This window comes from Candidatus Methylomirabilis limnetica, assembly GCF_003044035.1.
GTDB classification, from domain to species: Bacteria; Methylomirabilota; Methylomirabilia; order Methylomirabilales; family Methylomirabilaceae; genus Methylomirabilis; species Methylomirabilis limnetica.
Genome location: NZ_NVQC01000016.1, coordinates 112,223 through 160,132, shown reverse-complemented (window position 1 = coordinate 160,132; position 47,910 = coordinate 112,223). Strand labels below are relative to the sequence as shown.

Annotated in this window: 47 protein-coding genes; 4 read left to right on the top strand and 43 right to left on the bottom strand. The window is 59.6% G+C overall.

Going from position 1 to position 47,910, the window contains the following annotated elements:
- The coding region (locus CLG94_RS05300; RefSeq protein WP_107561812.1) for an IS4 family transposase at positions 1-781 on the top strand (781 nt) is incomplete at its 5' end.
- Positions 782-1,333: 552 nt separating this feature from the next.
- Positions 1,334-1,654, top strand: a complete 321-nt coding sequence (locus tag CLG94_RS05295) for a hypothetical protein (RefSeq protein WP_239993131.1) — start codon at positions 1,334-1,336, stop codon at positions 1,652-1,654.
- 193 nt (positions 1,655-1,847) lie between these two features.
- Here CLG94_RS05295 and CLG94_RS05290 read toward each other — a convergent pair whose 3' ends face one another.
- From CLG94_RS05290 to CLG94_RS05090, 41 genes are all read right to left on the bottom strand, one after another.
- A complete protein-coding gene (locus CLG94_RS05290) occupies positions 1,848-2,822 on the bottom strand; it encodes a peptidase U32 family protein (protein WP_107561810.1) in 975 nt (324 codons plus the stop codon).
- Positions 2,819-3,778, bottom strand: a complete 960-nt coding sequence (locus CLG94_RS05285; protein WP_161954036.1) for a peptidase U32 family protein — start codon at positions 3,776-3,778, stop codon at positions 2,819-2,821. Before CLG94_RS05285 ends, CLG94_RS05290 begins: the two co-directional genes overlap by 4 nt.
- A gap of 21 nt (positions 3,779-3,799) precedes the next feature.
- Complete coding sequence (locus CLG94_RS05280; protein ID WP_107561808.1) at positions 3,800-4,774, bottom strand: peptidase U32 family protein; 975 nt, start codon at positions 4,772-4,774, stop codon at positions 3,800-3,802.
- 50 nt (positions 4,775-4,824) lie between these two features.
- Positions 4,825-5,646: a formate/nitrite transporter family protein gene (locus tag CLG94_RS05275; RefSeq protein WP_107561807.1), complete on the bottom strand. Its 822-nt coding sequence runs from the start codon at positions 5,644-5,646 to the stop codon at positions 4,825-4,827.
- 75 nt (positions 5,647-5,721) lie between these two features.
- Entirely contained in the window at positions 5,722-6,099 is a 378-nt protein-coding gene (locus CLG94_RS05270) for a type II toxin-antitoxin system VapC family toxin (protein ID WP_107561806.1), read from the bottom strand.
- Positions 6,096-6,302: an AbrB/MazE/SpoVT family DNA-binding domain-containing protein gene (locus CLG94_RS05265; protein WP_107561805.1), complete on the bottom strand. Its 207-nt coding sequence runs from the start codon at positions 6,300-6,302 to the stop codon at positions 6,096-6,098. Before CLG94_RS05265 ends, CLG94_RS05270 begins: the two co-directional genes overlap by 4 nt.
- Before the next feature lie 209 nt (positions 6,303-6,511).
- Positions 6,512-6,964: a PDDEXK-like family protein gene (locus CLG94_RS05260; protein ID WP_107561804.1), complete on the bottom strand. Its 453-nt coding sequence runs from the start codon at positions 6,962-6,964 to the stop codon at positions 6,512-6,514.
- A gap of 172 nt (positions 6,965-7,136) precedes the next feature.
- Positions 7,137-8,807 (bottom strand): acetate--CoA ligase, encoded by a 1,671-nt coding sequence (locus CLG94_RS05255; RefSeq protein ID WP_107561803.1) that lies wholly within the window; start codon positions 8,805-8,807, stop codon positions 7,137-7,139.
- 97 nt (positions 8,808-8,904) lie between these two features.
- Entirely contained in the window at positions 8,905-9,603 is a 699-nt protein-coding gene (locus CLG94_RS05250; protein ID WP_107561802.1) for a YggS family pyridoxal phosphate-dependent enzyme, read from the bottom strand.
- Positions 9,604-9,876: 273 nt separating this feature from the next.
- Entirely contained in the window at positions 9,877-11,052 is a 1,176-nt protein-coding gene (ftsZ, locus tag CLG94_RS05245) for a cell division protein FtsZ (protein ID WP_107561801.1), read from the bottom strand.
- Between the two features lie 39 nt (positions 11,053-11,091).
- Positions 11,092-12,327: a cell division protein FtsA gene (gene ftsA / locus CLG94_RS05240; protein ID WP_107561800.1), complete on the bottom strand. Its 1,236-nt coding sequence runs from the start codon at positions 12,325-12,327 to the stop codon at positions 11,092-11,094.
- Complete coding sequence (locus CLG94_RS05235; RefSeq protein WP_107561799.1) at positions 12,324-13,106, bottom strand: cell division protein FtsQ/DivIB; 783 nt, start codon at positions 13,104-13,106, stop codon at positions 12,324-12,326. Before CLG94_RS05235 ends, ftsA begins: the two co-directional genes overlap by 4 nt.
- A gap of 76 nt (positions 13,107-13,182) precedes the next feature.
- Positions 13,183-14,106, bottom strand: a complete 924-nt coding sequence (gene murB, locus CLG94_RS05230; protein ID WP_107561798.1) for a UDP-N-acetylmuramate dehydrogenase — start codon at positions 14,104-14,106, stop codon at positions 13,183-13,185.
- 98 nt (positions 14,107-14,204) lie between these two features.
- Complete coding sequence (murC, locus tag CLG94_RS05225; RefSeq protein WP_107561797.1) at positions 14,205-15,584, bottom strand: UDP-N-acetylmuramate--L-alanine ligase; 1,380 nt, start codon at positions 15,582-15,584, stop codon at positions 14,205-14,207.
- Positions 15,577-16,788, bottom strand: coding sequence for an undecaprenyldiphospho-muramoylpentapeptide beta-N-acetylglucosaminyltransferase (gene murG, locus CLG94_RS05220; RefSeq protein ID WP_161954035.1), 1,212 nt, complete (start codon positions 16,786-16,788; stop codon positions 15,577-15,579). The genes murC and murG overlap by 8 nt, the downstream gene beginning before the upstream one ends.
- Entirely contained in the window at positions 16,785-17,900 is a 1,116-nt protein-coding gene (ftsW, locus tag CLG94_RS05215; RefSeq protein ID WP_107561795.1) for a putative lipid II flippase FtsW, read from the bottom strand. The genes murG and ftsW overlap by 4 nt, the downstream gene beginning before the upstream one ends.
- Entirely contained in the window at positions 17,897-19,291 is a 1,395-nt protein-coding gene (gene murD / locus CLG94_RS05210) for a UDP-N-acetylmuramoyl-L-alanine--D-glutamate ligase (protein WP_161954034.1), read from the bottom strand. Before murD ends, ftsW begins: the two co-directional genes overlap by 4 nt.
- 112 nt (positions 19,292-19,403) lie before the next feature.
- Positions 19,404-20,486, bottom strand: a complete 1,083-nt coding sequence (gene mraY, locus CLG94_RS05205; RefSeq protein ID WP_107561793.1) for a phospho-N-acetylmuramoyl-pentapeptide-transferase — start codon at positions 20,484-20,486, stop codon at positions 19,404-19,406.
- A 79-nt stretch (positions 20,487-20,565) separates the two neighbouring features.
- On the bottom strand, positions 20,566-21,876 hold the full coding sequence (locus CLG94_RS05200; protein WP_107561792.1) for a D-alanine--D-alanine ligase family protein: 1,311 nt from the start codon (positions 21,874-21,876) through the stop codon (positions 20,566-20,568).
- On the bottom strand, positions 21,873-23,495 hold the full coding sequence (locus CLG94_RS05195; protein ID WP_161954033.1) for a Mur ligase family protein: 1,623 nt from the start codon (positions 23,493-23,495) through the stop codon (positions 21,873-21,875). Before CLG94_RS05195 ends, CLG94_RS05200 begins: the two co-directional genes overlap by 4 nt.
- An 80-nt stretch (positions 23,496-23,575) precedes the next feature.
- Positions 23,576-24,343 carry an alpha/beta fold hydrolase gene (locus CLG94_RS05190; protein WP_107561790.1) on the bottom strand — a complete coding sequence of 256 codons (768 nt, stop codon included), beginning with the start codon at positions 24,341-24,343 and terminating at the stop codon, positions 23,576-23,578.
- 23 nt (positions 24,344-24,366) lie between these two features.
- Positions 24,367-25,881, bottom strand: coding sequence for a UDP-N-acetylmuramoyl-L-alanyl-D-glutamate--2,6-diaminopimelate ligase (locus tag CLG94_RS05185; RefSeq protein ID WP_161954032.1), 1,515 nt, complete (start codon positions 25,879-25,881; stop codon positions 24,367-24,369).
- Positions 25,859-27,646, bottom strand: a complete 1,788-nt coding sequence (locus CLG94_RS05180) for a peptidoglycan D,D-transpeptidase FtsI family protein (RefSeq protein WP_161954031.1) — start codon at positions 27,644-27,646, stop codon at positions 25,859-25,861. The genes CLG94_RS05185 and CLG94_RS05180 overlap by 23 nt, the downstream gene beginning before the upstream one ends.
- Before the next feature lie 23 nt (positions 27,647-27,669).
- A complete protein-coding gene (locus CLG94_RS05175; RefSeq protein ID WP_161954030.1) occupies positions 27,670-28,020 on the bottom strand; it encodes an FtsB/FtsL family cell division protein in 351 nt (116 codons plus the stop codon).
- 13 nt (positions 28,021-28,033) lie between these two features.
- On the bottom strand, positions 28,034-28,951 hold the full coding sequence (gene rsmH, locus CLG94_RS05170) for a 16S rRNA (cytosine(1402)-N(4))-methyltransferase RsmH (RefSeq protein ID WP_107561787.1): 918 nt from the start codon (positions 28,949-28,951) through the stop codon (positions 28,034-28,036).
- Positions 28,952-29,005: 54 nt separating this feature from the next.
- Entirely contained in the window at positions 29,006-29,455 is a 450-nt protein-coding gene (gene mraZ / locus CLG94_RS05165) for a division/cell wall cluster transcriptional repressor MraZ (protein WP_107561786.1), read from the bottom strand.
- Positions 29,456-29,738: 283 nt separating this feature from the next.
- Entirely contained in the window at positions 29,739-30,587 is an 849-nt protein-coding gene (gene panC, locus CLG94_RS05160; RefSeq protein WP_107561785.1) for a pantoate--beta-alanine ligase, read from the bottom strand.
- A 109-nt stretch (positions 30,588-30,696) separates the two neighbouring features.
- A complete protein-coding gene (panB, locus tag CLG94_RS05155; protein WP_107561784.1) occupies positions 30,697-31,539 on the bottom strand; it encodes a 3-methyl-2-oxobutanoate hydroxymethyltransferase in 843 nt (280 codons plus the stop codon).
- Positions 31,540-31,719: 180 nt separating this feature from the next.
- A complete protein-coding gene (locus CLG94_RS05150; RefSeq protein ID WP_107561783.1) occupies positions 31,720-32,376 on the bottom strand; it encodes a deoxynucleoside kinase in 657 nt (218 codons plus the stop codon).
- Entirely contained in the window at positions 32,377-32,907 is a 531-nt protein-coding gene (gene folK / locus CLG94_RS05145; RefSeq protein ID WP_107561782.1) for a 2-amino-4-hydroxy-6-hydroxymethyldihydropteridine diphosphokinase, read from the bottom strand.
- Between the two features lie 14 nt (positions 32,908-32,921).
- A complete protein-coding gene (locus CLG94_RS05140) occupies positions 32,922-34,103 on the bottom strand; it encodes an LL-diaminopimelate aminotransferase (RefSeq protein WP_107561781.1) in 1,182 nt (393 codons plus the stop codon).
- A 43-nt stretch (positions 34,104-34,146) separates the two neighbouring features.
- On the bottom strand, positions 34,147-34,908 hold the full coding sequence (locus CLG94_RS05135) for a fumarylacetoacetate hydrolase family protein (protein WP_107561780.1): 762 nt from the start codon (positions 34,906-34,908) through the stop codon (positions 34,147-34,149).
- 84 nt (positions 34,909-34,992) lie between these two features.
- Positions 34,993-35,805: a 4-hydroxy-tetrahydrodipicolinate reductase gene (dapB, locus tag CLG94_RS05130; RefSeq protein WP_107561779.1), complete on the bottom strand. Its 813-nt coding sequence runs from the start codon at positions 35,803-35,805 to the stop codon at positions 34,993-34,995.
- Positions 35,806-35,857: 52 nt separating this feature from the next.
- Complete coding sequence (dapA, locus tag CLG94_RS05125) at positions 35,858-36,733, bottom strand: 4-hydroxy-tetrahydrodipicolinate synthase (protein WP_161954037.1); 876 nt, start codon at positions 36,731-36,733, stop codon at positions 35,858-35,860.
- Positions 36,734-36,826: 93 nt separating this feature from the next.
- The gene (dapF, locus tag CLG94_RS05120; protein WP_107561777.1) at positions 36,827-37,651 is read right to left on the bottom strand and encodes a diaminopimelate epimerase; all 825 of its coding nucleotides are present in this window, start codon (positions 37,649-37,651) and stop codon (positions 36,827-36,829) included.
- A gap of 211 nt (positions 37,652-37,862) precedes the next feature.
- Positions 37,863-39,119, bottom strand: coding sequence for a diaminopimelate decarboxylase (lysA, locus tag CLG94_RS05115; protein WP_107561776.1), 1,257 nt, complete (start codon positions 39,117-39,119; stop codon positions 37,863-37,865).
- 320 nt (positions 39,120-39,439) lie between these two features.
- On the bottom strand, positions 39,440-39,643 hold the full coding sequence (locus tag CLG94_RS05110; RefSeq protein WP_107561775.1) for a cold-shock protein: 204 nt from the start codon (positions 39,641-39,643) through the stop codon (positions 39,440-39,442).
- A 249-nt stretch (positions 39,644-39,892) separates the two neighbouring features.
- Positions 39,893-41,893, bottom strand: a complete 2,001-nt coding sequence (uvrB, locus tag CLG94_RS05105) for an excinuclease ABC subunit UvrB (protein ID WP_107561774.1) — start codon at positions 41,891-41,893, stop codon at positions 39,893-39,895.
- An 11-nt stretch (positions 41,894-41,904) separates the two neighbouring features.
- The gene (locus tag CLG94_RS05100) at positions 41,905-42,450 is read right to left on the bottom strand and encodes an HNH endonuclease (RefSeq protein WP_107561773.1); all 546 of its coding nucleotides are present in this window, start codon (positions 42,448-42,450) and stop codon (positions 41,905-41,907) included.
- Positions 42,451-42,571: 121 nt separating this feature from the next.
- Complete coding sequence (locus tag CLG94_RS05095; protein WP_161954029.1) at positions 42,572-43,516, bottom strand: Ppx/GppA phosphatase family protein; 945 nt, start codon at positions 43,514-43,516, stop codon at positions 42,572-42,574.
- Positions 43,517-43,684: 168 nt separating this feature from the next.
- Entirely contained in the window at positions 43,685-45,484 is a 1,800-nt protein-coding gene (locus tag CLG94_RS05090) for an Rqc2 family fibronectin-binding protein (protein ID WP_107561771.1), read from the bottom strand.
- A 526-nt stretch (positions 45,485-46,010) separates the two neighbouring features.
- On the opposite strand from CLG94_RS05090, the gene CLG94_RS05085 reads away from it, so the two are divergent.
- Both CLG94_RS05085 and CLG94_RS05080 read left to right on the top strand, forming a co-directional pair.
- Positions 46,011-46,289: a type II toxin-antitoxin system RelE/ParE family toxin gene (locus CLG94_RS05085; protein WP_107561770.1), complete on the top strand. Its 279-nt coding sequence runs from the start codon at positions 46,011-46,013 to the stop codon at positions 46,287-46,289.
- A 12-nt stretch (positions 46,290-46,301) separates the two neighbouring features.
- On the top strand, positions 46,302-46,586 hold the full coding sequence (locus CLG94_RS05080) for a HigA family addiction module antitoxin (protein WP_107561769.1): 285 nt from the start codon (positions 46,302-46,304) through the stop codon (positions 46,584-46,586).
- A gap of 127 nt (positions 46,587-46,713) precedes the next feature.
- Here the strand turns inward: CLG94_RS05080 and CLG94_RS05075 are convergent, their stop codons facing one another.
- On the bottom strand, positions 46,714-47,313 hold the full coding sequence (locus CLG94_RS05075) for a YecA family protein (protein ID WP_239993130.1): 600 nt from the start codon (positions 47,311-47,313) through the stop codon (positions 46,714-46,716).
- Positions 47,314-47,368: 55 nt separating this feature from the next.
- On the bottom strand, positions 47,369-47,881 hold the full coding sequence (locus tag CLG94_RS05070) for an archaeosortase/exosortase family protein (RefSeq protein ID WP_107561768.1): 513 nt from the start codon (positions 47,879-47,881) through the stop codon (positions 47,369-47,371).
- Between the last annotated feature and the right edge of the window lie 29 nt (positions 47,882-47,910).

The window sequence follows — 47,910 nt, the reverse complement described above, 5'->3', positions numbered from 1 at the left end:
CAACCTGTGGCAAGATGAAGAACACCGGGCAGCCAAACTCCACCTGGAGTTGGACATCCGCAAACAGGTCCCGACAAGGGCCGCCATCACCCACGGCAACGGCAATGAAAAGAAGGTCCTTAAAACGTTCCTCGCTCCCGATACGGTCTATCTGCTCGATTGTGGCTACGCGGAATACAAACTCCTAGATGACATCATCAATGCCCGAAGCGCCTTCGTCATTCGTTTACGAGATAATGCCGCCTACTCTATCCTCGAAGAAAAACCCCTCACGGAAAATGACAGATTAGCGGGGGTCCAAAAAGACCTCCTCGTTACCTTAGGCTGTGACAGCAAAAAAGATGACTGCCCGCATCCCCTCAGGATCATCCAGGTGTTCCATGAAGGGGATGAGAACGTTCGCCGTCCCTCACGGGTCTCCAGCAAAAAAACCTGCCGCACCAGGGATGTCGATTATACCTTCCTGCTGGCAACGAACCTCCTGGACGTGCCCGCAGAAACCATCGCGCTGCTCTTCAGGCGCAGATGGCAGGTCGAGCTCTTCTTCCGGTGGTTCAAATGTGTCTTGGGCTGTAATCACCTTGTCGCCCTATCCGAAAACGGGTTAACCATCCAAATCTACTGTGCACTGATCGCCGGCATGCTCATCACCCTTTGGACAGGACGAAAACCCACCAGAAGAACCTTTGAAATGATTACGCTGCACTTCATGGGCTGGGCCAGTGATGAGGAATTAGAGCGACATATCGAACAACTCAAATCAAACGAAGAAAGATCATAAGGCGTTTCTTACTCTTGTGATCCGAAAGGGATTCCTGCGCCCATCATCCCTTTCGCCATCTATACTCCTGACGAAACCCCTCCGCAATCCTTCGTAACCGGTAAATCCTGTTGCTGTTGCTTTTTCCCCACCTTCAGATATGATCCTTAATCAAACCGGGCAAATTATGTGCCGGACGGTATTGTGTCTGTCCCTATTTTCCTTTTTATTTTCCTATTTTCTCCTATTTTTCACTTCACGGCGGAGGGGAGCCGTCGAAGTGGCCGAATAGTAATAACGCCCGTAAAGCAGTGTCAAGGGGAAAAGCGAAAACGTGCGTTGACTCGCACTTGCACCTTTTGGTAGTCTTTGGATGGCAATGTCTTCTCAAATGAACTACCCCGCAGCAAGCCGCGGGGTATCGTCTTCTGTTCTGGCCAGTCATTCCGTGCTTGACACGGAATCCAGTCTGGCCCGCTGGATACCGGCTTCCGCCGGTATGACGAACTCGCGGCAAGCCGCGGGGTTTCGACCCTCAACGAAAATGAAACGCCAAGGAGGATGATGACAGCGATGACGCGATACTTTCAGTTGCTAGGAGAGATGAGTCACTACCGATTGCCCCAGGCCAAGCTGGCGCTGCAGGAGTTGGCAGCAGACGACGAGCTGGTGATTGTCGTGCCAGAGCAATCGCTGGTAGGGGAGATACAGCAGTGGGCAACCAGCCAGGGCTATACCGTCGCCACCCCGAAGAAGATTCTAGGCGGGTTGATCCGGTGGCAACTGTCGGTCACAAAGCCGACACCGGTACCTGTGGAAGAAAAGCCGGCTGCCGCAGCGCTGGCGGCCGCCGCAGCGCCGGCCCCTACCGCAGCGCCAGCCCCCGCTGGCTAAGCATAACCAAGCATGACATCGGGTAGAAAGTCCCCCGTGTCATTGCCCAGCAAGTCCCCCAGCCGTCATTGCGAGGGAGCATAGCGACCGAAGCAATCTCGCAGTGAAAGTACGGTGAGATTGCCGCGCTCCTGTTGGTCGCTCGCAATGACAGAACCCGAGGGAGTTTCGTGCCCAGGGAAGAGCCGGCGGCTCATGCGGGTTGAGCAGTGACAGGAAGCTTGGCCTCGGCCAGTAAGGCCAGGGTCCCTGCGTGCCGCTGTCTATCCCGCTCGGCCTCGATCACGGCCGAGCGCGCCTTCCAGGAGTTCAGATCGAACGGCTCACCCGGCGTGTTGGCGACATAGGCATCAAGCAGCTCGCGATAGAACCTGACGATGTTCCCCACAAGCGCCGTGGTGTACTCGCGGCCCTGGATCTTCAGACAGCGGACGCCCAGATCGATCAAGTGCGGAATATCCTCTAGCAGGAAGAACGCCTCGTTCCTGAGCGCCACGCGGTCCTCCCGCTTGATGTCGCCGCTGTAAAGCTGCCAGGCCTCAAGACAGACGCGGTAGTCAAGCCCGCCCCGGTTCGGACTCCCCTTGAAGAGGTCCTTACCCGCCTCGTCGATCGTTCGTTCAAGCCGATAGTAGGGCGACATCCAGCACTTGCCAAGATAGGTATAGCAGGCATTCGCATGGATCAAGATCTCGATCCCGACGTCGAGTTGCGCCTTTCTGGAGGTGAGCTCCCGCAACGTCAGCTTGGTGTCGGCCACAACCTGGCAGACGCCGATCTCCCGGTAGAAGGCCACGTCAGCGTCGTTCAGGATATTAGCCCCGATGCTAGCATGGAGGGGCAGCTCTGGAAAACGCCGATGCACTGCCGCGATCGCACCGATATCGGCCATGATGGCGCCATCAACACCGTCCATGACGAAGCGCTCCATTCGACTGAGCAGCGCCGGAATCTCTTTGGATTGCATGTGAGTATTGCATGCCACTCGGAGCTTGGCTCCGCCATCATGGGCGACCCGAATCGCCTCACGGACGGCGCCATCTTCCATCTCAAAGGTGTCACGGCGTCGGCTCCAGCCTCGCGGTCCCACATAGATGGCGTTGGCCCCAGCCCGCGTCACCTCCGCCGCCATCTCCAGATTACCTGCGGGAGCGAGCAGCTCAATCATTGCCCTACACCGCTCCGTTGATCCTCCGTAGTGTCCGCGCCCGGGTGCTGCACGCCATGGTAGGCCATTCCAGAGGTGCCAAAGTAAAAACCGTTGCACAGGCCAATTCGCGCATGGCGTCTGATCGTGTCCCACCACCGCTCTTCCTCGCCGTCCCTGCCTGCAAGGGCAGCCTCCAACGCCTCGCGGTAGACCCGGCCAATCTCCAGTCGGTAGGCAGGACTCTCTGAAGCCGCTTCGATCCGGAAACAGGAATGCCCCTCGGTCATCAGTTGCCTCAAGTGTTCCAGCAGGCAGACATCCTTCCCGCTCATGACCCCTTTCCCGATTGACTTCATCGCCCAATCGCCCTGCTTCAGGAACAGCTCTTGCTGGCAGAGCGTCGGACACGTCACCCCCCAGGCCTGCTCATACTCCAGCAGAAAGCAGTCGTCTGACATGCCGAGCGGCATCTTGCCATGAACCAGTAGTTCCATCGGCAGCCCAACCTGGCGATGGATCTCGCCGATCTCCTCCAGGCTCAGCTCGTAGTTGGGCGTGATGCGAACTGCCCCGTATCGCTTCAGGACGGCAGCGCCACCGTCGGTATAGACATTCGCGAAGCCGCCGATATGGACAGCAAGATCGGGGTACTCCTCGTGAACGATCCTCAAGACCCCGAGGTTATGGACCTCAACGGCATCTGCCCCGGTCTCCACGGCTACCGCCACAACCTTTCGGAGTTGCGGCAGGTTGTCGTTGCGCGGCGCGGCATAGGTGGTGACGTACGCCTTCTGCCCTCGGCCCTTCACGATCGCTATCGCCTCCCGCAGGTCATCGAGACGCTCCAGCAGGTTCGCCTCGTACAGCCGACAGGTGATGTTGCCAAGGTAAATGGCATCGTATGGACTCAGATCCGATTCGGTGAGGTCCCGCAGATTCGAGATGGTCGTGTTCAACTCAAAGACCTGCACCACTATTCCTCCTTCATCCTGACCTCACCGGCGCATCACCGTCCAGGAAGGTTCCAGGCAAGGCTCTGCAAAGGCCGGCAAGGGCTCTCCTGCCATCCAGGAATCGATTGCCAGACGATAGCGCTGCACGAGCGGGGCGAGCAGGTCGGCTGCGAGACCTCTGCCCTGGAGCTTGACAACATCGACACCGGCATTGAGGATATCGGCCAGGTAATTGATCGCGCTGATCTGACGGCTTGGCAGAAGCCGTGTGGCCACGCATCGCTCTCCCCGGTAAAGCTCCCAGGGCTGCTCGCAGATCTTGAAGCACACCCCGGCGCCTCCCCGCTTCACGCTCCCCATCAGGCGACTGACGCCCTCACACTGGGATGCCATAGGACTCGAATTCAGCCGGTAATAGCTCGGCATCCAGCATCTGCCCAATAGAATGAACTCTTGCACCATATGGCTCATCACTTCGATCAATACATCGGGAACCTGCGCGAAGGCAGCGATCTCATCAGGCGTCAGGGTACCGGGAAGTACGACCGCGTCGGCCCCCAGGTCGCGATAGAAGGCGACATCGGCCTCGTTCATGATGGCGCAGCCGATGCTGGCGGTGATACTAAGTTTGGGGTACCGACTACGGAGTTCAGCCAGAAGACCCGCGTCGTTCACGATGACCCCATCGATCCCCCACCCGAGCAGCTCCCCGACCTTTTCCACGAGGTCTCGCCGTTCGGCTTGGCTAGGGATGATATTGAGGGCAACCTGCACGTGGCGGCCCTGCGCATGGGCCGCCACCAGCACGTCCTGAAGCGCCAGGGAGGTCAGTTCGCTCCTGGGTCCGCCGCGGCTAAAGCCTTTGAGGCCAACGTAGATGGCGTCGGCACCGGCCTCTAGCGCCACCTGCGCAGCCGCGAGGCTGCCCGCCGGCGCCAGGAGGACGGGCTTGGTGGCCCGATAGGCGGTCGACTGTAGCGAGGGGTTGGACCGCCCATGTTTAAGCGCGTCTAACATGATTTGTAGGGGGCACCCCGCGGGCGACAGGGTCGCACTCCAGTCGGGATTTAGGAGGGCCCATCGTTTGGCCGACGCTCACCTCGTAAGTAGGCCACCCAGTACACGCCGGCGACCAGCAGGGTCCCACCGACCACGTTGCCGGCGGTCACGGCGACGATATTTCTCGTTGCTCCGATGACCGACACCGTACCTTCCCCATCCAGCGCGAGCCCGAGGGGCAGGAAGAACCAGTTTGCGATCGAGTGCTCGAAGCCCATGGCCACGAATGCGGTAATGGGAAAGAGAATTGCCAGAATCTTGTCGGTCACGCTACGCCCGCCCATAGCAAGCCACACCGCCAGACACACCAGCGCGTTGCACAAAACGCCGCGCGTGAAGGCCTCGATAACCGAAAGATCGGCCTTCGCGCGAGCGATATTGAGGGCCGTCTCACCGACAGCACCCCCGCCCAGATCGGCAACGTTGGCCCACACGACGAGCATTACCGTAGCCAGGCAGCCGCCCACATTACCCAGGTAAGCCAGGAACCAGTTGCGCATGACCGCTCGGGTACCGATCAGTCTACTCGCCCAGGCCATGGCGATGAGGTTATTCCCGGTGAACAGCTCGGCGCCCGCGACAACGACGAGGATCAGTCCGAGGCAGAAGCTCAGGCCGCCGACCAACCGCGTCATGCCGAAGCCAAGGGTGGATTTGGTCACCACGACGATAAAGAAGAGAGCCCCTAGCGAAATGAAGGCGCCGGCCAGCACGGCCAGGACGAGCAGCGTGAGTGCATCGGTGCGCGCCTTCGCCACACCGAGGCCCTCGACTTTCCGCGCAATCTCGCGCGGCGGATACGCATCACCGAAGTGTAGATCGTTGTCCATCCGCTTAGCCCCCGCTAACGGAGCAACGCCACATTCCGGCGTCAGTCCCCATTGCTCTATTAGCCCGCCCACCCTTCAAGGCGTGTGCCTCCGAAACTGGACGCCGGGCAGGTCCTTGAAATCCGCGTCCTGTGTCCACACCGTTGCCCCGTAGACTCGGGCTGTGGCGAGAAAAACGCTATCAGCCATCGGCAGCTTACGTTCCAGGCTGATGCGAGCGGCCAGGAGCGCTAGCCGGGCGTCGAGATCAACCACGGTACCCTGCTGCATCACAGCCACCGCCTGGAGCGCGTGGCCCTCATCTCGTTGCTGGAGGACCCTCTTGAACACCTCGTAGACCACCAGGGATGGAACTAGCAACTTCTCCGTCCGTTCGATCGCCCGAGCGAGGAACGAGGCATTCGAGTCGTTCGCGAAATACTCCAGCCACGCACTCGAGTCGACAACATTCATCGGCGATCCGCCTCACGCTCGACCGTCGTGGCGATGCCCTGTAGGAACCCTCGCATACCCTTGATCGACCGTACGGGGATGAGCTCGATTCGATCCCCGTACAGAATCGCCTGTGCCTTCTGACCGGGCGACAGACCCAGCTTTTCCCGAATCCGCTTCGGAATGACGACCTGGAACTTGGGCGATACCGCCACCGTCTCCATACGACCTCCATCGATACGAATAGTGTTGCACAATCACTCTATCGATGGCGGAGCCGAGCGTCAAGATCGATGACGCTCGGGCGCGCGTCTGACCGGAAGGTGCGCCCCCGCGGTTGCGACATGCTCGCTGTGTTGTTGGGCTACGAATGAGCCGCGCACATCAGCGATATGATTGCACGAGACAACAGGCGTGCCGGCTCCATTGTTTGTTAGCCGGACGCGCGCCGGGATCTGTCCGTCGCTCGGACGATGGCGGGCGCCAGAGCCGCCTCGATCTTGTCCCAGCGTCCAAGGAACTGTTCGTTGCGAAGGGTAGTGAGGTCAATGATGCCTCGGGTTGAGTACTGCTTGACCTTCAACCTCGCTTCCTCGGCGGTGGCGATGAAGTACGTCGGAGCATCAGGCGGTTCGTTCAAGCACACGAACACGTACATCACTCCCGGTACTACCCTGTCCTGCATGATGGGCCAGCCGACGTTCTTCCGGCGCGCGATTGCCTTGACTTGCACATTCACTGTGCGGCCATCGTGCTCAGCGAACAGGTCGATGGCCTTCGCATTACCCAAGGTCATCGCAACTGAGTATCCGCGCCGATAGAGCTCCGCAGCTACGAAGTACTCACCTGCAAGGTGGGATGAGTTTCGGTCGGGTGTAATGGCCATTCTCGTAGTTCCGGCTAACTATGCGTATACTGACCAGTCTATTACGGTCACGGAATTTCTGAAGACAGAGCGGGTTCTCTTTGCTTGCCCGCTACTTGTCAAACAGTTTTCGAACACTTCCCAGTCGACAAATACTGGTCAGCCTTGATGTGCGAATACCTGACTCGGGACACTACTCTGCCTTCGGTTTGTCCTGCTCTCGCTGACGGAGGAGCCGCCGGAGCAACTTGCCGGTGCCAGGGCCGCCGGGGCCGGTGGCACGCGGCATCCGATCCAGGAACTCTACCTCACGCGGCAGCTTGTACACGGCAAGCTTCCCCGTGCAGAACTCGATCAACTCCGCCTTGAGCCCTTCGGAAGGCTGCTGACCGGCTTTGAGCGCAACAAACGCCTTCGTTCGCTGCCCCATGACCGGGTCAGGCAGACCGACCACGCCTACGTCAGCCACGGCCGCGTGGGTCAGCAGGACATCCTCGATCTCTTCAGGGCCGATCCGGTACCCGGAACTCTTGATCAGGTCATCCTCGCGGGTGAGGAACGAGATATAGCCATCTTCGTCCACGGTCACCATATCCCCGGCGCGGCACCAACCTTCCGTCACGGCGCGCCGTTGCGCTTCTGGATCGCGCCAGTAGACGGTCCCCGTTGGACCTCTGGCCAGCAACTCGCCGGGTTCGCCAGGCCGGCAGTCCCTCCCCTCTTCGTTGACCACCCTGAGTTCGTAGCCCGGAACGGCGGGGCCGATCGATCCCGGCTTGACCTTTCTCGGCCCAGCCGAGCTGACGAATACGAACATCATCTCGGTGGTGCCGAGTCCCTCGAAGATCTCGATGCCGAACTTCGCCTTCCAGTCAAAGTAGGTCTGAGCGGTCAAGGACTCGCCGCCGCCCGTGCACAACTTGAGCGAACTGAGGTTGTAGCGCGTCCGGGCATCCGGCACCTGAAGCATCTTGCGATAGGCGGTTGGGAGGGCCGAGAGGATGGTGACCTTGTGGTTCTGGATCGTCTCGAACGCCGCCTCCGGCGTAAAGCGCGGTAACAAGGAGAGGGCTGCCACGAATCGATACGGGATGGCAGTCGCGACGGAGTAACCGGCCGCCATTGCCAGTGGAGCCGGACTGAGGAGCACGTCCTCTTCAGTTACGCGCCAGCAGTATTTGCCGAAGCTGTCAGGGACGATCAGCGCCTCTTCCATGAAGTGGACCGTCCCCTTCGGCGGCCCCGTCGTTCCGGAGGTGAAGAGGATGACCGAAACATCCAACCGATCACGCCGCACCGGATCGCACGTCGGATCGCCCCCATCAAGCAGTGCCTGATATGCCAGATAGCCCTTCCGCTCGATCTCCTCCTGCGCTCCACCGACGACAATGACATGCCTGACAGTGTGAAGCAGGGGCCGCGCCTGCTCGAACTCCTCCAGCAGTGTGGCGGCAACGATGATCGCCTTGGCCTGCGTGCTGTTGCAGATGTGCGCGATTTCGGCCCTGGAAAAGAGGACGGAGGTCGGGACGATCACCGCACCGATCTTCAGGACCGCAAAGTTTGCCACGATTGCCGGTGGGATGTTCGGCAGGCGCAATACCACCCGGTCCGTCTCCTCGATCCCCAGCCGCCTGAGCGCACTCCCTAGCCTATTGACCTGATCCAGCAGCGCCTTGTACGGGATCTGCTTGTCCTCGAAGTAGAGGGCCACTCGGTCGCCGTTCCCTGCGACAACTGTCTTATCCAGCAACTCCTCGGTGCTATTGAACCGCTGAGGGAGGTGTACGAATTCCGGGAGCGCGTAGATGCGCTGCGGCCAGAGATCTATCGGAGGCAGGTATTCGGCAGGAATCTGACCCATCTCTCCTCCTAATATGTCCTAGGGCGCCTGCTATGTCCTCTCGCAGAGCGAAGCAGGCGGATGAGACATGCTCATGGTCAACGACAATTTACGAGCCTTAAATTACGGGCCTTTCCTCAAAGATCGCCGTACCGACTCGTACCAGCGTTGCTCCCTCTTCGATGGCGATCTCGTAATCGTGGCTCATCCCCATTGAGAGGTGGCGGAGAGGATAGTCGGGGCAGGCCTTAGCCGCCTGATCTCGTAACCACCGGAGCTTCCGAAAGAAAGGACGGACTTCCTGAGGATTCCTGCGGAATGGTGGGATCGCCATCAGGCCTTCGACAGCCAGATGCGTAAACTGCCGGCAGGCTTGGAGCAAAGGCAAGAGGTCAGTTTCAATGATGCCGGACTTACTGGGCTCTCCCTCCAGGTTTACCTCTACGAGAACCCGTACCTGCTTCCGTAAAGATGCCCCCTGCCGGTCCAGAGCGGCAGCAAGCCTCAAAGAGTCGAGCGAATGGATCAGATCAAACATCTCGGCAGCAGAGCGACTCTTATTCGTCTGTAAATGACCGATCAGATGCCATGTGACCGGGAGCGAGCTCAGGAGGGCAATCTTCTCCGAAGCCTCTTGAACCCTATTCTCGCCCAGCAGTATCGCACCAGCATCAACCGCCTCTCGGATAAGGGGAACCGACACGGTCTTGGTGACGGCAACCAGCTCCACCTCATCAGGGTCCCGACCGGCGCGGCGGGCCGCCTCGGCCATCCGACGCCTTACCTGCTCAACCCGATCTCTCACCCGTTCCGCCAAGCTTACCCTTCTTCACCCCCGCCCCTACGCGCACCGCCGTAAGGCGTGATCCGGATGGCTATTCGCCCGGAGCTCCGCAATCCCCTCAAACCGTAACAGCCGACGACAGTTCGGACAGACATTCTCCGATCCGCCGATCGGCAACAAGCAGTGTGGACAGGTCACCGTCAAACTGCCTGAACATAGAAGTAGCCTGAACAGTATGCTAAGTCGCCTCATTGACGCATCCTCCCTTCCATGGCTCGCATCGAGGAAGAGCTTTTCCGGGAATGGTTAATCGGCTTGGCGCCGCAAAAAGGTCGGGATGTCCAGCTCGTCCTCATTAAGGTCCTGGGGTCTGAGCTCCAGATCGCGGAGATTAAATTGATCATCGGAGGTCTCATGCCCAACCGCCCCGCGCTTCCTAAGGAAACCTCCACGCTCCGCTGCTCTGGATGCGTACATCTTCATTTCGACCATATTTGAGGACCCATCCTCTCTCACCGCGGTAGTGGCCTCGAACCCGGTGGCAATCACCGTCACACAGACTTCATCGTTGAGCGATTCGTCGATCACCGCTCCGAAAATGATGTTAGCATCTTGATGGGCCGCCATAGAGATCGTAGAGCTGGCCTCGTTCACCTCGTACAATGAGAGCGTCGGACCGCCGGTGATGTTAATGAGGACGCCCCTGGCGCCATCGATTGAAATATTTTCCAGGAGCGGGCTGTTAATAGCTCTTGCGGCAGCTTCGGAGGCTGCGCTCTCCCCTGACGCAACTCCGATGCCCATCATCGCAATCCCACGCTGCGCCATAATGGTCTTGACATCGGCAAAGTCCAGGTTGATCAGACCCGGCACCACAATGAGGTCTGCAATCCCTTGCACCGCCTGGCGCAATACATCGTCGGCAATCTTAAAAGCATCGGTCAGCGAGGTCTGTCGCTCCACCACCTGTAGCAGCCGCTGGTTCGGGATAGTGATCAAGGCATCGACGCTCTCGCACAGCGCAGCAAGTCCCCGGGCTGCTTGAACCTCTCTGGTCTTGCCCTCGAAGCCGAATGGCTTGGTCACTACCCCAACTGTCAGGATGCCCAACTCTTTGGCGAGATTCGCGATGATAGGCGCGGCGCCGGTTCCTGTCCCGCCACCCATACCAGCGGTGATAAACACCATGTCAGCGCCTTCCAAGAGGGCTCGGATCTTGTCGGTATCCTCAAGCGCCGCTTGTCGCCCGATCTCCGGATTCGCCCCTGCTCCACGACCCCCAGTGACGTTGGCGCCGATCTGAAGCTTGGCGCCCACGGAAGACATCCTGAGCGCTTGCGTGTCAGTGTTGACTATAAAGAAATCAACCCCGGTAAAATTCGATGTCGACATCCGATTTACCGCATTGGATCCCCCGCCCCCAACTCCGATCACCTTGATCTTGGCCGCGTGCTCGGCATCGATCTCCAGCGCAAATGGCATTTCCACCTCCCCCCGAAAGCGGTTATTGGATGTTGGAACTTACAGAAAATCGCTAAACCACTGCCTCATCCGCTTGATGATCTTGTCCACCAGGCTTTGTTCTGATGGCCTGCTAAACCGATGCTGGTTAAGATGCGCCGCGCCGTACAGCACCAGGCCCACGCCGGTTGCATGCATCGGTGAGCTTACCACTTCCTTCAAGCCGCCAACGCCAGACGGTATCCCCAGCCGCACCGGCAGGTCGAAGATCTGTTCGGCTAGCTCCGGCACACCCGTCATCGCCGAGGATCCACCAGTGACCACAACCCCGGCGGCTATCTGTTGCATCAGCCCGGCTCGTTTCACTTCCTGACTTGCATATGTGAGGATCTCCACCATTCTTGGCTGAACGATCTCGCACAACATCTGCCGCGAGAGCAGACGAGGCTTACGGCCGCCAACGCTCGGGACCTCCACCGCATCCTCACCCACCACGAGAGAGGCCAGGGCGCAACCGTACTGGCGCTTGATCTGCTCGGCACACTGGGGAGGGGTCCTGAGTCCAATGGCAATGTCATGGGTCAGATGGTCGCCGCCCAGCGGCAGCACCGCAGTGTGGCGGATGCTCCCATCCACGAAGACAGCGATATCAGTGGTCCCGCCGCCGATATCTATCAGGATCACTCCCAACTCTTTTTCATCTGCGGTCAGCGTCGCTTCACTGGAGGCCAGCGGCTGCAACACGATATCCCGCACCTCCAGCCCAGCCCTGGTCGCGCACTTGATGATATTTTCTGCCGAGGCGACGGCTCCCGTCACGATATGGATCTCGGCCTCGAGCCGAGATCCGCTCATTCCAACCGGTTCCTTCACCCCCCCCTGATCGTCGATAATGAACTCTTGCGGGATGACGTGGATCACTCGGCGATCGGCAGGCAGCGTGATGGCCTTGGCCGCCTCAATGACCCGATCCACATCGCTCTGAGTGATCTCCTGGTTCTTACCGGAGATAGCGATGACCCCCCGGCTATTAATCCCCTTGATGTGGCCTCCGGCGATCCCCACAAATGCGGAATCCAGGGCGACTCCTGCCATCGCCTCCGCTGCCTCGACTGCTTGCTTGATCGACTCAACGGTCACATCGATGTTGACGACGATGCCCTTCTTCAGGCCCCGCGATGGACTGATCCCGCATCCGACGATTTCGACCCCGTTCTCCGTCACTTCAGCGACGATGACGCAGATCTTGGTCGTGCCGATGTCGAGCCCTATCACGAGCTCGCCCCTTCGGGTCATGCGCCCTCCTTCGGAAGCGGCTTCACGATGACCTTATCGGAGAATCTGAGATCGACATATTCCAACTCGCGCAGGGTGGTCCCGCGCATCTCAAGCGCCCGCGCCAACCGATCCAACTGCTGCTGCAAGCCATCCTTCTCTCCGAAACGCAGGTATGGCAACCCGTGGTCCAGTAAAACGGTGTAGCTCCCATCGCCCTCCAATTGAATCTCTCTCACCTGCACATCCGGTCCTAAGGCGCCCTGATGAAACCGCTGCCATAGATAAATCCCCTGTTCGATGCGAGCGGGATCGATCCGCCCCCCCGTCTCGAGTGGGTGATCGGCGTGGAGCTTCAACATCGGGAGGTCGGACATCTCCGCGGGTGAAGCCTCCTGCAGGATGAGCCCATCCTCACTGACGAGGTAGGGACGATCTACCGCCACAACTGCGGATGGCGCGCGCTCCGACACGTGAACCAGTAGGGTTGCTGGAAGACGTCTGCTCACCCTGGCCGTTTTGATCCAGGGATTGCGTAGAATGGCCGCCGCCACCTCCTTCAAATCGACCTGGAGGATGCCAGCATGGGCGGGCAGGGCCAAGCTATCGATAATCGCCGCTGTAGGCACTTGTCTGTTTCCTTCAACGATGAGATCGCTAATCAGAAAATAGCGCATGGGCGTAGTGCGTGGAACCTGCTGCCAAACCAGCCATCCAAGCACGACCAGCAGCACAGAGAGGATGGTTGCGTTCGCACCCCACCTGAGGCGCGAATCAATCCTTCGGCCCTTGCGAGTCACGTCCTTCCGCCACCATCCTGATCTCGCCGGTACCAATCTCAGGAAGCGCCGATTTGGGCGAAATCCAACACCCTCATCAACTCGCGGTGGGCGATCCGACGACCTGGATCTCCAGTTCAAGCTCCACTCCTGTCTTGACCATCACTAGGGCTCTGGCTCGCTCGATTAGCCATAACACATCTGCCGCCGTAGCCCCGCCGAGATTCACGATAAAGTTACCGTGTTTCTCAGAGATCTGGGCTCCTCCTCGCCGCAGTCCCTTTAGCCCCGCCTGCTCTACCAGACGCCCCGCGAAGTCCCCCGGAGGGTTCTTGAAGAAACAACCGGCGGACCTGACCTCCACAGGTTGCGTCAGATTCCTCCTCGCCAGCAACGTCGAGATCGTCCCCCTGATCTCTGCCGCCCTTCCCCTCCGAAGCGTGAAACAGGCCTCAACGATCGCTGAACCTGCCGGAATGGTACAGTGTCTGTAAACCGGGCCGAGCTCCTCCCGCGTAAGATGTTGCTCCTCGCCTAAGCCGTCCACAAGGCGAATCCAGTCAAGATGATCGACGATGGCGCCTAATGGCGTCCCGGCATTCCCCTTGATCGCCCCTCCGACGGTTCCCGGCACACCTGACAGCCCTTCGAGACCGGTCAAGCTGCTCATTGCAGAGAAGGCCAGCAGACGGCTTGTCCGCACACTGGCCCCACACCTGATCTGTTCGCCGGAGACCTCAAGCTCCAGGAAGGTTCGTGAGAGGTTGATGACCAGACCCCTGACCCCTCCATCTAACACCAGCACGTTACTTCCACCACCGAGGATCAGGAGAGGAATCGCCTCGTCCCGCGCCACCTTGAGTAAGGCTTTCAGATCTTCAAGGCCAGCAGGGTAGACCATCGCCTCGGCTGGGCCGCCGATCCGGAAGTAGGTGTGCAGGGAGAGCGGCTCTTCAGTGAGGATCGTTCCCTTGATCACGCCTCGAAGCCGTTCCGACAACTTGAGCTGCCCCGCCGCCATCTCCTGTACCCTCATAGTTAGGGTATAGGGTTTAGGGTGTAGGGTATAAACCTCAGCATCAGTGCTTTTCCTAAACCCTATACCCTCCACCCTCTACCCTATACCCTTTCTTGCAGTCGGCCGACAATCTGCTCGCTGGCCTTCCAGATGTCTCCCGCGCCCATAGTGATGACCAGGTCGCCAGGACGGGCCAGATCAACGACCCGATCCGGGATCTCCTCCTTGCGTTCCACGTACAGGACCTTTGGCCCTCTCCGGCTGGCAATCACGTCCGCAAGCTGTCTGCCGGAGACGCCGACAATCGGCGCCTCTCCCGCCGGGTAGATCTCGGTGATGATCACCTGATCGGCCAGATCGAAAGCGGAAGCAAACTCGGGGAGGAGCCTGAAGGTCCTGGTATAACGATGCGGCTGGAAGACGGCGATCAGTCGCCGCTCAAATCCAGCCCTGGCCGCCTGTAGCGTGGCCTGGATCTCTGCCGGGTGATGGGCGTAGTCGTCCACCACCATGATGTCCTGAGGACTCCCCCTCACCTGGAAGCGCCGAGCGACACCGGAGAACTCCCCGAGCGCCGTCCGGATCTCGGCAAATTCGATCTCCAGCTCGAGGCCTACTGCTATCGCTGCCAACGCATTCGACACATTGTGCAACCCGGGAACCCTGAGTTGCACCTCCCCCAGAGGCTCTCCCCTGAACCTCACCTTGAAGATGGAGCTGAGTCCGGTGAGCGAGACCCCCTCTGCCGTCAAATCAGCCCGCGCGTTACAGGCATACGAGACAATGCGTTTCTGCACCCTGGGCAACAGGTCTCGGATCTCTTCTTGATCGAGACACAGAATAGCGGAGCCGTAGAAGGGGACTTTATTGATGAATTCGAGGAACGTCTCCTTGATCTGTTGCAGGTCGCGGTAGTAATCGAGGTGCTCGGCGTCGATGGTGGTCACCACAGCGATGGTGGGAGCCAGCTTGAGAAAAGAGCCGTCGCTCTCATCGGCCTCCGCGACCATGAACTCGCCCTGCCCGAGCTTCGCATTGCTGCCAAGCGCATCCAGCTTGCCCCCGATGACCACGGTAGGGTCAAGGCCAGCCTTGGCCAGGACCGTGGCCACCATGGAGGTTGTCGTGGTCTTCCCATGGGTGCCGGCAACGGCCACGCCATACTTCTTCATCCGCATCAGCTCGGCCAGCATCTCAGCCCGCTGAATGACCGGGATAGCATGGACCTTCGCCGCGACAATCTCGGGATTCTCTGGAGAGACCGCCGAGGAGCGGACCACGACGTCGGCATCCATTACATGGGCGGGATCGTGGCCGATCTGTACGGTCACACCCAACTCCCGGAGACGAAGGGCATGCTCTGACACCTTCAGGTCGGAGCCGCTAACCTGATAGCCAAGATTGTAGAGAACTTCGGCAATCCCGCTCATCCCGACTCCCCCAATCCCTACGAAGTGGATGTGCCGGATCTTCTTAAACATCGCTGCAGTTTCCAGTTTCGAGTTTTGGGTTTCGAGTTTTGGGTTTCGGATCTCCAACGTGGAACCTGGCATGTGAAACCTGGAACCCGACGTAGAACTTGGCGCCTGGCGCCTGGCACGCAGTCAGCGTCACGAGATCGGCTAAGCGGATCGCCGCGTCCGGCTTCTCTAAGCTCTTCGCCCTGTGTGCCATGACCTCAAGTCCCTCTCTGTCGCGAAGAAACGTCCGTATGATCTCGGCTACCGTGGCACCACTTAGATCGTGGTCCAGCACCATCCGGGCTCCGCCGGAGGCGACCAGCGCTTCAGCATTGTAGCGCTGGTGATCGTTAGCAGCAAAGGGGAACGGAACGAGTACCGACGGCTTCCCCAGGGCGCAGAGCTCTGCCACCGTGCCGGCGCCGGCCCGACAGAAACAGAGGTCGGCGATGGCATACGCCACGGCCATCGCCTGAAAGAACGGCTCTACCGCCGCGGAATATCCAAGAGCGTCATACCCTTGCCGGACAAGAGAAAGGTCGCGCGGACCCGTGGCATGGATGAACTGGATCCGCTCTCGCTCGTCTGTAAGCTTAGGGAGCGCCTCCATAACCGCCTGGTTCAGCCGGTGAGCCCCCTGGCTGCCACCGAAGATCAGAAGGGTGAATCGATTTGGATCGAGACCCAAGCGGGTCGCTGCCTCTGCCCTGCTCACGCCGAAGAGCTCCGCTCGGACTGGATTACCGGTCACCCGCACCTTACTCTTGGGGAAAAAATCAGATGCCTCTTCGAAGGCAACCGCGACGCTATCAACGATCCTCCCCAACCATCGATTGGCAAGCCCTGGCAAGGCGTTCTGTTCATGGATCACGGTCGGGACCCTCGCAAGCACTCCCGACAGTACCATGGCAGCCGAGGCGTAGCCACCAAACCCAACCACAACATCGGGACGGAACCGTCTAAGGATCGATAGAGCCCGGATGAGGCCTGAGGGGATCAGCGTGAGGCTCCTAAGCCGCGACAGGAGGCGCTTGCCCTGTAGGCCGGAAGCCCTGATCCCTTCGAAGTCCCAACCTCTCGTAGCCAGCAAAGATGCCTCAATTCCTCCCTCGACGCCAACAAATAGGAGCGACACGTCTGTCCTTCTTGACCTGAGCTCCTCGGCTAACGCAATGGCAGGAAAGAGGTGACCGCCAGTCCCACCTCCTGTAATGATGGCCTTCACGCGAGTCGTCCTCTCGCCGCCTGGTAACGGGAGATGCTGAGCAGGATCCCGATACCTAAACAGGTGGTGATCAGGGATGTGCCACCGAAGCTGACCAACGGCAAAGGCAAACCCGTAATGGGTAGCAGTCCGACAACCACCCCAAAGTTGATGACGGCCTGTGTAACGATGCTAAAGGTAATTCCCATCGCCACATAGGCGCCGAACAGATCAGGCGCCCGGAGTGCGATCCGGGTCCCGCGCCACAGGATAATACCGAAGAGGAAGACCACCAGCAGAGCCCCCACGAAACCTGTCTCCTCCCCGACGACGGCAAAGATGAACTCGGTGTGGGACTCGGGCAGATAACCCAGTTTCCCAAAGCTGTCGCCGAGCCCCCGCCCCAGAAGTCCCCCCGATCCCGATGCGGTGATTGACTGGTGGATCTGATGCGCTGCTTGGGATGAGGCGTGATTAGGGTCCAACAGCGTCATCACTCGCGTTCTGGCATACGGCTGCGCCATGACGAACATGGAGGCAAGCGTCACGACCACGAGAACAATAATGCTCAGGTGACTGAGACGGACGCCTGCCACAAAACACAGCGCCAAGACTGCACACATCAGGACCGCCGCCATCCCAATGTGGGGCTGAAACACAATCAGGCCGCAAACGAGTCCGGCAAGGCTCAGCGGTTTGAGGAAGCGTTTGGTGAAGTTCTCCTCCCGATCGGCGCTTCTGGCGAGGATCCTGGCCATGAGTAGAACGATGGAGAGCCTGGCAAGCTCGGAAGGTTGAAAGGAGACCCCGAACAGCCGGAGCCACCGCTGTGCGCTGTTGACCTTGACCCCGATTGACGGGATCAGCACCAGGGAGAGAAGGCACAGCGAGACTAAGAACAACAGGGGCGCATACCGCTGAAATGTCCGGTAGTCGCGGTACATGGCCCAGACCATGACCGCGATCCCGATCACGGCCCAGAGGATCTGCTTCTTCAGGAAAAAGAATGGATCGCCGTATTTATCCTGGGCCTTGATGGCGCTCGCGCTATAGACCATGACGATACCAATCAAGACCAGCACCAGCGAGACACCGTATAGCAGCCTATCGTAGGAGGGGCGCTTAGCGATCATGCTTGCCCTGGTATACTGTAAGCGGGGGGCAGAAGCTCCCGTACCGCCGCCTTGAACACGCGTCCTCGCTCTTCGAAATCAGTAAACATATCGAAGCTGGCGCAAGCCGGCGAAAGCAGCACAACCTCTCCTGGTGATGCGGCGGCTGCGGCGCGCCGAACGGCCTCCTCGAGACTGGACGCATCCTCCGTCGGACACGCGGGGGCCAGCGTTCGCCGCAGCGTCTCAGCGGCTTCACCGATCAGGATCAGCCGCTTGACCCGCTCGCGGACCAGGGGGATGAGCGGCGCGAAATCGCCATGCTTGTCCCTGCCGCCGGCGATGAGCACAACGGGGTTCGTAAAACTCTCCAGCGATCGGACAACCGCCCCAACATTGGTCCCTTTGGAGTCGTTGACGTAGCGAACGCCGTCGATCTCCGCGACAAACTCCAGACGATGTTCCAGCCCTTCGAAACTGGTGAGCGCTATCCGGATCGCTGTTGTGGGGGCGCCGGCTACCGCCGCCGCGAGGCCGGCAGCCAGGGCGTTCTCCAGGTTATGTACCCCCTGGATCTGGAGTTCGGACACCCGGCAGATGGCCTCTCGCCTCCCGTCAAGGGCCAGCATGAGCTGATCGCCTTCAACATACGCCCCTGTATCGAGCGGCCTGGTCCGGCTGAATGCGATCCTCCGTCCTCGGGCCCGTGCTGACACCTGAAGAACCAGCGGATCGTCCGCATTGATGACGGCAAAGTCGGACGGCCGTTGATTCTCGAAGATGCGAGCCTTGGCCTGGTAATAGTCTTCGACCTGATCGTAGCGATCAAGATGATCAGGAGCGAGATTCAGCAGTAACGCCACGCGCGGCCTGAACTCTTCGATCGTTTCCAATTGAAAGCTCGATAGCTCCACGACCACACACTCACCCGCCGCGAGGGAAGGCGCCACTCGGCAGAGGGGGGTACCGATGTTGCCGGCCACATGCGAAGGCATGCCGGCGTGCTTCAGAATTGCGCCGAGAAGGGTCGTGGTGGTGCTCTTACCGTTGGTCCCGGTGATCCCGATGAATGTGGCTTCACTGTACCGGTAGGCCAGTTCGACCTCACCGATGAGCGGGATGCCCACCTCACGAACCCGCTGAAACAGCGGCTCACGCAGATCGATCCCCGGACTTACCACGACGAGATCGGCCGAGAGCAAGGAGTGCAGGTACTGCTCGCCCAGCTCAAGACTGACCCCGTCCTGCTCCAGGCTGCAGAGGTCAGCGCCGATCTCACGCTTACCCCTGCGGTCGGTGCCGATGACCGTGGCGCCCTGTTTGAGCAATAGGCGGCAGGCCGCCTCCCCGGATCGCGCCAACCCAACGACCACCACCCGTTTACCGGCCAGATCCAGCATGGTTACCACCATGCAGTTCCGGGTTCCGGGTTCCAGGTTTCGAGTAAGCCAAACTCGTAACGTGAAACCTGACATGTGGCACTCGAAACTCGAAACTCGAAGCTCGAAACCTTTCTCAACGCCTTCACCTCAACTTCAACGTGGTGAGCGAGAGCAGGGCAAGGATAAAGGAGACGATCCAGAACCGGACAATGATCTTCGGCTCCGCCATCCCGTTCAGCTCGTAGTGGTGATGGAGGGGCGCCATCCTGAAAACTCGTCGGCCGGTAGTCCGGTAGGAGAAGACCTGCATGATCACCGAGATGGCCTCTGCCACGAATACCCCCCCGACGATGAGCAGGAGCAACTCGCTCTTGACCAGAACAGCGAGCGTAGCCAAGGCGGCCCCAAGCGCCAAAGAGCCGGTGTCGCCCATAAAGAGCTGCGCGGGGTACGCGTTGTACCAGAGGAATCCCAGGCTGGCCCCGACGATGGCACCGCCAAAAACGGTGAGCTCAGAGCTCCCTCTCACAAAGATCACCTGCAGGTAGTGAGCGATGCTGGCATGCCCTGCAATGTACGCCAGGACCGTATACGCCGCAGCGGTCATCAAGATCGGGCCGATAGCCAATCCATCGAGGCCGTCGGTCAGATTCACCGCATTAGATGTGCCAACAATGACCAGCGCCACGAACAGGACATAGCCCCAGCCCAGATCGGGCATCCAGTCCTTGAGAAAGGGGATAGTCAGCTTCGTCGTAAATGGATCAACCGGGTTGATGTACAGGAAGAGTCCAATGAGTAGGCTGGGAATCACCTGCCACAACAGTTTTGTTCTGACCGAGAGTCCCTTGCTATTCTTGGACACCACCTTCAGGTAGTCGTCGATGAACCCCACCGCCCCCATCCAGACCGTGCAAAACAGGGCAAGCCAGACGAACCGGTTGGTCAGATTCGCCCAGAGCAGCGTGGCGATGAGCACAGAGGCCAGGATCAGGAGCCCACCCATCGTAGGCGTCCCGGCCTTCTGCAGATGCCCCGCTGGCCCGTCGTCCCTGATGCTTTGACCGATCTGCAACTCCTGAAGCTTGCGGATCAGCGCAGGTCCCAACAGCAAACTGATCAGCAGCGCGGTCAGGATGGCCCCGGCCGTACGGAAGGTCACGTACCGGAAGACGTTTAAGACAGCGTAGCTTTGATGCAATGGGAAAAGCAGGTGATACAGCATAAAACCTCATTAGAGGGTTTAGGAGTTCCACGTCTCGATCCTCCCCTAGACCCTACACCCTTTACCCTATACCCTGCTCCTATTTGCCCGGCGTCACCAGATGCCGCCGATCCACCAACGCCCTGCCCTCTGTCGATTTGAAATGGGTTGAGCGCTTTTCTCGATGGGCCTCAAGCGCCAATTCCACCAGACGAATAACAAGCTCCGCAGGCTTCACCCCGCTTCCCTCCCAGAGGGTAAAGGAAAGCGACCCCGGCATGGTATTGACCTCATTGACGTACGGCTTCATCGCGGCCGAGTCGATAAGAAAATCGACCCGGGAGATCCCGCGCGAGTCGATCGCCTTAAAGGCTGCTGCTGCCATGGAGCGTATCTCGTCTGCAAGGGTCTTTGGAATCCTGGCGGGAATGATGCTCGGCGCGAGATCCGCGCTTCCCGGCTGTGTGTCCTCCGGGTACTTGTCGCGGTAGCCCACAACCTCGCCCGAGTTGATGATCTCTTCACATTCCGAGACGGTCAACGCGTGATTGCCCAGGACGCCGCATTGCACCTCGATCCGCTGTTCAACAGCCCGCTCTATCAGCACGCGGGAGCTGAAGCGCATTGCGAGCTTCGCCAAGCTCAGCGCTTCGCCCGCATTATGAGCCATACCTATGCCAACGCTGGAACCGGCCACGGCAGGCTTGACTACCACCGGGTAGCTCAACCTGCGCTCAATCCCCTTCGCAACGGCCGCCTCATCCTCCAACAGCTCGCGTCTGGTGATACCGACCCCCTCAACAACAGGAAGGCCTGCGCCCTGAAAGATGAGCTTGGAGATAATCTTATCCATTCCTATGGCCGAGGCGGTGACCCCAGCCCCCACATACGGCAGATCGGCCAATTCACACAGACCCTGAATCGTTCCATCCTCGCCATGCGTCCCATGAATGACCGGGAAGGCGACGTCGATTGTGGGGTGGAGCTGTTTGCGAAGCCAGCCTTTTCGCTCCTGCTGCGGCACCAACGTGCCGACCGATGGGTCCGGCGCCAGAAAGAGCGGATCAACCCCCGTCGCGCTCTGGCCCCGGTCCAGGTTGTCAAGCAGGGGTATGTATCGATCCCGATTCAACCGCAGCTTTTCCGCGTCGAGCTTCGATCGCTCAGCCGTTCCCGCCACAACGCTTCGTTCCGCCAGCTTTCGTATCTCGGCATCGACCGTCAACAGATCCCGAACCGCCTCGCCGGTAAGCCATGTGCCCTCTGCCGTAATAAAGATCGGCAGCGTCTCGAACTGGTCCTGCAATGAGAGCAGGACCTCATAGATCTTACTGGCGGTCATGATCGAAATCTCTCGTTCCACCGAGCGACTTCCGAAGATCAGCCCTATGCGTCTGGCGGCGCCACTCATGCGAGCTCCAGGTACGTATCAGGCAGTCGATTCTCGTACAGCAGGACATCGCCCTCTCGGACGATCGCCTTGAGGTGGTCAGTCACTTCACCGCTGTGCCGGGCCACCAGGATCCGGCTATCGGCAAACCCACCCTCGCGAAGCCCTTCACGCAGCGGTAGTGTCTGCTGTGGCCCGACCAACAGGACGTAATCGCAGACCGCAGCGGCAGCTCGGCCAAACCGGCGGTTCTCCTCCGCCTCGATCTGGCCTAACTCCACCAAGCCCGGCGTGATCAGGATCTTCGAGCCCCCCTTAAACTGGCTGAGGACCTCCAGGGCCATCTGGGCCCCAAGCGGATTGGCGTTGGCCACATCGATCAGCTTGATGACCCCACCCTCTTCGCGAAGCTCCAGGCGCTTGGGCGCCGGCGTAAGAGACTTCACCCCGTCGGCAATCTCCTCCAGGGGTACACCGCACTCTAAGGCAGCAGCCGTCGCCCCCAGGATATTGGCAATGTTCCAGCCCCCGAGCAGCTTGGTCTCGAACATGGCCGCGCCATACCCGGTCTCCACGCGAAAGGCCGAGCCATGGCTGGAGAGCTTGACGTCTTTCCCCCGAACGTCCAGATCCCGTTCGTCATCACCGACCCCGTACAAGATCACGCGTCGACCTTCCCGCCTCGCGCGTTCGGCCAATCGCAGAGCGCCTGGATCGTCAGCGTTCACGATCGCTAAGCCATCCGGTGGAAGCGAATCGATCAGCTCATACTTCGCCTCGGCGATCCGTTCCGGCGTGCCGAACCGCTCGAGGTGCTGGACCCCAACCGCCGTGAGGATACCGATCCGGGGCCGCAGGATCTCGCACACCTCCTTGATCTCGCCGGGGCCGTAGGCCGCCACCTCGACGACGAAAAACTGGTGATCGTCCCGAAGCGCCTCGCGGACAACCCGAACGATACCCATGGTGGAGTTGACCCCGTCAGGCGTCTTAAAGACCGAGTAGCGCTTCTGAAGCAACGTCGCGGCGATGAACTTCGTCGTCGTCTTTCCATAGCTTCCAGTGATCCCGACGACCTCCCCGGGATACTGACGCATGCGCACTTTAGCCTGCGCATAGAAGCGTTGATTGACCGCCTGCTCCAGTGGAGCGAGGCTCAGGTTTGCCACGAGGACCGTGCCCGCCGCAATCTCGGACATCACAAGCAGGCCGGTAGCCAAGCCTATACCGACAAGGAGGGCGAGAGGGGCCACCATGAGTCTGGACAGTAAGAGTACAGTCAACCCGGAGGTTACAAGCATGGCCACCACCGCAAGGAGGAACGTGACTGCTACTAAGCGTACCGTTCGAGATGTCCACTGCAGTTGCTGACTGACCTGCAGCGAGGACCACCGGGATCTCAGCCACATACCGGCGGCCAGCCAGATAATGTAAAACGTGCCTGTCCCGGCATGCCTTAAGCCGGGAAAAACAGGGAGAGGTAACAACGCAAGGAGAATTCCGGCCCCTAAGACCGCCACCTGAACGAGGGCCCCTCGGCCGTTCAGAACCAGGCCCCAGTGCCTGGCGATCCAACCACGCAGGCGCGCACTGTTGTAACGCTCCAGCTGGGCAAGGTATATCAGATCCAGATGGCGCATTATAACGACCGCCATATATGGCAAAAGACCAGTGACGGCCCGGCCTGCGAGTGAAGGTCCAAGTACCACACCCGACCGCATCACTGGCTGTCCTGGCACAAGAACTCCCTTACCAACCGGCCAAAACGGTCCGGGCTGTCAACAAACGGGAAATGGCCGGCCCCTTCGAACACCTCCAACCGCGAGCCCTGTATCCCGCGCGCCATAATCTCCATCGAGGAGAACGGCACCTCCTGATCCCGGTCTCCCCAGATAATCAGTGTAGGCGTACGAACAGACGACAAGATCCCCCGGAGGTCTTCGCTCACGACCTTGACCAGCGTAGCGCGTAGTGCTCCGGCGTTCCGATAGTCCCGCGACCCCATCCGCTGATAGAGTTCGGCAATCACTCGCTCGCCCAGCCTACCCCACATAGGCAGCGAAAACACCTGCTTCGCCAGCTTCGCGGCTCCAACCTTCATGCGGAACAGAGGCCCTCGTCTCGGGCGGATCCCTGCGCTGGCCACCAAAACAAGACTCTTGACCCTATCGGGCCACTTGGCAGCCAGGGCCAGCGCGATTCGGCCTCCAAATGAATGGCCGACCAGACTGGCCACCGAGATGTTGAGGCGATCCATAAATGCCTCGACATAGGAGGCATACTCCCATGTCCCCCACACCGTAGCAGCCGATGGCGTCCAGCCAAAACCAGGTAGATCGAGGGCGTACACCCGAAATCGATCCTCCAGAGCCTTGGCGACTGTACCCAGGGACTCGGCTGAGGTACCCCACCCATGAAGGAGAACTATCGGCCTCCCCTCTCCCCACACGGTAAAATGGGTGTCCAGGTCACCGACACGTATCAGCACACCACCACCAAATACCCTTCACCCTATACCCTGTCTTCACGGTTGAACCCCAGCTCGCGAAGCGCCTCTCTGACCACCTGTCGGTCATCAAAGGGAATCGTGCGATCGTGAAGAATCTGATAGGCCTCATGCCCTTTCCCCGCGATCACCACCATGTCACCTTGTCCCGCCAGCGAGAGAGCCTCACGAATGGCCATTGCCCGGTCTAAAATTGTAACATAGCCCTTTCCCTGACCCCATACCTTTTTCGCCCCAGCCTCGACCTCCTCGATGATCTGATGAGGGTCCTCACTGCGGGGATTGTCGGAGGTGATCACAGTAAAGTCGGCTAACTGCAGAGCCGCTTCTCCCATAATTTGACGCTTCCCCCGATCTCGATCTCCCCCGCACCCGAACAGGACAATCAGGCGTCCCGGACAGCACTGCCGTGCCATATGAAGGACGCGTCGCAGGGCGTCAGGGGTGTGCGCATAATCGACGATCACCCTGAACTCCTGTCCCCCCTCTACTCGCTCACACCGACCCGGGACGTGGTGGAGTGCGGCAATCCCGTCTGCCACCGCTGACAGATCCACGCCGAGATGTAACCCTGTAGCAGCGGCTGCCAGGATGTTGGACAGGTTATAGCCCCCCAGTAACGGAGAGTGAATCGCCGTCGTCCCCCACGGGGTGTGCAGTTGGCACCGAACTCCATCCGGTCCCATATCGATATCGGTGGCCGACAGGTCCGCCGGCCGTTGCACGCTGTAGGTGTAGCGTCTCACACGCGTCGCCCCGAGAAAGAGGTCAGCAGCCGGATCATCCATATTGATGACCGCCGCCTTTTCCGTCGCTTTCGTTGACCCGACACCTAGCCCCTCAAACAGAGAAAGCTTTGCGCTTCGGTACGCCTCCATGGTGCCATGAAAGTCCAGGTGGTCCTGTGTCAGATTCGTGAACACGGCCACGTCAAACTCGCAGTCATCAACGCGATGCAGGGCCAGGGCGTGGGACGAGACCTCCATGACGACGCTGTCAGTGCCCAGATGCGCCATCCGATTGAGAAGCGCTTGCAGATCGTAGGACTCCGGTGTCGTCCGCGCCGCCTCTATCTCTACCCCGTTGCAGCGATACCCGATAGTCCCGATCAGCCCGACCTGATGTCCTGCGCGTCGCAGCACCGACTCGATCAGGTAGGTGGTGGTCGTCTTGCCGTTAGTCCCTGTCACCCCCACCATGGCGAGCTTATGCGAGGGATGACCATAGAATCGACACGCGACCATGGCAAGGCTCTGCCGGGCATTGGCTACCCTTACCACCGTCCCACCCCGTAGTGCACCCTCCGGCAGGTCGCTTCGCTCCACCAGGGCTGCAACGGCACCCGCGGCCCATGCGGCTTGGAGGAAGTCGTGGCCATCCCGCCTGAACCCACTGATGCACACGAATAGATCCCCGGGTCTCACATGTCTGGAATCGTATCGGACATCATGGACCTCTACATCGACAGACCCGTGGAGAACCTGGTACTCGGTCCCCTCAATTAAGGCGAAAAGTTGCACTGCGAATCCCTTCTGCCACCCGGAGCCGCTCTCGGGTGCCCGGAGTAATCCCGAGATGTTTCAGGGAATCACGAGCGATCTCCCGGAACGTCGGCGCTGCAATCGATCCACCCCAACGGAGCGTGCTCGGATCGTCGATGATCACGATGATAGCCAGCCGAGGTTGCTCGACCGGGACAAACCCGACAAATGACGCCACCACCTTATGCTGAGAGTAACGACCGGTGGCTGGTTCCAGCTTCTGAGAGGTCCCGGTCTTCCCTGCTACATCGAATCCCTCTACGGCCGCTTCCTTTCCCGTCCCTTCCGTTACCACCCCTTTGAGGACAGTCGCGAGGGTTCTCGATGTGGCTTCCGAGATCACTCGCCTGACCTGCACGGGCGCGTTCTCGACGATAACTTTGCCATCCGCCGCGACGATTGACTTCGCCACGTAGGGACGAACCAGGATGCCACCGTTCGCAATCGCGCTCATCGCCACCAGCATTTGCAGGGGACTCACGGAGATCTCCATCCCAATGGAGAGCGAGGCGAGCGAGAGGGCCGACCACTCCTTCGGACGCCGGACCAAGCCTGGCGTTTCTCCTGGCAGATCGATATTGGTGAGATTTCCAAATCCGAATCCGCTGATGTAATTGTAGTAGAGGCTCTTGCCCAGCCGCATGCCGACCTTGATAGCCCCCACATTGCTCGAGTGAGCCAGTACCTCAGAAAATGTCATGATCCCAAACCGTTCATGATCCCGAATGGTGACCCCGCCCACCGTGATGGCGCCTCCATCTCCGTCGAACTGATCTTCGGGTCGCACGAGTTTCTCCTCCAGGGCGCCGGCGCCCACGATGGCCTTAAAGGCCGACCCCGGCGCATAGTAATCCACCACCGCCCGATTCCGGCGAGCGAAAGCCACCGCCTCAGTATACGCATTGGGATCAAACGTGGGGTAGTTGGCAAGTGCTAGGATTTCGCCGCTGAAAGGATCCATCACAATGGCACTGCCACTGAGGGCGCCGGATTTGGTCACCGCGGCTTCCAGCTCCCGCTCAGTGATATACTGGACCACCTCATCAATCGTCAGGTGTAGATCTGAACCCTGCGCCTCACCTGCTTCCTCTCTGAAGATCGGTCGACGCCTGGCATCCTGTTGTTGTGCAAGCCACTTACGCTTACCGGCCAGGTAGGTATCGTACTGCAGCTCAAGTCCTTCCAGCCCGCGATCGTCTGTCCCTACAAACCCCAACAGGTGGGCCGCCTGTTGCTGTTTTGGATAAAATCGCTTACTCTCCGTGTCAGATTCGATCCCCTTCAGCATGAGACGCGCAACAGCCTGCGCTTCCTCCGTGGAGACTGATCGCTTGATCCAGACAAACGGCTTCTCCGTTTGGAGTCGCTCAAGGATCTTCTCGGCAGGTAGGCTGAGCGCGGCAGACAGGGCTGCGGCGGCACGTTTCGGGTTCACCACTTGGGACGGCCGAGCGCCAATTGAGGAAGCCCCAATGCTAATGGCCAGATCCCGACCATTACGATCGTAAATCGTTCCGCGCCTGGAGACCGATGAAATCCGGTCCGAGGACTGCCGCTTGGCGGCCTCTACGAGATCCGCGTATTGATACACCTGGAGAGAAAAGAGCCGGCCGGAAATGATCGTGAGGGCTGCAGCAAGCGAGCAGAACAGCACGATCACGCGACGCCGTAACCGGCCGAGCTTCGCTGGCGCGGGCGTGGCCTCTCCTTTTTTGGACGATCTCTCGCGAGTACGACGCTGCATCGGCATACCACATCTTCCAAAGACTACTCGAGTACGATCACTTGACCTGGCTTAGGGCTAATGAGTCCAAGCTGACCGCGGGCGATCTCCTCCACGCGGCGGAGCGACTTGAGCCTGGCGACCTCAAGACGCAGCTCTTTCTGCTGTCGAATGAGGTCAGCGCGCTCCCCCGCGAGGCCTTCTACCTGGTACCCGAGTCGAACTACCTGAATAGGCTGCCACACGTAACACAGGACCCCGAAAAGGACGAGACTACCTAACAGCAGCGACGGGAGCTGATCGAACCCTCGAATCTGATCAACCCGCGGTTTCAGTAAACTGCCCACCCGATCTCGTCCAACCGACGTCAACGCGGCGATACCTTGCTCTCTCACCTCATCCCCTCCTCTAGCACCGTTCCGCAGCCCGAAGCTTTGCGCTGCGGGCACGAAGATTGACTTCAATCTCCCGCTCCGTTGCGATAACCGGCCGTTTGGTTAGAAGATGGACGCGCGGCGGATCCGAACGCGCCCACCCCCGAAACGTTTCCTTCACAATCCGATCCTCGAGCGAATGAAAACTGATGATACAGATCCTTCCTCCAGTAGCGAGCAGCCCGATGGCATCCTGCAGGCCACGGCGAAGCCCGGCCAACTCATCGTTCACGGCAATACGTAACGCCTGGAAGGTTCGTGTCGCGACATGGATCCGGCGCGGCCAGGCACGCCTTGGTACCGCCGCAGCCACCAGACGCGCGAGTTGAGCGGTGGAGGTCAGTGGCTGCTCCCGCCGGTCTTGGACGATCCGCGCCGCTATCCGCCTCGCCCAACGCTCCTCGCTGTAGTCCTGCAGGACCCTCTCGATTTCGCGCTCCGAGAGCTTGGCCAGCAGCTCTGCCGCTGATATCCCATCTCCATGACGATCCATCCGCATATCCAGTGGCCCGTCCCTCATGAAGCTGAATCCTCTGGAGGCATCGTCAAGTTGAAAGGATGAAAAGCCCAGATCAAACAAGATGCCATCGAAAGGGCCCCATCCATTCTCGGCGGCGATGGCACCCAGCATGGCGAAGTCACCCTGGAACAACTCGACTCGATCTCCGAACTGCCTGAGGCGCTCCTTGGCCAAGACCAAGGTCTCGGCATCACGATCAAGCCCGTATAGATGACCAGTCGGCGCACTCTCGATCAGGAGGGCTTCCGCGTGTCCTCCCAATCCCACGGTCGCATCCAGGTAGCGACCACCAGCATGCGGCCGCAGGGCATCCAACGTCTCAGTAAGTAAGACCGGGACGTGCAGTTCCCCAATGGCCACGCCAGCCCCCATACCCTGCACCCTGTACCCCGAACCCCCCGCACCCGCGGGGGCAGGCCTTTGCACCTATACCCGGATCCCGAGTTCCGCCAGCTTGCTCGCGTAATCCTCAGGGTCCCGCTCCTGCGCGCAAAAGGACGCCCAGCGATCTCTATTCCAGATTTCGATCTTGTCCAATACCCCAACAATCACTACATCCCGGCGCAGATCCGCCTTTTCTCTGAGTTGCGGAGGAATCAGAATTCGCCCCTGGCTGTCAACAGTCGACTCGACCGCACGGGCCGAGATGAGGCGAGCGTATTCCCGGAACTTTTTATCCGAGTTTCCCTTACTCAGGAGATTCTGCTCGATCTGCTGCCAGGTTTTGATCGGGTAGGCTGCGATGCAGGCGTCAAAGAGGAGATCGACCAGGACAAGCTCACGCTCTCGTCGTCGCTTGAGAATCTCGCGATATCTGGCCGGGATGCTGAGCCGCCCTTTGTCGTCAATGGCGTGTTCGAAGCTTCCGCGAAACATGGGCTCACACCGCTTTTCTATGGCGCTTTATACCACTATATCCCACTTCATCCCACCATGTCGCATACAATAGTGAAGCGCGTTGGCCCTGTCAAGAGAAATATGCAGGCAAGATGCAGCTTTCAGCGGTCGGTTTTCAGCCGCTTGCTAGACAAGTGCGGAAGAGCAGGTTCTGGACCTGGAGATCACCAGAAAGCAGGTAGTTGTGATGCGGAATCCTTTGGGTGTGTTGCCGAAATCCGACGGCTGATAGCTAAAGGCTGGCGGGCGGGCAGGACAACCGTCAGGGAAGCGTAATCAGGAGATTGTCGATGAGACGCGTCTCACCGAATCGCACGGCGATAGCGGCCAGCATGGGGCCTTCGATTTGATCGAGCGGCTTCAGTGTCTCAGGATCACAGAGGGCTACATAATCGATCCGCGCTAGCGGCTCAGTCTCGATCATGGTTCGCATCTCATCGAGTAGAAGCTTGGTGTTCCGCTCTCCTGCCTCGACCCGCTCTTCCGTGAGCCTGAGGGACGCATAGAGGACACATGCCGCCTGTCGCTCCTCAGGCGTCAACCGAACGTTTCGGGAACTCATCGCGAGGCCGTCAGCCTCCCGGATCGTCGGTAAGAGGACGATCTCGAGGTCCAAATTGAGGTCGTCCACCAGGCGCCGAACCACCGCCGATTGCTGGTAGTCCTTCTGCCCGAAATAGGCCCGGTGCGGCCTGACAAGATTGAACAGCTTCGTGACGATCGTCGTCACGCCACGAAAGTGCCCAGGACGGGAAGCGCCGCACAACCCATCGGTGATCTCGGTCACGTCGACGTACGTCTGGAAGCCATCCGGATAGATCGCCTCTGCGGACGGCGTGAACACCAGATCAACCCCTGCCCTCTCCGCCTGGGCCAGATCGTCCTGCAGATCCCGCGGATAGCTATCGAAATCCTCGCCCCGCGCGAACTGGATCGGATTGACGAAGATGCTTACGATGACGACATCGTTTTCTGCGCGCGCTCTCCGCATGAGCGACAGGTGCCCCTCGTGAAAGGCGCCCATCGTGGGTACGAGTCCAATGGTCTTCCCTTCGCGCCGAAGCGACTCACATCGGCGGCCGATCGCAGACGGCTCATGAATATTCTGCACTGCGCCCCCTCACTCTTTCAGTCTCCCGGAACCTTGCCCCCACACAGGTTTTACTTCGTGCGGGCTCAGCAAGCAGCGCCCCTACATTCTCCCAGAGACCTCGTACCTCTCACAGATCCAGCAGCGCTCTCTCGGTCTCCTGGTCGATCGAGTATGTGTGTGCGGCATCAGGAAATCGGCATTCGATCACCTCTTCCCGGAAGCGGCTCACCGCATCGCTGATCACCTTGGCGAGATCAGCGTACTGCTTCGTGAACTTCGGAACGAAACGATCGAAGAGCCCAAGCAGGTCATGGATGACCAGAACCTGACCATCGCAATCTGGACCGGCACCGATCCCGATGGTGGGAATAGTCAACCGCTTAGTGATCACCCGGGCGAGTACGCCGGGAATCGCCTCAAGCACGATCGCAAAAGCTCCCGCCTTTTCAAGCGCCATGGCATCCTCAAGGATGCGGCGTGCGTCGTCGCGCCCTCGCCCCTGAACCTTCAAGCCTTCCTGCAGTACGGCCGTTTGTGGGGTAAGCCCGACGTGCCCCATAACCGGAATCCCCGCGTCCACGATCGCTCTCACGCATGGGAGGGAGGGCCAGCCGCGCTCGACCTTGACGGCGTGAGCCAGACCCTCCTTCACGAACCGCCCGGCGTTTCTGACCGCCTCTGCTGGTTCAGCCTCGTACGACATGAACGGCATGTCAGCAATCACCATGGATCGCTTCACAGCGCGAGTGACCGCCTTGGTCATCATGAGCATCTCGTCCATGGTAACCGGAATTGTGGTCTCGTACCCCAGAACGGTCATCCCCCCGGAGTCACCTACCAGAATCAGATCGATCCCGGCGCGATCCACAAGCAGGGCCATCGGGTAGTCATACGCCGTCAGCATAGTAATCTTTCGCCCTTTTCGCTTCATCTCCTGCAGGGTGACCGTCCTGACCGTCTGACTAGTCATGATCGGTCGTAACTACTCAGGTAGATAGGCTGAAGGCTGAAGGCTTTTAGTGGTAAGTCATGCGTAATCATACAAAACTCCGAAAAGGTCTTGGATGGCTCGATTCGTGCCTTGCGAGATAATTTAGAACCTTCAACCTTCAGCCTTCAGTCTAAATATCTGAGTAGTTGCAATCGGTCCCTACTTACGGGATCCAAGCGACACATAGTAGTGGGTGCCAGCCCGCACCGCTTCGACCTGTTTGACCAGGTCTTCAAAATCCTCTTTGTGTTTGACGAAGTCAATCTCATCGGTATTAACAACCAGCAGCGGCGTCGCTGAGTAGTGGAAGAAAAAATGGTTGTAGGCTGCGTTTACGTCCTCCAGGTAGGCCTGTCCCAGTTCCCGCTCGGAAGCCCTCGCCCGTGACTGAATTCTCCGGACCAGGACATCAGTGCTGGCCTGCAGATACAGGACGAGGTCAGGCTTGACGACGCGCGTCTCAAGAAGCGGCTGCAATCGCTCGTAGAGGGCTAACTCGTTGTCGTCAAGCGTCAGATACGCGAAGATCTTATCCTTGGCAAATAGATAGTCACTCACCAGGGACTGCTTGAAGAGGTCGAACTGGACAAGTTCCTGCTGTTGGCGGAACCTGTTCAGCAGGAAATAGAGTTGGGCCTGAAAGGCGTACCGACGCATGTCGGTATAGAATTGAGCGATAAATGGGTTCTCGTCAGGATCTTCCAGTGACTTTCTGGCCTGCAGCCGCTCCGCCAGCAATTCGGCCAGGCTCGTCTTACCGACGCCGATAGGGCCTTCGACCACGATGTAACGAGGCTTGGACGCGCGATCTGCCACCTAGCTATTCTCCCCAGGCCCTGTATGCCTTGCCGCCGGCGCCAACAGCCTGACGAGCGACGTATCGTTGAGACGTTCGAGCAACTGCCGCATTGTGACGCCAAAGACCGGGTGGCGAAAATCTGGATCAAGTTCGCAGAGTGGAGCCAGAACAAAACGCCGTTGATGCAGCCGCGGATGGGGAAGTGTAAGATCGGGCTGTTCTACGATCTGTGAACCCACAAGCAACAGGTCGAGGTCGATGCTCCGATCGCTACCTCGCGCTCGCTCCGTCGCGCGACCCATGCTCCGTTCGATCCGCCGCAACTCGAGCAGCAACGCTTCCGGTTTTAGCTGCGTCTGTACCGAAATCACTCCGTTAACAAACCAGTCACCAGAGGCTGGAGGCATCGGCGCGGTCTCATAGAACGATGAGACCCGTATCACCGTGACCCCTGCAATCTCCGACGTGGCCCTGATCGCCTCCTGGCAGCACCTAATCCGGTCGCCCAGATTGGATCCGATCCCGATATATGCACGCTCACCCGTCACGGCCGCAAGACCTCCTACTGAGGCGTAAGATTAGAGGCGGCAATCCGCTCTACTGCCTCCTTGATCCTGGAGACATCTACCGTAAGGGCCGCTCGAATGTACCCTTCGCCGTGCTGGCCAAACCCGGTTCCCGGGGTCATGACGATGCCGACATCGGAAAGCAGCGCGGAGGCGAAGGAGGCGGATGTCTGCCCCTTCGGGACACTAATCCAGACGTAGAAGGTCGCCTTGGGTTTCTCCACCGCGAAACCGAGCGCCGACAGGCCATCTACGAGCGTGTCGCGCCGCTCTCTGTAGACGGCCCTCATCGCCTCAATGCACTCCTGCGGGCCACTGAGCGCCGTGATAGCGGCCTCCTGTACCGCCTGGAAAACCCCGGAGTCCAGATTCGTCTTGATTCGGCCGAGACCGGAAAGTACCTTACGGCACCCTACAGCAAATCCGATCCGCCACCCGGTCATGTTGTACGTCTTGGAAAGGGAGTGGTACTCGATGGCAACGTCCTTCGCCCCCTCCACCGCCAAGATGCTCTCCGGGAGGTACCCGTCGTATGCCATCTCGGAATAGGCCGCGTCATGGCAAAGAATCAACTGATGCTTGCGCGCAAAGGCGACCGCCTCCACAAAAAAGGCCCTGGGCGCCACCGCGGCCGTCGGGTTATTGGGGTAGTTCAGGAAGAGGATCCGAGCTTTCTTCAGAACCTCTGATGGGATCGCCTCAAGGTCCGGAAGGAACGCCCGTTCCCGCGTGAGCGGCATGAAGTAAGGAATGCCGTCCGCCAGGACGGTTCCTGCCTGATAGACCGGATAGCCGGGATCAGGAACCAGGACGATGTCACCAGAATCGACAAACGCCAGGGGGAGGTGGCCAATCCCCTCTTTCGAGCCGATGAGGCTAAGGACCTCCGTCTCCGGATCAAGCGCCACGCCGAACCGCTTGTCGTACCAGTCGGCCACCGCCTGCCGAAAGCTCAGCATGCCCTCGTATGAAGGGTACTGGTGGTGTCGTGGGTCGGCCGAAGCCTCCTGCATCCTCTTCACGATATGCGGCGGTGTTGGCAGGTCAGGGTCGCCGATCCCCAGATTAATGATATCCATCCCACGCCGGATCGCTTCCTGCTTCATGCGATCGATCTCAGCGAAGAGATAGGGAGGCAGCTTTGATAGCCGCTGAGCCACGCTAAAAGGATCCCCCATGCCTCTCTCTCCTCCTCTTGAATCAGTTTTTAGTTTTTAGTTTTTAGTGTTCAGCGACGACCGAGTTGCTCAGTCGGCCGATCCCTTCCACCTCGATCTCGATCGTATCGCCGGGCCGCATCGGACCGATTCCCGAAGGAGTGCCGGTGGTAATGACATCGCCCGGATAGAGGGTCATAACCGTAGAGATAAAATGAATCAGGTGCGGCACATCAAAGATCAGGTTGTTGATATTCGCATTCTGTCGGATCACACCGTTCAGGATCGCCCGAATTGGGGCATCAGAGAGGTCCAGGTCCGTCTCGACCCAGGGGCCGAACGGGGCAAAGGTATCGAACGATTTTGCCCGGGTCCATTGTCCGTCCTTGCGCTGTAGGTCTCTGGCTGTCACATCGTTAGAGCAGACATACCCCAAGATGTAGCGATGAGCCTTCTCGACCGGTACGTTCCTCGCGGTCCGCTTGATGACGATCCCCAGCTCCGCCTCATAATCCAGCCGGCGGCACAATTTCGGATAGATAATCCGGCCACGATGGGGGAGCGCAGCGCTCGGCGGCTTTAAGAAGATAACCGGTTCGTCCGGGGTTTGAAGCTTCATCTCCTCGGCATGATCACGATAGTTCAGCCCTACCCCGACGATCTTGGAGGGTTCGGTCGGCGCAAGGAACCTGATCCGCTTCAGCGAATGCGTCCGGTCCGTCACGGTAAACTTGCCGAAGATGTCGCCTTCGATCTCCCGGACGACGGTGCCCTCTACCACACCGTACCTTGGTTGCCTACCGGAGACGAATCGCACAATCCGCATAGTATAAGCCTTCAGCTTTCGGCAATCAGCTTTCAGCTAAGTGCCATTGATCTGACCGCTGATTGCTCATAGCTGTACGCTTTCCTACAATCCCTCTTTTAATCCAAGTACATCATGCATGTCGTACAGGCCGGGTGGTCGGCCAATGATCCAACGGGCCGCGCACAATGCACCACGAGCAAAATTATCCCGGGTGTGGGCCCGATGCGTTATCTCAATCCGCTCCCCCATGCCCCCGAAGATCACCGTATGGTCACCTATCACGTCACCGGCCCGCAGCGCGTGGATTGCGATCTCCTCTTTTCCGCGCTCTCCAACCAGTCCCTTGCGGCCATAGATCCCCGTCTTATCCAGTTCTCGGCCCAGCGCCTCCGCAATCACCTGCGCCATTTTCAACGCGGTCCCGCTGGGGGCGTCCTTCTTGAACCGGTGGTGGGTCTCAATGATCTCGACGTCATACGCATCTCCGAGGGTACGGGCTACCTGAGCGAGAACCTTCAGCAGGACGTTGACCCCAATGCTCATATTGGGCGAGAGAACGCACGGAGCAGCCGAACTGAGCTCCTGAATACTGTTCAGATCGACGGCGCCAAATCCCGTGGTCCCAACCACAGCAGGCACCTTCGCCTGGGCAGAGATGGCCAGATGGGTCATGGTAGCCTGCGGGGAGGTAAAGTCGATCACCACCTGTCCTTCACCCATCACGGTACCTAGATCACCGACAAGGGGTATGCCGATCTTACCGATACCTGCCACCTCACCTGCGTCCTGCCCGATGCGCGGATTGCCAGGTCGTTCTACTGCCCCGGCCAGCGTGAAGTCGTCCGCTTCGTGGATCATGGCAATGATTCGCCCGCCCATCCGCCCAGCCGCACCACAGACAATGGCTCGTATCATCGAGAGATACCGAACAGGGCTGAAAGCTGAAGGCTGAAGGCTGAAGGAATACTCATGAGATCAGACCGTAGGCCCGCATCGCGGCTTTGAGCTTGGTGAGGTTCATCTCGCTTATCGGCCAGAGCGGTAGGCGAAGCTCTCCGCTGACCATCCCCATAAGGGCCATGGCAGTCTTGACCGGGATCGGATTGGTCTCGCAAAACATCGCCTGACAGAGCGGGAAGAGCTTGAGGTGGATTTCCCTGGCGCGCTTCCAGTCACCGTTCAAGAAGGTGCGGACGAGGTCAGACACGTCACGTGGCACGATATTCGCAACCACCGAGACTACGCCTCGTCCCCCCACAGCTAAGAGCGGCAACGTCAGGGTATCATCCCCGGACAGGAAAGAGAGCTTATCCCCGCACAGGACGATGTCATGGGTCATCTGTTCCAGATTGCCGGTCGCCTCCTTCATGCCAACGATGTATGGATGATCTGCCAGCGCCGCCAGCGTCTCCGGCAGCATATTGACCCCCGTCCGCCCCGGGATATTGTAGAGAATCAACGGCAAATCCGCTGCATCGGCAACGGCGCGGCAGTGCGCGATGAGACCCGCCTGGGTCGGCTTGTTGTAGTACGGGAGAACGAGGAGGGCGCCATCGGCCCCGGCCTGCTTGGCATAGCGGGTCAGATCGATCGCCTCGGTCGTACTATTCGAGCCGGTTCCGGCGACGACCGCGATGCGCCCATTCGCCGCCTCAACCGTCAACTCGATTATCCGCCTGTGTTCGTCATGGGTGAGAGTGGGGGACTCGCCTGTTGTTCCGCAAGGAACCAGGACATCGGTGCCGTTCTTAATCTGAAACTCCACCAATTCACGGAGGGTCGGCTCGTCAACCCGTCCGTCTTTGAATGGGGTCACCAATGCTACCATCGAGCCCTGAAACATTCTCTTCATGCAATCTCCTGCCGCTAAGTGTCGAGTTTAGAGTTTCGGGTTTCGGGTTTAAAGTTCTCGAAACCCGGAACTCCAAACCCGGAACTACGCTGACAGCGCCTCCGCCATCAGTTCGCCCTGATAGATCAGCCGGACATCCCCCTCGAAAAAGACCTCGTGAAATTCCGTCCCATTCCTAGTAAACGACACAGTAAGCGTCTCGCCACTCCTCACCCTGACCTCCACCGGAGAAGAAACCATCCCCAATGTGGCCGCAACCAGCGCGGCGGCGACGGTCCCCGTGCCACAGGCCAGCGTCTCATCCTCGACGCCGCGTTCATAGGTCCGAATGACCAGCGTCCGCGTGTCAAGGACAGTGACAAAATCGACATTGGTTCCCGCCGGCTGAAAGGCCGGATGGAACCTGATCTCGCGGCCCAGGGCTCTGACCGGGATCGCCTCCAGGTCCGAGCACAAGAGGACGGCATGAGGAACCCCTGTATTGATGCTGTGGACATGGTGCGCAACGCCATCCACCTCGATCGATTGATCAAGGCGGATCTGCTGCGGCCGACCCATCTGGAGCTTGACCCTGGAACCAACCACCTGGGCATGGATGATCCCGGCCAACGTTTCAAAGGTCATGTGGGGTCCAGCGATCCCCAGCATCTCAGCGAACCTGGCGACGCAGCGAGCGCCATTGCCGCACATCTCCGCCTCGCTGCCGTCGGCGTTCAGGATCCGCATTCGGAAATCCGCCTTCGACGACGATTCGACCAGGATCATACCATCCGCTCCAACCGATATCCGCCTTCGGCAGATCCGCTCGGCCAGCGTCCCGGGCTCGACAGCGAGCCGGTCATCGCGGTTGTCGACCACAATGAAATCGTTCCCGCTTCCGCTCATCTTCACAAAGATCAGCTTATCCATATCGCTTCATCGCACCCCGCGCTTCAAATCCCCCCATCCCCCTTGTAGGGGCAGGCCTTGTGCCTGCCCAGATCGGGCGACCACTAGGGTCGCCCCTACGTTAAGAAGACAAGAAGGGTAGAGGGGCGTGCTCCGCACCCCGCACTTCAAAACCCCCCACCCCCCCTTTGCAAGGGGGGGCAAGGGGGGATTTCACGCTTCGCACGTTCTTCTATAGCTCCTCAGGGAGTCGCTCGTTACGGATCAGATCCTCGTAGCTTTCCCGTTCGCGGATCGTGAAGTAGCGATCGCCCTTCACCATAATCTCCGGGGGCCGGGGCCGGCTATTGTAGTTGGATGACATCGTATAGCCGTAGGCGCCAGCGCTCATCACAACCAACAGCTCCCCTGGCTTCGGGGCCGGCATCGATCGGTCCTTGGCCAGAAAATCTCCAGACTCGCATACGGGACCCACCACATCGACCACCACCGTCTCCCTCCCTGTCTCCTGCCGCGCGGGCAGGATGGAATGGAATGAGCCGTAGAGACTGGGACGGATCAGATCGTTCATCCCGGCATCAACCACGATAAAGTGCTTGGCGGGAGTGCGCTTGTCGTAGAGCACCTTCGTCACCAGGACCCCCGCATTCCCAACAATCACCCGTCCGGGCTCCAGCACGATGGTGCAGCCCAGGTCCTTGATGACCGCAATCATAGCTTCCGCAAAGACCCGTGGCACAGGTGGATTTTCATCCTTATAGGTGATCCCGAGCCCGCCGCCGACATCCAGATACGTGATCGCGAAACCATGATCCCGGAGCTCGGCGATCAGTCCCGCAACCTTGACCAGGCTGTCCACAAAGGGCGCGATCTCGGTGATCTGGGAACCGATATGCTGATGGACCCCAACGACCTCGATATGCTGCAGTTCCTTGGCGACCCGATACTCCTCCATGGCCAAGGAGATGTCGATGCCGAATTTGCTCTTCTTCAGCCCGGTGGCGATATACGGATGAGTGTTCGGATCGACGTCCGGGTTGATCCGTAGCGCCACCCTCGCCTTCGTCCCCATAGCCCCAGCTACGTCATTCAGCAGGCGAAGCTCTTGGGGAGACTCCACATTAAACATCAGGATATCGGACTTCAGGGCGAACCCCATCTCCTCGCGGGTCTTGCCCACTCCCGCAAAGACGATCCGGCTCGGCGGGATGCCGGCCCGCAAGGCACGATAGAGCTCCCCACCCGACACGACATCGGCTCCGCTCCCAAGATCGGCGAAGAGCTTCAAGGTCGCGACGTTGGAGTTCGCCTTCATCGCGAAGCAGACCAGGTGGGGAATGTCGGCGAACGCCTGGTCAAAGACCTGGAAGTGGTGCGTGAGCGTCGCGTGGCTATACAAATAGAACGGGGTGCCGACCTCCTCAGCTATCCGCTCGATCGGCACCTCTTCGCACATGAGGTGATCGCCACGATACTGGAAATGATGCATGCCGCACTCTCCTCGTAAGCCGTTAGGTATCGAATACTGGCACAGGGAGCGTGAGGAGTCAAAAGGAAAGTGGGGGTCAGAGGTCAGGTGGATAGACTGAAGGTCGAAGGCTGTATGATCGCTGCTTTACCCCTAACAACCTTCAGCCTAAACGCCTAAGTAGTACGGAAACACGTATAGTGTGCTGGGAGCGATCTCCTCCCGGCGCGATTTGAGCGAATAATCGTCCACGTAGGTCTGGATGTTTCGCGGGGCCGACCTGCTCGACTCGTTTGATCCGTCGGGTTACGCTGCGCTAACCCGACCTACGCGACTGATGATTACCCCTGTACGACCCGGACCCGGACCGCCTTCGCGCGGCCACTATCATCCTGGCCCAGGTCAAACTCGACCGTGTCGCCTTCCTTCAGCGTGGTACCCCCCTCCACGTCACTCGCGTGGACGAACGCATCCTGTCCCCCATCGTCCCGCACGACGAACCCGAACCGCTTCGTTACGTTGAACCACTTCACCTTACCTTGCATACTCTTAACCTCCTCTTGTCGTTAAGAACCCGCAGCCTTTCAATGCCCTGTCCACTATAGACAGGATTCCTTTTCCCGAACCTCACATTTCCGGACCCATTACCCCCCACCTTAATCCTCCCCCTCAAGGGGGGAGGAGTTTGCGTGAGGCGTCCCTTCCCCGCAAGGGGGGAGGAATCTACGCAAGCTGTCCCTTCCCCCCAGGAGGGGGAAGGTGAGGATGGGGGGGGATTTTGTGGACGCACTACCTTAGCCCTCGACAATGCCGAGGTGGTGCTTCTCCATCTCCCGGATTTGATCCCGGAACTTCGCCGCCCGCTCGAACTCGAGCCGCTTCGCCGCCGCCCGCATCTCTTTCTCCAACTGCTCGATCTGAGCTGACAGCTCTTCTTTCGTAAGGCGGCCAGCCTTCTCGACGTCGGACGTGGCTGGGACGGTATAGTAGTCCTTCTCGGTGACGCTTGAGAGGACATCAGAGATTGACTTCTTGATGCTTTCCGGAGTGATTCCATGCTCGAGGTTATAGGCCATCTGGACCTCACGTCTCCGTTCGGTCTCCTCAATGGCACGCTTCATCGAGTCTGTGATGGTGTCGGCATACAGCACCACCCGTCCCTCAACATTCCTTGCGGCCCGGCCGATGGTCTGGATGAGGGATCCAGTAGAGCGAAGGAACCCCTCCTTGTCGGCATCCAAGATGGCCACCAGCGCCACCTCAGGGAGATCCAGTCCTTCCCGCAAGAGGTTGATCCCAACCAGCACGTCACACTTCCCAAGCCGGAGCTCGCGGATAATCTCATTCCGCTCCAGGGTATCGATGTCAGAGTGCAGGTAGCGGATCTTGATCCCGACCTCGGCAAGGTAGTCTGTGAGGTCCTCGGCCATTCGCTTGGTAAGCGTCGTGATCAAGACCCGATGGCCCCTGGCAGTGACCGCCCGGACTTCGCCAATCAGGTCATCGATCTGCCCGCGGATCGGCCTGATCTGGATCTCGGGGTCGATCAGCCCGGTGGGGCGGATAATCTGTTCCACGATCTCCCCCTTGACCTTCGCAAGCTCATAGGGCCCTGGTGTCGCCGACACATAGATGACCTGGTGCACAGCCCGCTCAAACTCCTCAAAGGTGAACGGGCGATTGTCCATGGCGGACGGGAGGCGGAACCCGTAATCAACCAGCGTCCCCTTGCGGGAGCGGTCGCCGTGATACATACCGCGGAATTGGGGGATCGACTGGTGGGATTCATCGATGATCACCAGGGCATCCTTAGGCAGGTAGTCCATCAGTGTAGGGGGCGGCTCGCCCGGGGTCCGGCCCGAAAGATGGCGCGAATAGTTCTCGATGCCCTTACAGACCCCGATCTCCCGCATCATCTCCAGGTCGAAAAAGGTCCGCTGCTTCAGCCGCTGCGCCTCAAGGAGTTTCCCGGCCTTCTCAAAGGCCGCGACCTGCTCATTCAGCTCCTCGAGAATCGCCGCAAGAGCCTCCGTTCGACGGTCGTGTGGAGTCACGTAATGTGTGGCCGGATAGATCGGAACCCGATGGAGTCCCTGGAGCCGCGCGCCTGTGAGCGAGTCGACCTCCCACAGCCCTTCCACCTCGTCGCCGAACAGCTCCACCCGAACCACCGTATCGGCGTAGGCGGGGAAGATCTCCACCACGTCCCCCCGCACCCGGAAGCTGCCGCGATGCAAATCGTAGTCGTTCCGCTGATACTGGATCTCCACCAGCTTCCGGAGCATCTGTTCTCGATTACACAAGCCGCCCCGCTCCAGGAAGATCATCATCCCATGGTAGGCTTCCGGGGAACCCAAGCCATAGATGCATGAGACGGAGGCCACGATGACCACGTCGCGCCGCTCCAGCAGCGAACGCGTGGCTGAATGGCGAAGCTTATCGATGTGATCGTTGATCATGGAATCCTTCTCGATGAAGGTGTCGGTGACAGGCAGGTACGCCTCTGGCTGATAGTAGTCGTAGTAGCTGACGAAGTATTCAACGGCGTTGTGCGGGAAAAACGCCTTGAACTCTTCATAGAGCTGTCCCGCCAGGGTCTTGTTATGGGCAATAATCAGCGTTGGGCGTTCGATCGCAGCGATGACGTTCGCCATGGTAAAGGTCTTGCCCGAACCCGTCACCCCCAGGAGCACCTGGTGAGGCCTGTCCTGCAAACACCCTTCAACCAGCTTCCTGATCGCCTGGGGTTGATCGCCCTTTGGCTGATAGTCGCAGACGAGCTTGAAACTAGGCATAGTCAGGGCGGTCAAGAACGGGCACCCTGGAGGTCCCCGCCACCGTCGCGGGGGAGATACGTGCTCCAGGAGATGATCCGGTGTGGAGAATGGGCCATGATCCCCAGGTAAAAGATGGAGGCCGGTTTGGAGGGCTTGCGGAGCAGGTTCATCCTGACCTCGTGAAGGGGCGTGTTCCCTTTCTTCACGTTGCAGGCGCGGCACGCGCTCACCACATTCTCCCAGATGGTTCGTCCCCCCAGCGATCTGGGAATCACATGGTCGATGGTCATCCGTTCACCGCTGTTACGACCGCAGTACTGGCAGGTATAGGCGTCCCGCCTCAGAATATTTTTCTTGCTGAAAGCGATTGAGGGGATGATCGGAAGCTTCACATAGCGATGGAGGCGGATTACGGAAGGGATGACAAAGGCGACCGAGGGGGAGTGAACAATGCTTGGACTATCCTCGATCCGTTCGGCCTTTCCGGTATACAGGAGAACAATTGCTCTTCGCGTAGTGCAGACGTGGAGGGGTGCAAACGAGTTATTCAATACCAATACTTTGTCAGCATCCATCGAGTGATTCAGTAGGCTCAGCGCTTGCGAATCCCCCTATAGTCGTATGATCCTTAGCACACAACAAAGACGTTGTCAACGCAAAGAAAAGGCCCGCCACAAAACCCCCCAACTCCTTTTTCTAAAGGGGGGGAGATTTTTTGTGGTGCCTGAGGAGGTCGAGGAGGATTCCTTCGCGCAGACCACTGTCGCTCACCATGAACTCATCGTAGCCAAGCATGCACATGACCGTTACGGCAAGGGTAGCTCCCGCAACAATCAGGTCGGCGCGCCCTGGTTCCAAGAGCGGTATCTTACTCCGTTCGGCCAGCGGTTTCGTCGCCAACTCGTGAAGCAGTTGCCTGGTCCGAGTCATCGACAGCCGGTGGCCGTCTACTCGATCGGGGGTATAGACGGTGAGCCCCAGATCAATCGCAGCGAGGGTTGTCGGGGTCCCAGCGGCGCCGATGAGCGCCGTCCCCTGGAGGTCAGGTAATTCGTCTCGAAGCCGGCCAACCCGGTCCGCGACAACCCGTTCCATGGCCTGCAACTCGCCGGGGGTAGGAGGATCGCTTGTGAGATGTGCCTCCGTCAGCTTGACCACGCCCAGGCCAGTACTCACGATCGCCTCAATCGTCTCCCCCTTGGCCAGGATGAACTCGGTGCTCCCCCCGCCGATGTCCATGACCAGGACCCGGCTCGACCCGAGGCGAAGCCCGTGCCGAACGCCGAGCAGGGTCAGCCGCGCCTCCTCGCTGCCGTCGATCACCTGGATGCTGAGCCCGCTCTCCAGAAGCACCGCAGCGACAAACTCCTCGCGGTTGCCCGCCTCCCGCACTGCGCTGGTGGCGACCGCCGCCACGTGCGTGGCCTTGAGGCGGCGAGCCACCTCAGCGAACCTCTTAAGGATCGTCAGGCTTCGCCGGATTGGCGCATCCTGGAGCAGCCGGCTTGGTATCAATCCTTCGCCGAGGCGAGGAATCGTCTGTTCCTCATGAAGGACGGTGAAGTGATCAGGACTCACCGCGTCGGCCACAAGCAGACGGAGGGTGTTGGTCCCGACATCGATAGCCGCATAGACCGCCAATGAACCCCCAGTAGAATGAACTACCCCGCAGCAAGTTGCTGGGTATCGTCTTCTGTTCTGGCCCGTCATTCCGTGCTTGACACGGAATCCAGTCTGGCCCTCTGGATACCGGCTTCCACCGGTATGACTAACTCGCGGCACGCCGCGGGGAATGGACCCCCTGTGGACTCAACCCTCTGTGCGGAGAGCGTCTTCCGCGGCATGCAGTCGGCGGACCAGGTCGGCCTCGGGCCGAACAGTGATCGTCTTCTCCCGCGATAGCAGCGCCGCCCCTGGCGCAGCAGCCTTCGGCTTCCTCAGGAATTTCCGCAGGGCATAGTCCACCGGCACCTTGACCTGCCCGCGCGCCCGGCTGTAGTAGGCCGCGAGTTGCGCCGCCTCGCACAAGGTTCGCGGTGGGGTCTGCTTTCCTTTCGCCAGGCGAACGAGGACATGCGAGCCGGGGATGCCTTGGGCGTGAAGCCACAGATCGTGAGGTCGGGCAAGCCTCCAGGTCAGGTGATCATTACCCGCCCCACTTTTACCAACCAGGATCGCCAGGCCATCCGAGGAGCGGAAGGTGCGCGGTTCGGGGCCTTCCGATTCCCGAACACGCGACGCTGCAGGCCCTTGAATGGGGCGGCGCCTCGCCACACGAGCTAAGGCGGCGTCAATCCGCTGCAACTCGCCCACATCCTTCGCCGTCTCCGCTTCCTGCACCAGCGACCGGAGCGTGGCCAGCCGCCTGGTGGCCTCTTCAAGACGCTTTTCGACGATTCCCCCTCCGCGTTTAGCCTTGCGGTGCAGCGCGAAGTATCGCTTGGCGTTCTCCTCGATGGAGCATGCGGGGTCCAGCTCGATTCGCAGCAATTGCGTTCCTGGATCAGCGTAGTCGACAAGTTCGACTGTCTGTTCTCCGCGCCGAATCCCGGCCCGATTGGCAAGCAGAAGCTGACCCTTCCGCGCATGGAGCTCGCCCTCACGATAGAGAGTTGCCTCCTGTCCGAGACTGGCCGAAAGCCGCTCCGCCGCACTGATCTCACTCTGCAGGCGGCGTAGCAACCCAGCCAGAATGGTCTGCGGCCGCTCAACCTGATCGCGGCTTCCATGGTAGGCAGCAAGCGCCTCAGCCATGGTGGAATAAGGAACCTGATGGTTATCCGCAACTGTGATCAGCGGAAAGGCCGCGATCCCGGCCGACTCCCCATTGCTCCCTATGATAAGCCTGGGCTTGAAGGACGCGGTAGCCACACGACCCATGAGATCGCGAAACGGCTTCCACAGGGCGCGCGCTTGCTCGTCGAGGGGGGCGAGTGTCGAGAGGCCGGAACGGGCTACCAGTTCCGTCGCCATCAATGAGCTGAACCCTGTAAAGCAGGTCGCGAGTGCGCGCGCCGGTTCGACCCCTTCAGCGAGGCGCGGGCGGACCAGTTCTTGAAATTCGTCTTCTTTGACACACCTGGGATCGACGCGACTGCAATCAAAGGGGGACTGATACGGCTCACCCGGTTCCGGCGTCTTACCCCTCGTTCTTCCGGAGGTCGAGCGAAGGCGGTCGATGACCGTTCCAGTGACTCGATCGACGAGGATAAAGTTGCTCGCAGGCCCAAGCATCTCCACATACAGGGTCATGGCCGCCTCGCCTGTGGTGAGCCTCGTCGAACCAGGCAGCGGGCCGCCGCTCATCTCTATCGCCGTGATCCGGTCCAACCCCACCTGTTCAACCGCCTCAATCAGCGCCTCCTTCGTCTTCGAGGCGACGAAATCCCCAAACCTCGACGAGGATACAGAAGGCTTACGTGGCGGCGAGAGCAACTCGACCCTGGGCGCGCCAGGCTCGACAGAAAGCAAGAGCCCCTCTTGCCCACGTCCCCTATGAAAGACCAGAAGCAGACTCCACCGATCGAGTTGCTGAAGGCGACTGATCCTGGCACCAGGGAGAATGGCTTGCAGTTCCTGAATGATCGCGGCTAGACAAAAAGCATCCATGACACGCAACTATACCCAAGGTACCTACTCGTGTAAAGCTCGGCCCGGGTCTAAGTGGACTGGCTCGTGGACGCTCGCTGCTATCGAAAGTTCGGATTCAATCGCCCTAGCCCCCCCCGCAGCACCACTTCGCCTTCAGCCCACTCACCACCTCCCGGGCAGTGTACTGAACGTGGGGAGCCGGTAGATTGCGGGCCTGACGGCTTTACAGTGTTGGGAGATAGTCGTGGAGCTGCAGAATTCGAAGACCGGGTACGGGCGGAAGATCCCTGTCGTTCGTGAGATACACCACACAATTCGAAACCAGTGCGGCTGCGAGTTGGAGGGCTCCAGTGTAGCCATGCCCCCTCCCATATCAAGCAGAAATACGCTCTCAGCCATCAGCGGTCAGTTTTCAGCAGTAAACGATTGAGGTCAGGTCGTGCAATCATCCATTCCGGGGTGTCCGTAGCGCAGGAACTATGTGCACGCACCATGCCGCGAACGTCATGATTGACACGCGTCACGTAACTCATTACACTGACGCATGATTGGTTCGATCCGGCATAAAGGCTTGCGAAGGCTGTTCGAGAACGATGACGCACGTGGCGTAGCCGCCGAGCATGCCGACAAATTGCGACGTATTCTGGCAAGGCTGAATGCGGCGCGGTCGGCGTCCGACATGGACTTGCCGGGGTATCGGCTGCACCCGCTCAGAGGCGACCTTCAGGGCTTTCATGCCGTAACCGTTCACGCGAACTGGCGTACCATCTTTCGCTTCGCCGAGGGCGAGGCGTGGGACGTGGATTATCTGGATTACCACTAAGGAGGCTTGACCATGCGCATGAAGAACCCCCCTCATCCCGGCGGTGTTGTGCTACACGACTGTATCGAGCCGCTCGGCCTGACTATAACCGAGGCCGCCGCGGCCCTCGGCGTCACGCGTACCACCCTGTCCGAACTCGTGAACGGGAAGCGCGGCATCTCTCTGGAAATGGCCGTACGACTGTCAAAGGTCTTCGGAGGGAGCGCCGAAAGCTGGCTGCTCCAGCAGGCACAATACGACCTTACCCGCGTCCCCACCGACCGGTTCAAACAACTGAGGCGGCTTGAGGCGGCGTAAGAAGGCTGTCCGGTCTTACTGCGGGGCGATACAGCGACTGTCGGCAAAGATCCGGGAGGTCGGAGAGGGCGCGGGGGGCGAGGGCCTGTCGCCTTCCGCGCTTTGCCCGGATCGGTTCATCACCCCCTCACCTCCCACAGCACCGCTTGGTCTTGATGCCGCTTCCGCAGGGGCAGGGCTCGTTTCTGCCCACTGAGCCCTTCATTGATCCCGGCTCCGGGCGTCCCCACACAAGGGCGATGGCCCCGAAGTAGAGCAGCAGCGCAAAGAAGCCCCTCCCCATGAACTCCAGGAAGGCGTAGAGCCAATCGAACAGGATCATCTTCGCCTTCGAGTAGTCGAGAGAGACCACAATGCCGGCTGCGGTCTTCTGCGGCCATAGCTTGGTGTACTCGATATTGACCAGCAACGAGAGGAACTGGGTGAGGATGAGCAGGCCCACGGTCACGGCGAAGACTCTGCCCCGTCGCGTGAGTGACCAGGCCGGGGTCGCGAACACGAGCGCGGCCAGGAGGGCCAGGGGGTAGTCGCCGGAGGTATCTCGCAGTAGGAGGCGGCTGACGGTGACCGTCTCGGAGGTCTGCCGCATGATGGGGCGCACGGCGATGATGGTGGTGCCCTCCACAAGATAGCGAGTGCCGGGGGAGGATTCGATCGAGGGGATCAGGGGGGAGGCGAAGGCCGCGAGCAGGTGGGCGTAGGCGGGTGCGAGGACAACCCACAGCAACGCGAGGAGGATAAAGAGGGAGCCTGCACGGAGGATGAAGCCCCGCCAGGACGCTCTAAGCGAGTCTGCGAATCCGGCTAAGCCAGATAAGCCAGCAGGCGGCGACGAGGGCGAGGAAAAGGGCCTGCCAGAGGTAGAGGTGGGCAATCTGAAACCCTCCAGGAAAGTACCGGCCTATGCCGATCAGGCTGAGCACGCGCAGGAGGTTGACCAGGAACAGCACAACTGCGCCTGAGAGACATCCGAGGATGCGCTGCGTGAGGGTCGCGGGGTAGGCGAAGACCGCTGAGGCGTACAGGCCGATCTCATAGATCGCGTTACAGTTGTTCTTGATCTCGACCGCAAAGCCGGGGATGCCGACGGAGGCGCCTGCAACCCAGCTTCGGGCACCCAGGATCGTGAGGAGGGTGTGGGACAGCCAGGCGATGACACGGGTAAACGGCACGACGAGCCGATCGTCCAGGGCATACAGGAACAGGAAGGCAAGCAGGGTGTAGAGGCCGAAGCGCAGGCAGAAGTACAGGCCCTGTTGCTGCTTCAGGAGATTCTGCTGCGGTATGGTGCGCATGGGATAAAAAGAGACGTCAGCCCACGGCG

Bases quoted from the DNA above. Each gene is read 5' to 3' on its own strand.
- panB (WP_107561784.1), bottom strand. From the start codon at position 31,539: ATGACTAGTCAGACGGTCAGGACGGTCACCCTGCAGGAGATGAAGCGA.
- rsmH (WP_107561787.1), bottom strand. From the start codon at position 28,951: ATGGGGGCTGGCGTGGCCATTGGGGAACTGCACGTCCCGGTCTTACTT.
- dapF (WP_107561777.1), bottom strand. From the start codon at position 37,651: ATGGATAAGCTGATCTTTGTGAAGATGAGCGGAAGCGGGAACGATTTC.
- CLG94_RS05275 (WP_107561807.1), bottom strand. From the start codon at position 5,646: ATGGACAACGATCTACACTTCGGTGATGCGTATCCGCCGCGCGAGATT.
- CLG94_RS05180 (WP_161954031.1), bottom strand. From the start codon at position 27,646: ATGCAGCGTCGTACTCGCGAGAGATCGTCCAAAAAAGGAGAGGCCACG.
- CLG94_RS05100 (WP_107561773.1), bottom strand. From the start codon at position 42,450: ATGGATGCTGACAAAGTATTGGTATTGAATAACTCGTTTGCACCCCTC.
- CLG94_RS05255 (WP_107561803.1), bottom strand. From the start codon at position 8,807: ATGGGTCAGATTCCTGCCGAATACCTGCCTCCGATAGATCTCTGGCCG.
- ftsA (WP_107561800.1), bottom strand. From the start codon at position 12,327: ATGACCCGAAGGGGCGAGCTCGTGATAGGGCTCGACATCGGCACGACC.
- uvrB (WP_107561774.1), bottom strand. From the start codon at position 41,893: ATGCCTAGTTTCAAGCTCGTCTGCGACTATCAGCCAAAGGGCGATCAA.
- CLG94_RS05290 (WP_107561810.1), bottom strand. From the start codon at position 2,822: ATGATTGAGCTGCTCGCTCCCGCAGGTAATCTGGAGATGGCGGCGGAG.
- CLG94_RS05280 (WP_107561808.1), bottom strand. From the start codon at position 4,774: ATGTTAGACGCGCTTAAACATGGGCGGTCCAACCCCTCGCTACAGTCG.
- CLG94_RS05195 (WP_161954033.1), bottom strand. From the start codon at position 23,495: ATGCGCCATCTGGATCTGATATACCTTGCCCAGCTGGAGCGTTACAAC.
- mraY (WP_107561793.1), bottom strand. From the start codon at position 20,486: ATGCTGTATCACCTGCTTTTCCCATTGCATCAAAGCTACGCTGTCTTA.
- lysA (WP_107561776.1), bottom strand. From the start codon at position 39,119: ATGCATCATTTCCAGTATCGTGGCGATCACCTCATGTGCGAAGAGGTG.
- CLG94_RS05070 (WP_107561768.1), bottom strand. From the start codon at position 47,881: ATGCGCACCATACCGCAGCAGAATCTCCTGAAGCAGCAACAGGGCCTG.
- CLG94_RS05080 (WP_107561769.1), top strand. From the start codon at position 46,302: ATGCGCATGAAGAACCCCCCTCATCCCGGCGGTGTTGTGCTACACGAC.
- ftsW (WP_107561795.1), bottom strand. From the start codon at position 17,900: ATGATCGCTAAGCGCCCCTCCTACGATAGGCTGCTATACGGTGTCTCG.
- CLG94_RS05260 (WP_107561804.1), bottom strand. From the start codon at position 6,964: ATGGCCATTACACCCGACCGAAACTCATCCCACCTTGCAGGTGAGTAC.
- CLG94_RS05090 (WP_107561771.1), bottom strand. From the start codon at position 45,484: ATGGATGCTTTTTGTCTAGCCGCGATCATTCAGGAACTGCAAGCCATT.
- dapA (WP_161954037.1), bottom strand. From the start codon at position 36,733: ATGTTTCAGGGCTCGATGGTAGCATTGGTGACCCCATTCAAAGACGGA.
- CLG94_RS05265 (WP_107561805.1), bottom strand. From the start codon at position 6,302: ATGGAGACGGTGGCGGTATCGCCCAAGTTCCAGGTCGTCATTCCGAAG.
- CLG94_RS05200 (WP_107561792.1), bottom strand. From the start codon at position 21,876: ATGAGTGGCGCCGCCAGACGCATAGGGCTGATCTTCGGAAGTCGCTCG.
- CLG94_RS05110 (WP_107561775.1), bottom strand. From the start codon at position 39,643: ATGCAAGGTAAGGTGAAGTGGTTCAACGTAACGAAGCGGTTCGGGTTC.
- ftsZ (WP_107561801.1), bottom strand. From the start codon at position 11,052: ATGCCATTTGCGCTGGAGATCGATGCCGAGCACGCGGCCAAGATCAAG.
- murB (WP_107561798.1), bottom strand. From the start codon at position 14,106: ATGGCGGCGGGGCAGCTCAAGTTGTCGGAACGGCTTCGAGGCGTGATC.
- murD (WP_161954034.1), bottom strand. From the start codon at position 19,291: ATGGTGGTAACCATGCTGGATCTGGCCGGTAAACGGGTGGTGGTCGTT.
- CLG94_RS05270 (WP_107561806.1), bottom strand. From the start codon at position 6,099: ATGAATGTTGTCGACTCGAGTGCGTGGCTGGAGTATTTCGCGAACGAC.
- CLG94_RS05135 (WP_107561780.1), bottom strand. From the start codon at position 34,908: ATGCGGATTGTGCGATTCGTCTCCGGTAGGCAACCAAGGTACGGTGTG.
- CLG94_RS05295 (WP_239993131.1), top strand. From the start codon at position 1,334: ATGACGCGATACTTTCAGTTGCTAGGAGAGATGAGTCACTACCGATTG.
- CLG94_RS05085 (WP_107561770.1), top strand. From the start codon at position 46,011: ATGATTGGTTCGATCCGGCATAAAGGCTTGCGAAGGCTGTTCGAGAAC.
- dapB (WP_107561779.1), bottom strand. From the start codon at position 35,805: ATGATACGAGCCATTGTCTGTGGTGCGGCTGGGCGGATGGGCGGGCGA.
- murC (WP_107561797.1), bottom strand. From the start codon at position 15,584: ATGTTTAAGAAGATCCGGCACATCCACTTCGTAGGGATTGGGGGAGTC.
- mraZ (WP_107561786.1), bottom strand. From the start codon at position 29,455: ATGTTTCGCGGAAGCTTCGAACACGCCATTGACGACAAAGGGCGGCTC.
- CLG94_RS05140 (WP_107561781.1), bottom strand. From the start codon at position 34,103: ATGGGGGATCCTTTTAGCGTGGCTCAGCGGCTATCAAAGCTGCCTCCC.